49 protein-coding genes, 2 tRNA genes and 4 pseudogenes (1 of these 55 only partly in view) are annotated in these 57363 nt (G+C 57.8%); 33 read left to right on the top strand and 22 right to left on the bottom strand.

Features of this window, described 5'->3' with window-relative positions; genetic code table 11:
- The 3 genes from WBK23_RS03240 to WBK23_RS03230 form a co-directional block, all read right to left on the bottom strand.
- Positions 1–175 carry the 5' portion of a hypothetical protein gene (locus WBK23_RS03240; protein WP_424482543.1) on the bottom strand. The gene continues 413 nt to the left of window position 1, outside the view, so only the first 175 of its 588 coding nucleotides appear in the window; it begins with the start codon at positions 173–175; its stop codon lies beyond the left edge, outside the window.
- Positions 176–666: 491 nt separating this feature from the next.
- Positions 667–1218 (bottom strand): YdeI/OmpD-associated family protein, encoded by a 552-nt coding sequence (locus tag WBK23_RS03235; protein WP_424482542.1) that lies wholly within the window; start codon positions 1216–1218, stop codon positions 667–669.
- A 371-nt stretch (positions 1219–1589) separates the two neighbouring features.
- Positions 1590–2477: a hypothetical protein gene (locus tag WBK23_RS03230; protein WP_424482541.1), complete on the bottom strand. Its 888-nt coding sequence runs from the start codon at positions 2475–2477 to the stop codon at positions 1590–1592.
- A gap of 342 nt (positions 2478–2819) precedes the next feature.
- Here WBK23_RS03230 and earP point away from each other — a divergent pair, with 342 nt between their 5' ends.
- Positions 2820–3953 carry an elongation factor P maturation arginine rhamnosyltransferase EarP gene (gene earP / locus WBK23_RS03225; protein WP_424482540.1) on the top strand — a complete coding sequence of 378 codons (1134 nt, stop codon included), beginning with the start codon at positions 2820–2822 and terminating at the stop codon, positions 3951–3953.
- A 46-nt stretch (positions 3954–3999) separates the two neighbouring features.
- Positions 4000–4572 carry an elongation factor P gene (gene efp, locus WBK23_RS03220; protein WP_424482539.1) on the top strand — a complete coding sequence of 191 codons (573 nt, stop codon included), beginning with the start codon at positions 4000–4002 and terminating at the stop codon, positions 4570–4572.
- Between the two features lie 146 nt (positions 4573–4718).
- Here the strand turns inward: efp and WBK23_RS03215 are convergent, their stop codons facing one another.
- Positions 4719–5675, bottom strand: coding sequence for a LysR family transcriptional regulator (locus WBK23_RS03215; protein ID WP_424482538.1), 957 nt, complete (start codon positions 5673–5675; stop codon positions 4719–4721).
- 105 nt (positions 5676–5780) lie between these two features.
- On the opposite strand from WBK23_RS03215, the gene WBK23_RS03210 reads away from it, so the two are divergent.
- Entirely contained in the window at positions 5781–6536 is a 756-nt protein-coding gene (locus WBK23_RS03210; protein WP_424482537.1) for a sulfite exporter TauE/SafE family protein, read from the top strand.
- On the opposite strand, the gene WBK23_RS03205 is transcribed toward WBK23_RS03210, so the two are convergent.
- Complete coding sequence (locus tag WBK23_RS03205; RefSeq protein ID WP_424482536.1) at positions 6526–7380, bottom strand: LysR substrate-binding domain-containing protein; 855 nt, start codon at positions 7378–7380, stop codon at positions 6526–6528. The two genes, WBK23_RS03210 and WBK23_RS03205, sit on opposite strands and share 11 nt — an antisense overlap.
- A gap of 97 nt (positions 7381–7477) precedes the next feature.
- On the opposite strand from WBK23_RS03205, the gene WBK23_RS03200 reads away from it, so the two are divergent.
- From WBK23_RS03200 to queF, 4 genes are all read left to right on the top strand, one after another.
- Positions 7478–7711 carry a DUF1127 domain-containing protein gene (locus WBK23_RS03200; RefSeq protein WP_424482535.1) on the top strand — a complete coding sequence of 78 codons (234 nt, stop codon included), beginning with the start codon at positions 7478–7480 and terminating at the stop codon, positions 7709–7711.
- Positions 7712–7796: 85 nt separating this feature from the next.
- Positions 7797–8273 carry a DUF3291 domain-containing protein gene (locus tag WBK23_RS03195; protein WP_424482534.1) on the top strand — a complete coding sequence of 159 codons (477 nt, stop codon included), beginning with the start codon at positions 7797–7799 and terminating at the stop codon, positions 8271–8273.
- A 77-nt stretch (positions 8274–8350) separates the two neighbouring features.
- Positions 8351–9049: an orotidine-5'-phosphate decarboxylase gene (gene pyrF, locus WBK23_RS03190; protein ID WP_424482533.1), complete on the top strand. Its 699-nt coding sequence runs from the start codon at positions 8351–8353 to the stop codon at positions 9047–9049.
- A 101-nt stretch (positions 9050–9150) separates the two neighbouring features.
- Positions 9151–9981 carry an NADPH-dependent 7-cyano-7-deazaguanine reductase QueF gene (gene queF, locus WBK23_RS03185; RefSeq protein ID WP_424482532.1) on the top strand — a complete coding sequence of 277 codons (831 nt, stop codon included), beginning with the start codon at positions 9151–9153 and terminating at the stop codon, positions 9979–9981.
- A 48-nt stretch (positions 9982–10029) separates the two neighbouring features.
- Here the strand turns inward: queF and WBK23_RS03180 are convergent, their stop codons facing one another.
- Positions 10030–10296 carry a DUF4404 family protein gene (locus tag WBK23_RS03180; protein ID WP_090385588.1) on the bottom strand — a complete coding sequence of 89 codons (267 nt, stop codon included), beginning with the start codon at positions 10294–10296 and terminating at the stop codon, positions 10030–10032.
- Positions 10297–10449: 153 nt separating this feature from the next.
- Entirely contained in the window at positions 10450–11160 is a 711-nt protein-coding gene (locus WBK23_RS03175) for an HAD family phosphatase (RefSeq protein WP_424482531.1), read from the bottom strand.
- Between the two features lie 225 nt (positions 11161–11385).
- On the opposite strand from WBK23_RS03175, the gene WBK23_RS03170 reads away from it, so the two are divergent.
- Positions 11386–12087, top strand: a complete 702-nt coding sequence (locus WBK23_RS03170) for an MlaA family lipoprotein (protein WP_424482530.1) — start codon at positions 11386–11388, stop codon at positions 12085–12087.
- Between the two features lie 61 nt (positions 12088–12148).
- Here the strand turns inward: WBK23_RS03170 and WBK23_RS03165 are convergent, their stop codons facing one another.
- Positions 12149–12448 carry a PilZ domain-containing protein gene (locus WBK23_RS03165; RefSeq protein WP_424482529.1) on the bottom strand — a complete coding sequence of 100 codons (300 nt, stop codon included), beginning with the start codon at positions 12446–12448 and terminating at the stop codon, positions 12149–12151.
- A 216-nt stretch (positions 12449–12664) separates the two neighbouring features.
- Here WBK23_RS03165 and rssB point away from each other — a divergent pair, with 216 nt between their 5' ends.
- Together rssB and rssC are read left to right on the top strand one after the other, a co-directional pair.
- Positions 12665–13849, top strand: a complete 1185-nt coding sequence (gene rssB / locus WBK23_RS03160) for a two-component system response regulator RssB (protein ID WP_424482528.1) — start codon at positions 12665–12667, stop codon at positions 13847–13849.
- A gap of 8 nt (positions 13850–13857) precedes the next feature.
- On the top strand, positions 13858–14340 hold the full coding sequence (rssC, locus tag WBK23_RS03155) for an anti-sigma factor antagonist RssC (protein ID WP_424483279.1): 483 nt from the start codon (positions 13858–13860) through the stop codon (positions 14338–14340).
- 56 nt (positions 14341–14396) lie between these two features.
- Here the strand turns inward: rssC and tal are convergent, their stop codons facing one another.
- Both tal and dusA read right to left on the bottom strand, forming a co-directional pair.
- Positions 14397–15323 (bottom strand): transaldolase, encoded by a 927-nt coding sequence (gene tal, locus WBK23_RS03150; RefSeq protein ID WP_424482527.1) that lies wholly within the window; start codon positions 15321–15323, stop codon positions 14397–14399.
- Between the two features lie 41 nt (positions 15324–15364).
- Positions 15365–16369, bottom strand: coding sequence for a tRNA dihydrouridine(20/20a) synthase DusA (gene dusA, locus WBK23_RS03145; RefSeq protein ID WP_424482526.1), 1005 nt, complete (start codon positions 16367–16369; stop codon positions 15365–15367).
- A gap of 124 nt (positions 16370–16493) precedes the next feature.
- Here dusA and WBK23_RS03140 point away from each other — a divergent pair, with 124 nt between their 5' ends.
- Positions 16494–17639 (top strand): tyrosine-type recombinase/integrase, encoded by a 1146-nt coding sequence (locus tag WBK23_RS03140; RefSeq protein ID WP_424482525.1) that lies wholly within the window; start codon positions 16494–16496, stop codon positions 17637–17639.
- Here WBK23_RS03140 and WBK23_RS03135 read toward each other — a convergent pair.
- On the bottom strand, positions 17634–17909 hold the full coding sequence (locus WBK23_RS03135) for a pyocin activator PrtN family protein (protein WP_424482524.1): 276 nt from the start codon (positions 17907–17909) through the stop codon (positions 17634–17636). The two genes, WBK23_RS03140 and WBK23_RS03135, sit on opposite strands and share 6 nt — an antisense overlap.
- Before the next feature lie 69 nt (positions 17910–17978).
- On the opposite strand from WBK23_RS03135, the pseudogene WBK23_RS03130 reads away from it, so the two are divergent.
- Together WBK23_RS03130 and WBK23_RS03125 are read left to right on the top strand one after the other, a co-directional pair.
- Positions 17979–18554, top strand: a pseudogene (locus tag WBK23_RS03130) (SDR family NAD(P)-dependent oxidoreductase); the annotation flags it as partial.
- Positions 18555–19135: 581 nt separating this feature from the next.
- Positions 19136–19825, top strand: coding sequence for a PA2778 family cysteine peptidase (locus WBK23_RS03125; RefSeq protein ID WP_424482523.1), 690 nt, complete (start codon positions 19136–19138; stop codon positions 19823–19825).
- Between the two features lie 112 nt (positions 19826–19937).
- On the opposite strand, the gene WBK23_RS03120 is transcribed toward WBK23_RS03125, so the two are convergent.
- The gene (locus tag WBK23_RS03120; RefSeq protein ID WP_424482522.1) at positions 19938–21221 is read right to left on the bottom strand and encodes an NAD(P)/FAD-dependent oxidoreductase; all 1284 of its coding nucleotides are present in this window, start codon (positions 21219–21221) and stop codon (positions 19938–19940) included.
- A 185-nt stretch (positions 21222–21406) separates the two neighbouring features.
- On the opposite strand from WBK23_RS03120, the gene WBK23_RS03115 reads away from it, so the two are divergent.
- The 10 genes from WBK23_RS03115 (at position 21407) to WBK23_RS03070 (ending at position 29175) form a co-directional block, all read left to right on the top strand.
- Positions 21407–21483, top strand: a tRNA-Val gene (locus WBK23_RS03115).
- 243 nt (positions 21484–21726) lie between these two features.
- Positions 21727–23649, top strand: a complete 1923-nt coding sequence (thrS, locus tag WBK23_RS03110; protein ID WP_424482521.1) for a threonine--tRNA ligase — start codon at positions 21727–21729, stop codon at positions 23647–23649.
- On the top strand, positions 23649–24200 hold the full coding sequence (gene infC, locus WBK23_RS03105; protein ID WP_424483278.1) for a translation initiation factor IF-3: 552 nt from the start codon (positions 23649–23651) through the stop codon (positions 24198–24200). Before thrS ends, infC begins: the two co-directional genes overlap by 1 nt.
- Positions 24201–24260: 60 nt before the next feature.
- Entirely contained in the window at positions 24261–24455 is a 195-nt protein-coding gene (gene rpmI / locus WBK23_RS03100; RefSeq protein ID WP_090241698.1) for a 50S ribosomal protein L35, read from the top strand.
- A gap of 25 nt (positions 24456–24480) precedes the next feature.
- Positions 24481–24837, top strand: a complete 357-nt coding sequence (gene rplT, locus WBK23_RS03095; RefSeq protein ID WP_040069108.1) for a 50S ribosomal protein L20 — start codon at positions 24481–24483, stop codon at positions 24835–24837.
- A gap of 95 nt (positions 24838–24932) precedes the next feature.
- Positions 24933–25949: a phenylalanine--tRNA ligase subunit alpha gene (pheS, locus tag WBK23_RS03090; RefSeq protein WP_296218141.1), complete on the top strand. Its 1017-nt coding sequence runs from the start codon at positions 24933–24935 to the stop codon at positions 25947–25949.
- A 37-nt stretch (positions 25950–25986) separates the two neighbouring features.
- A complete protein-coding gene (gene pheT, locus WBK23_RS03085; RefSeq protein WP_424482520.1) occupies positions 25987–28365 on the top strand; it encodes a phenylalanine--tRNA ligase subunit beta in 2379 nt (792 codons plus the stop codon).
- A gap of 3 nt (positions 28366–28368) precedes the next feature.
- Positions 28369–28671 carry an integration host factor subunit alpha gene (gene ihfA, locus WBK23_RS03080; RefSeq protein ID WP_003243414.1) on the top strand — a complete coding sequence of 101 codons (303 nt, stop codon included), beginning with the start codon at positions 28369–28371 and terminating at the stop codon, positions 28669–28671.
- The gene (locus tag WBK23_RS03075) at positions 28652–29008 is read left to right on the top strand and encodes a MerR family transcriptional regulator (protein WP_424482519.1); all 357 of its coding nucleotides are present in this window, start codon (positions 28652–28654) and stop codon (positions 29006–29008) included. Before ihfA ends, WBK23_RS03075 begins: the two co-directional genes overlap by 20 nt.
- A gap of 90 nt (positions 29009–29098) precedes the next feature.
- A tRNA-Pro gene (locus WBK23_RS03070) sits at positions 29099–29175 on the top strand.
- A 319-nt stretch (positions 29176–29494) separates the two neighbouring features.
- On the opposite strand, the gene WBK23_RS03065 is transcribed toward WBK23_RS03070, so the two are convergent.
- The 5 genes from WBK23_RS03065 to WBK23_RS03045 form a co-directional block, all read right to left on the bottom strand.
- Positions 29495–32632 (bottom strand): multidrug efflux RND transporter permease subunit, encoded by a 3138-nt coding sequence (locus WBK23_RS03065; RefSeq protein ID WP_424482518.1) that lies wholly within the window; start codon positions 32630–32632, stop codon positions 29495–29497.
- Positions 32633–32648: 16 nt separating this feature from the next.
- On the bottom strand, positions 32649–33806 hold the full coding sequence (locus WBK23_RS03060; protein ID WP_424482517.1) for an efflux RND transporter periplasmic adaptor subunit: 1158 nt from the start codon (positions 33804–33806) through the stop codon (positions 32649–32651).
- A 250-nt stretch (positions 33807–34056) separates the two neighbouring features.
- Positions 34057–35325 carry an OmpP1/FadL family transporter gene (locus WBK23_RS03055; protein ID WP_424482516.1) on the bottom strand — a complete coding sequence of 423 codons (1269 nt, stop codon included), beginning with the start codon at positions 35323–35325 and terminating at the stop codon, positions 34057–34059.
- Between the two features lie 350 nt (positions 35326–35675).
- Positions 35676–36371, bottom strand: coding sequence for a response regulator transcription factor (locus WBK23_RS03050; RefSeq protein WP_424482515.1), 696 nt, complete (start codon positions 36369–36371; stop codon positions 35676–35678).
- Positions 36372–36929: 558 nt separating this feature from the next.
- Positions 36930–38615: an amidohydrolase gene (locus WBK23_RS03045; RefSeq protein ID WP_424482514.1), complete on the bottom strand. Its 1686-nt coding sequence runs from the start codon at positions 38613–38615 to the stop codon at positions 36930–36932.
- Between the two features lie 141 nt (positions 38616–38756).
- On the opposite strand from WBK23_RS03045, the pseudogene WBK23_RS03040 reads away from it, so the two are divergent.
- Positions 38757–38956, top strand: a pseudogene (locus WBK23_RS03040) (IS5/IS1182 family transposase); the annotation flags it as partial.
- A gap of 212 nt (positions 38957–39168) precedes the next feature.
- Here the strand turns inward: WBK23_RS03040 and WBK23_RS03035 are convergent.
- Positions 39169–39312, bottom strand: a pseudogene (locus tag WBK23_RS03035) (IS5/IS1182 family transposase); the annotation flags it as partial.
- A gap of 276 nt (positions 39313–39588) precedes the next feature.
- On the opposite strand from WBK23_RS03035, the gene WBK23_RS03030 reads away from it, so the two are divergent.
- Both WBK23_RS03030 and WBK23_RS03025 read left to right on the top strand, forming a co-directional pair.
- Positions 39589–43203: a transporter substrate-binding domain-containing protein gene (locus WBK23_RS03030; RefSeq protein ID WP_424482513.1), complete on the top strand. Its 3615-nt coding sequence runs from the start codon at positions 39589–39591 to the stop codon at positions 43201–43203.
- Between the two features lie 389 nt (positions 43204–43592).
- The gene (locus WBK23_RS03025; RefSeq protein WP_424482512.1) at positions 43593–44519 is read left to right on the top strand and encodes an amino acid ABC transporter substrate-binding protein; all 927 of its coding nucleotides are present in this window, start codon (positions 43593–43595) and stop codon (positions 44517–44519) included.
- 324 nt (positions 44520–44843) lie between these two features.
- On the opposite strand, the pseudogene WBK23_RS03020 reads toward WBK23_RS03025, so the two are convergent.
- Positions 44844–44948 (bottom strand): annotated as a pseudogene (locus WBK23_RS03020) (IS5/IS1182 family transposase); the annotation flags it as partial.
- Positions 44949–45176: 228 nt separating this feature from the next.
- Between WBK23_RS03020 and blaOXA the strand changes: the two are divergent.
- From blaOXA to WBK23_RS02990, 6 genes are all read left to right on the top strand, one after another.
- Entirely contained in the window at positions 45177–46034 is an 858-nt protein-coding gene (gene blaOXA, locus WBK23_RS03015) for a class D beta-lactamase (protein WP_424482511.1), read from the top strand.
- An 80-nt stretch (positions 46035–46114) separates the two neighbouring features.
- A complete protein-coding gene (locus WBK23_RS03010) occupies positions 46115–46624 on the top strand; it encodes a RidA family protein (RefSeq protein WP_424482510.1) in 510 nt (169 codons plus the stop codon).
- A 153-nt stretch (positions 46625–46777) separates the two neighbouring features.
- Positions 46778–47167, top strand: a complete 390-nt coding sequence (locus tag WBK23_RS03005) for a hypothetical protein (RefSeq protein ID WP_424482509.1) — start codon at positions 46778–46780, stop codon at positions 47165–47167.
- Positions 47168–47900: 733 nt separating this feature from the next.
- On the top strand, positions 47901–49265 hold the full coding sequence (locus tag WBK23_RS03000; protein ID WP_424482508.1) for a lytic murein transglycosylase: 1365 nt from the start codon (positions 47901–47903) through the stop codon (positions 49263–49265).
- Positions 49266–49338: 73 nt separating this feature from the next.
- Positions 49339–50514, top strand: coding sequence for a class C beta-lactamase (ampC, locus tag WBK23_RS02995; protein ID WP_424482507.1), 1176 nt, complete (start codon positions 49339–49341; stop codon positions 50512–50514).
- A 206-nt stretch (positions 50515–50720) separates the two neighbouring features.
- Entirely contained in the window at positions 50721–52274 is a 1554-nt protein-coding gene (locus tag WBK23_RS02990) for a TerC family protein (RefSeq protein WP_424482506.1), read from the top strand.
- A 141-nt stretch (positions 52275–52415) separates the two neighbouring features.
- On the opposite strand, the gene WBK23_RS02985 is transcribed toward WBK23_RS02990, so the two are convergent.
- From WBK23_RS02985 to WBK23_RS02975, 3 genes are all read right to left on the bottom strand, one after another.
- On the bottom strand, positions 52416–54215 hold the full coding sequence (locus WBK23_RS02985) for a monovalent cation:proton antiporter-2 (CPA2) family protein (protein ID WP_424482505.1): 1800 nt from the start codon (positions 54213–54215) through the stop codon (positions 52416–52418).
- Positions 54216–54332: 117 nt separating this feature from the next.
- Complete coding sequence (ycaC, locus tag WBK23_RS02980; protein ID WP_424482504.1) at positions 54333–54959, bottom strand: isochorismate family cysteine hydrolase YcaC; 627 nt, start codon at positions 54957–54959, stop codon at positions 54333–54335.
- Between the two features lie 116 nt (positions 54960–55075).
- A complete protein-coding gene (locus WBK23_RS02975; RefSeq protein WP_424482503.1) occupies positions 55076–55942 on the bottom strand; it encodes a pirin family protein in 867 nt (288 codons plus the stop codon).
- Between the two features lie 96 nt (positions 55943–56038).
- On the opposite strand from WBK23_RS02975, the gene WBK23_RS02970 reads away from it, so the two are divergent.
- Positions 56039–56947, top strand: a complete 909-nt coding sequence (locus WBK23_RS02970; RefSeq protein ID WP_424483277.1) for a LysR family transcriptional regulator — start codon at positions 56039–56041, stop codon at positions 56945–56947.
- The last annotated feature ends 416 nt before the right edge of the window (positions 56948–57363 follow it).

The raw sequence follows: 57363 nt of genomic DNA, 5'->3' as shown, positions 1-57363 counted from the left end.
AACTGCTAGCAGCTTCAAGATCAGCCGCTTTCTCAATTTCTATGGTTGTTGGTGCAGCGCCTTTCACCTCCAGGAAAATGCCAGCGGCGGGCAAATAAAAATCCGGTTTGTACCAGCCGTGCCGGGTCTCCTCCCGTCGCGATTCATACAGCCAGACAACGCCAATGGCGTCCATAATCGCCGCCCATCGTGTCTCTGAGTGAGACCGCATTTCATAGCCTGAGTGCAAAAAAACTGACTGCCTTCCGTGCATTTTTACCCCCATCTGGATGACCCATCGCAGTCACGCTGAACCGACATGCTACGACCAAGTCATAGCCTGCCAAATGGCAACCGATAACGTAAGAGGGGGCGGGGATTTTGGAAGGCTAAATGAACTGGAGGGAGTGTCTCCTCTCAGGTTCGCTGTGTTCATTGACTGGTACAGAACACTGGTACAGAATGGATTCCATTGGAGACTTGAAGCCCTTGATTTATAAGGGTTTCAGCGGGGAGGTCCCGGCGAATGTAGACTCGAGAGTTCGAATCTCTCCTTCACCGCCATACATAACAAACCCCTGAGAGAGCAGTCTTTCAGGGGTTTCTTGTTTTCTGTGCCTCACACATTTGCTCGAATGCATACGCCGGACGAGTGCACTGCATCGGTTTGAATGAGTTATGTGTAATTCAATCGGCCTCTTTGGGGGCGCTGAACGCTTTGCTGTAATAGCCGGATTGATCGAAGCAACAGACCCGCCGCTTTCCGGAAGCTAGCATGTCGCAGGCATTGCGAATCCGCTGTGCACGGGTCTTGGATTGCTTGGAGGACGTAATCCAATGTATCCAGTCCAGCCGTGCGATCGTTGTCGTGTCTTCCCAAACAGCCAAGGCTTCTGGAGCAGCCGCTAGCGTTTCGTGTAGATCAGATGGGATCTCAGGTTCCGGCTCTTGCTCCACGGGCATGATTTCAAGTGTGACGACGTCGCCGATGCTCGCGCGCGCGTCCTTGAGTAGAGCCTTGTCTAAGCGGAGCCAATGGCTCAATTCACCGTCCGGATCAAGCGTAGCCCGAAAGCCATGGCCGTTGATGGTGCCTTCTACAGTCGCCCTTCCTCGTCGCGGGAGTGTGGCACTCACCTCCTTTGGCAGAATTACGAAGGCCCACGAAGGTTCGCTACTAAGCATTGCTGGACGACGCAATTTTGCTTCGAACTGAGATTTGAGGTCGGTTTTGGTCATTCCTAATCCGTCCATAGATGCTCCTGACGTTTGGTTAAGGGGCCGCTGAGCGCGGTCCCGAGCGAAACAGGTCCGTTTTTGGGCAATTCAGGCTCACTTTCGACTTCGGAACGCCCAAGCGCAGAGGCTGCCGGCGACGACAACGGCCAGCCAAGATGCCCACACCGGGATCTCAATGCTACCGACATGCACGGGCAGTTGGTTTAGCGCACGAAAGGCCTGCGCGATAGCAACGACGCCGAACACGACGCCTGAGACAACAACATATCTGCTGGACATTTCTACCTCCACGTCTGTGGTGCACAACGTGGCGCTAAGCGGTCTGCGCCACAGGGGCTGCGGCTTGAGGCTTGCCCAGCCCACGCAAGTACTTATTCTGCACTGCTTTCATTCACGTTAAAGATTAGAAGCATGCCGCCTGTATTGTCAGTCAAGTAACTGGGGTTGTCGTTTACGCATACCTCAAGGAGGGCTGTTTGCGTGGCTGTGAACACAACCGGACCGGCTTCGCCCTGAACTAACTGACTACCAATACGGTAGACGAGTGAAAACTTCCGGTGGTCGGGGAAGAGATAACCCTGAATGGGCAAGGGCACTGAGGGATCACCGCTGGCATTGAAAACACTATTGGCGTTGCCATAGTTGACCCTGCCGCCGTCTGTACTGATGCGCACCGTGCTCCCTTTGCGGATGGGCGGCATGGGGCGCTGTCCGGAGGTGCTAAACACGATGACGGGGTTGCACTGCATGCTGTTCGGCCGGAAGCTGGTGCGGAACGTTTCGCGACCTTCGGGCTCGTACCCGACCGAGATCTCGAGGCTGGAGTCGGCTAGGCAGTTCCTCAGGCCTTTAACCCGGACCATCTTTTTCCCAGGCCAGCCGGTGTAGGTATGCCGTAGCTGCCAGTTCTGGGTGAAAACCATATTGACGAAGGTTTCCGGTGGAGTGCCGTCGCCAAAATCAAAGCGGACTTCCTCGCAGGTGCCGTTAGCCGGCATGTTCAGTATTGACTCCTGGTCCATCGCGGCAAAGGCGAGAGCGTGGAGCCGCTCGGGCGTACAGGCCCCATTAAATGGACCTCGCGGATCCTGCCCGTCACAGGTGGGGTCCGATCTTACGGCCAGTGGAAACAGCTTTGGCTTTCCAACGCTGCCGACGGGCGTTGTAGAGGTGCAGCCCGGCAGGGCGAGCGTTGTCAAAAGGCATATTGGCAACATCCATTTATTGCTTGGTAAGCGAACCATTTTCGTCATCTCCATGTTGTAGTTCTTAACTGCCTTACGTAACGGTATGTCAGTCTAGAAGCTGCACTACAAAACTCAGGATCTGAGGCTGTCTGGCGTAAGTGTCGATAAGGTGTCGAAATCACTAGCCAGAGTAGACCGGCAATGGCCAAAATGGCGGCTTGGAAAGGCGCTGAATTGCTGATTCTGTCCAACATAGGTCAGTAATGTCGGGGTGTCGAAGCGGGTTTGGATCCCATCTACACCGCCAGATAACGTGACGAAAAAGCCCGGCTATATGTCGGGCTTTTTCGTTTCTGGCGTTTAATGACGGCCTGGCCACCTTTAAGCTGTGCTCAGCACATAACGGAGCAGCGCATGCGCGCCACGTGGGACATTTTCTGCAGCGTTGTCGATAACTACGGCGATATCGGGGTGACCTGGCGACTGGCGCGGCAGCTGGTGGCCGAGCATGGTTTGGCGGTACGGCTGTGGGTGGATGATCTTGGGGCGTTTGTGCGCCTGTGTCCGCAGGCTGATGTGCAGGTGCAGCGGCAATTCCAGCAGGGCGTCGAGGTCTGTTTGTGGGGTGGCGACTGGCAGGCAGCCGAGCCGGCTGATGTGGTGATCGAGGCGTTTGCCTGTGAGTTGCCGGCACCCTACATAGCGGCGATGGCGCAGCGCGCGCAGAAACCGCTCTGGCTCAATCTCGAATACCTCAGCGCCGAAGACTGGGTGGAGGGCTGCCATGGTTTGCCGTCCTTGCAGTCCAATGGTCTGTCGAAGTTCTTCTTCTTTCCCGGTTTTACCGCAGGCAGCGGTGGCTTGCTGCGTGAGCGTGATCTGCTGGCACAGCGTCGAGCGTTTCAGGCGGACAGCGCTGCGCGCGAGGTGTTTTTGCGCAGCATTGGCGTAACGCCGTTGCCTGGGGCGCGATTGATATCCCTGTTTGCCTACGAAAATACCGCGCTGGCCAGCTGGCTGGATGCATTGGCCGCCGATGCCCAGCCCACTCAGTTACTGGTGCCGGAAGGGCGCATCCTGGCGGATCTGCAAGCCTGGCTCGGTTGCACGGGCATGCGTGCGGGGGATAGCCAGCAGCGTGGCCTGCTGCATATCCAGGTGCTGCCGTTTATCCAGCAGGACCAGTACGACCGGTTGCTCTGGAGTTGCGACTTCAATGCGGTGCGCGGTGAGGATTCCTTCGTGCGTGCGCAGTGGGCGGGACGACCGCTGCTTTGGCATATCTACCAGCAGGCGGAAAACGCGCACCTGGAAAAGCTCGAAGCCTTTCTGGCTCTATATAAGGAAGGGTTATCAGTAAGCGCTCAGGCTGCGCTGGTTGATCTATGGCGCGCCTGGAATACCGGCGAGGCGGTCGATGAAAGTTGGACTCAGCTGCTGCAAAGCTGGCCAGAGCAGCAGGCGCATGCCGAGGAGTGGTGTCTAGAACGGGCTGCGCAGGCCGATCTTGCCGAGGCGCTGGTGCAGTTTTACCTAAATTGGCTATGATACGCGGCCAAGAATTTTGTAATTCCATCCAAACCCGGATATTCGTATGAAAACCGCACAAGAAATGAAGCCCAACAGTGTGGCCCTGATCGACGGCCAACCTTGGCTGATCCAGAAGGCCGAATTCACCAAATCCGGTCGTAACAGCGCCATCGTTAAAATGAAGTTGAAGAACCTGCTGAGCGGCTCTTCGACTGAAACCGTGTACAAAGCCGACGACAAAATGGAGCCGGTGATCCTCGATCGCGTAGACGTGAGCTATTCGTACTACAGCGAGCCGAACTACGTCTTTATGGACCAAGAGTTCAACCAGTACGAGCTGAACAAAGACGACCTGGAAAGCGTAATGCCGTACATCGTCGATGGCATGACTGACGTCTGCGAAGCCGTATTCTTCGAAGGCAAAGTGGTTTCGGTTGACCTGCCGACCACCATCGTTCGCCAGATCACCTACACCGAAGGTTCCGCCCGTGGCGACACTTCCGGCAAGGTGATGAAGCCAGCCAAGCTGAGCAACGGTACCGAGATCAAAGTCGCTGACTTCTGCAACATCGACGACTGGATCGAAATCGACACCCGTACCGGCGAGTACAAATCCCGCGCTAAAGCCCCGGTCTAAGATCGGCTTTAACGGCGAGAAGAAAAAGCCCGACCTTGAGTCGGGCTTTTTTATGGCCTGCCATCCATGGCGGCCACCCTTCGGGTCGTCGCTGCGCGACGCTAAAAATGATTCCCGATGATTTTTTATGCCTGCTGTTTCTGCTTTTAACTGCGCTGCAAGCCGCTTTGCAGTGCCAGGTCCCAGGGCGCGACCGGGCCGAAGCGGTTCTTGAGGAACTCCAGCAGCAGGCGGCTGCGCGAGTCGGTTTCGCGTTCCAGGCGCAATGCGTAGATGCCGCTGGGCTCGGGGGCGGGCAGGCCGTTTTCGCAGAACAACGGCAGCAATTCACCACGCAGCAGATAGTCGCTGATCAGCCAGGTCGGCAGGTGAGCGATGCCCAGGCCGGCGAGGGCGCTGAACAGCAGGGCTTCGGCGTTGTTGGCGGTCATTCGCAGGCGCTGGGGCCTACACAGTTGCAGCTTGCCATCCTGCTCGAAACGCCAGGCATAGGGTGGGGCCAGGCTGTCCCAGTCGAGGCCGTCATGCTCGAACAGCTCGCTGGGGCTGCGTGGCACACCGCGTCGCGCCAGGTACTCCGGGCTGGCGCAGAGCACGCGCACCATGGGTGACAGGGCGGTGGCGACCAGGCGGGTGTCAGCCAGCGGGCCGATACGTAGCACCAGGTCGACTTCCCCCAGGTGGGTGCCGTGCAGGTCGACAAAGCTGTCAATCAGCCGCAGTTGCACATCCAGCCCCGGGTAGGCGAGGAGGAATTCGGCAATCGCCGGTGCCAAATGCCGACGACCAAAGGGCGCTGGAGCGTCGATGCGAATCAGTCCCTCCGGCGCGCTGCTCAGTGACACCGCTTCGGCGCGTGCCAGGTGCAGTTCGGCGAGGATGCGCCGGGCCCGTTCGGCAAACGCCAGGCCCGCGGGGGTTACGCGCACAGCATGGGTGCTGCGGCTGAACAGGCAGCTGCCCAGCGAGCGCTCCAGGCCATCAATGCGCCGGGCCACTGCCGAGGGTGTCAGCGGATGGCGTCGGGCGGCCGCGGAAAAGCTGCCGGTTTCCAGCACATCGAGAAACAGGCTGAGCTGATCGGTCAGGCTATCGGGGTTCATGGCTGGGTTCGCTGTGCGTTTATGGCATAGCCATTGTGCGTTGCTGTGCGTGTCGCTGCTAGCGGCGAATCGCTAGGCTGTAGCGCATTACTGTGGAGCTTGCCGATGAGCCTGTTTGATTTTGTGTTGAATCTGTTGCTCGGGCTGGCGCTCGGCACGCTGGGCGGGCTGTTCGGCATCGGCGGCGGCTTGATTGCGATTCCGGCGCTGGGGGTGTTGTTCGGCCTCGACCAGCAGCTGGCGCAGGGCACTGCGCTGGTGATGGTGGTGCCCAATGTGTTGCTGGCGCTGTGGCGCTATCACCAGCGCAACCGCATCGAGTTACGTCATGCCCTGGCCCTGGCGCTCAGCAGTCTGTTGTGTGCTTTGGGCGCGGCGAGTTGGGCGGTGAGCCTGGACGCCGAGCGCATGCGCCTGGGCTTTGTGATCTTTCTCGTGGGGTTGGCGCTGTATAACCTGTCTCGCCTGTACAGCCGTCCTGCGCCGGTGGTGGTTGGTCTGCGCTACCCCTGGCCGTGGTTGGCCGTGCTGGGCAGTGGCGCAGGCTTGCTCGGCGGGTTGTTCGGTGTGGGCGGCGCGGTGCTGGCGACGCCGGTGCTGACCACGGTGTTCGGCACCAGTCAGGTGGTGGCGCAGGGCTTGTCCCTGGCGCTGGCGGCTCCGAGCACGGCGGTCACCCTGGCGACCTATGCGCTGCATGATCACGTCGATTGGCTGCTGGCAGCGCCGCTGGCGTTGGGTGGCTTGCTCAGTATCAGCTGGGGCGTGCGCTTGGCGCATGCCTTGCCCGAACGCCTGCTACGGGTGCTGTTTACGGTCTTTGTGCTGCTCTGCGCGTTGGCGCTCGGGCTTAAACTCTAAAGCCTTCGACGATCTGCTCGGCCAGGGTCTCGGTGACCTGCGACTGGGTCTGGCTGTTGCGCAGCAGCACGATACTGGCGGACGGCATCGCCGGCAGGCCCTCGGCGGTGCCGATGATGCGCATGTCCGGGGTGATCAGGCTTTGCAGTTGGGCGGTAATCGCCAGGCCGGCGCTGACCACTGCCATGATCGCCGAGAGGCTCGGGCTGGTGTAGGCGATGCGGTATTCGCGCTCCATGGCGTCCAGTGCGTTGCAGGCCCAGGAGCGGCAGAAGCACTGGGCATTGAACATCGCCAGCGGCAGCGGTTCCTGCTCATGCGGACTGAAGCCCTGGGCTTCGGCCCAGACGATGCGTTCCTGGCGCAGCAGCTGGCCGATCTCGGTGCCTGGCTCGCGGGTGACGATGGTCAGGTCCAGATCCTGGCGCTGCAACAGCTGGAACGACGGCTCGCAGTGCAGTTCGACCTGCACCAGTGGGTAGGCCTGGGCGAAGCGCGAGAGGATGCCCGGCATAAAACGCATCACGTAGTCGTCCGGTGTGCCGATGCGCACGGTGCCGACCATGTGCGGGGCACGCATGCTGGTCATTACTTCACTGTGCAACTTGAGGATGCGTCGGGCATAACCGAGCAGCAACTGGCCTTCGGCGGTCAGGCTGACCTGACGGCCGTCACGGCGGAACAGCGGGCGCTGCATCACGTCGTCTTCCAGGCGCTTCATCTGCATGCTCACCGCCGATTGCGTGCGGTTAACCATCTCGGCGGCGCGGGTAAAGCCGCCGTGATCGGCAATCGCGACGAAGGTGCGCAGCAGTTCGCTGTCGATGCTTGGATAATGGGCCACTCATCAATCTCCAAGATGTATTGCATAAGAAACATTCGTTGGATTGATCTTAAGCCCAGAGCAAGACTGTCGCCAACCCCACAAGGAGGGCGACGAGATGAAAGGTCAAAAAGGTTACGCGCTGGTTGGCGCACAGTCGTTGCAGGGCGTGCGTCTGATATCGCGGCTGCAGGCCGCTGGACGGCAGTTAGGGCGCTGGTGGCAGTTGGCGCAGCAGCGTCATCGTCTGTCGCAGCTCGATGAGGCGGCCTTGAAGGATCTCGGCTTGAGCCGCGCGGATGTGCTGCAGGAGAGCGAGCGGCCATTCTGGGATGATCCACTGCAGCGTTGATGGGCTGTCTCAGGCTGCCATGCCTGTTGTAGCCTGTTTAGCCCAGCAGTGAACCGACCCGTCCAAGAGACAAGGAGCCGCACCGATGTCCGCTTACCAACTCGCGCAGTTGAATATCGCCACGATGAAGGAACCGCTGGAATCGCCTGGCATGGCCGATTTCGTCGCCAATCTGGAGCGCATCAATGCCTTGGCCGAGGCCTCGCCAGGTTATATCTGGCGCTTGCAGGACGAGGCGGGCGATGCCACGGCGCTGCGCCCGTTTGGCGATGATGTGCTGGTGAATATGTCGCTCTGGAGCGATGTGCAGGCGCTCAGCGATTACGTTTACAAATCTGCCCATACCGAGATGCTCAAGCGGCGTCAGGAATGGTTTGCCAAGGTCGCTGCGGCGCATATGGTGCTGTGGTGGGTGCCGGCGGGGCATCGTCCCAATCTTGAAGAGGCGGCCGAGCGCCTGGCGTTGTTGCGTGAGCAGGGGGCCAGCGCACGGGCGTTCAGCTTCCGCCAGGCGTTCCCGGCACCGGATGCGCTGACTGAACTGGCGCTCGGGGAGCTGTAGTCGGATCACCGGGGCGGCAACTGGGCGGCGCATCCGCTACAATGCGCGCCGAATTTGTCTTGCCCGAGAGCCCGCCCATGTCCGCCTGCCAGACCCCGATTATCGTTGCCCTGGATTTCCCGACCCGTGACGCCGCTCTGGCGCTGGCCGATCGACTCGATCCTGCACTGTGCCGGGTCAAGGTGGGCAAGGAGCTGTTCACCAGCTGCGCCTCGGAGATCGTCACCACGCTGCGGGACAAGGGCTTTGAGGTGTTCCTCGACCTGAAATTCCACGACATCCCCAACACCACGGCCATGGCGGTCAAGGCCGCTGCCGAGATGGGCGTGTGGATGGTCAATGTGCACTGCTCGGGCGGCCTGCGCATGATGGCGGCCTGCCGCGAAACCTTGGATAAGTTCAACGGCCCCAAGCCGCTGCTGATCGGGGTGACCGTGCTGACCAGCATGGAGCGCGAGGACCTGGCCGGCATCGGCCTGGACGTCGAGCCGCAGGAGCAGGTGCTGCGCCTGGCCGGCCTGGCTAACCAGGCGGGGATGGACGGCCTGGTGTGTTCGGCCCAGGAGGCGCAGGCGCTGAAGGTGGCTTACCCGGCGCTGCAACTAGTGACCCCGGGGATTCGTCCGGCCGGCAGCGCCCTGGATGACCAGCGACGCATTCTGACTCCGCGCCAGGCGCTGGATGCCGGCTCCGATTACCTGGTGATTGGCCGCCCAATCAGCCAGGCCGCCGATCCGGCGCAGGCACTGGCAGCGGTGGTGGCTGAGCTGGCCTGATGCGTTGTGCGGCCGGGCCAGGCGTGACTTGGTCCGGCTGAACTGAATCAGCCCTGAAAGTTGTATACAATTACCGCGTCTCGACTAGCCAGGTTTTCCCCATGCATCCCGCCGCCGAAGATTCGCCTCTGGGCAAATCCAGCGAGTACATCGCTACCTACACCCCGTCTCTGTTGTTCCCGATTCCGCGCGCGGCCAAGTGGGCTGAGCTGGGCCTGAGTGCCGAGACTCTGCCTTACCAGGGCGTGGATTACTGGAATTGCTTCGAGCTGTCCTGGCTGCTGCCGTCGGGCAAGCCGGTGGTGGCCATGGGCGAGTTCGCCATCCCGGCGGATTCGCCGAATATCATCGAGTCGAAGTCGTTCAAGCTGTACCTCAACTCGCTGAACCAGTCGGTCTTCGCCGACTATTCCGAGCTGGTGGCCGTGCTGGAAAAAGACCTCTCGGCAGCTGCCGGAAAGCCAGTCGGCGTGCGCATTCGCAGCCTGGCCGAGGTGACGGCCGAGGGCGTGGCGGCCGCGCCGGGCCTGTGCATCGATGAGCTGGATGTGGCCATCAGCAACTATGAGCAGCCGCAACCAGAGCTGCTGCGTTGCGATGTGGCGCGTGTGGTCGAGGAAAGCCTGCACAGCCATCTGCTCAAATCCAACTGCCCGGTCACCGGTCAGCCGGACTGGGGTACGCTGGTGGTGCAGTACCGCGGCGCGGCGCTGGATCACGCCAGCCTGCTGGCGTATCTGGTGAGTTTCCGCCAGCACGCGGACTTTCATGAGCAGTGCGTGGAGCGGATCTTTCTCGACCTGCAGCGTTTGCTCAAGCCAGAGCTGCTGACCGTTTATGCACGTTATGTGCGCCGTGGCGGTCTGGATATAAATCCCTACCGCAGTCTCGGACCGATCAGCCCGGATAATCGCCGACTGGCGCGCCAGTAACGAAAAACCCCAGCTAAGTGCTGGGGTTTTTCTTAGTGCCAATAACCTTCAGATACCCATATTGGCCAGGCTCTGCACAATATTGCGCAGGGTGCCGGCGAGTGTCGGATGGCTGGCTTCAAAGCGTTCTACGGCCAGGTTGACCCCATCAATCAGGGTGGCATCCGGTGCGGCGGCGGCCTGGCGGGCCAGTTGCAGTTCGATTTCCTGGGTCAGTACAAACAGCTCGGCGCGTTCTTCTTCGCTCAGCGGCGGCTGCTCGGCCAATTGGTCGCGCAGATCTTGCAGTTGTTGCTGCAGGCGGCTTGCAGGCATGTGGCTCTCCCTTTCGTGATCGACAGATTGACTGACCTTGCGCGGGGGCGAAAGGTTCTGCATGCCTTCAGGTTAATCCAAGCGCGGCGGCTTTGCCTGCTTTGGATCAAGCCTTGTGCCGTGGGCAAGCGCCAGGCGGGATAGGGGGCGGCGTTAGGGTTTTTCGCCTTTCTGCCGACGTAGACCGAGATCGGCCAGGCAGGTGGGCAGGTCGCTGAGTTGGTCGATAACCGAGTGCACGCCCATGCGGTACAGGTGCAGGGTGGCCTGGCTGCGCAGTTGATCGCGGCTGGCCGCGCCCAGGCTTTGCCAGTCCGCCGGGGCTTGGCCGCAGAGCGGGCCGCTGATGGCCAGGCCGATGGTCCACAGGCCGGCATTGAGGCCGGCTTGCAGCAGGCGCGGCTCACCACTGACCAGCACACAGCCATCGAGCTGACTGACCTGCAAGTCGATCAGGCTTTGCCAGATGGCATCCGGTGCGGGCCAGGGGCGGTTATCGCGACTCGGCGCGGCGGTCAGCCAGGCGGGCAGGGCGCTGGCCAGGCGGATACTGGCGTCGCGCGGCAATTCATCCAGCCAGGCGCAAGGCACACCTTGCGTGTGCAGCTGTTCGAGCACGTGCAGCGCATCGCTGGTGGCTTCGGCATGTTCGGTGGCGGCTTCGCACAGCGCTTGCTGGTAAGCCCGTAGCTCGTCGACCTGCGGGCTGCGCCCCAGCAGTTGCTCGAGGCTTACGCTGGGTGCGGCTGCTGGGTATAGCCGCTGCAACGCTACGGGTAGGGTGCGGGCGCCAAAATCAACCAGGCAGCCGGACAGGCTGAACAGCACGGCATTGGGCTTGGGTGGTGTGGCGAGCGTCTGCATGGGCCGTCCTTGATGATGGGCTAGACCAGCCTAGCTGGCCGACGTTACAGGCAGATGAAGCGGCTGTGACAGCTGCGTAGTGCCAGTCGATTCACCGTCAATGTGCTTTTCCCCTGGCGCTCTTCGTCCGCTATGCTGCCTATTTAGAGGGCTGCCGCCTTATACTGCGCGGCCTGATTCGGCAGCCTGCTGGCCGCCTGAACACTTTCAAGGAGCAACTGTAAAATGCGTAAGATCGGTGCGAGCTGGATTCAACAACTGGGCCTGCTACTGGCTTGTACCGGTGTGCTGCTGTTGCCAGCGTTGGTGCAAGCCAGCGAAGAAGACCCTTGGCTGGGCTACAACCGGTTTATGTTCCGCATCAATGACACTGTCGATGCCTATACCCTGAAGCCTTTGGCCAAGGGCTATCAGGCGGTGACCCCGCAGTTTGTCGAGGACGGCGTGCATAACGTGTTCCGCAACATCGGTGATGTCGGCAACCTGGCCAACAACCTGCTGCAGGGCAAATTGCATGATGCGGGCGTCGATGGTGGTCGCCTGATCTTCAACACCACCTTCGGCCTGCTGGGCTTCTTCGATGTGGGCACGGCCATGGGCCTGCAGCGCAGCGATGAAGACTTTGGTCAGACCCTGGGCGTTTGGGGTATGGGCAGCGGCCCTTATGTGGTGCTGCCACTGCTGGGCCCAAGCACCGTGCGCGATGCGTTCGGCAAGGTGCCGGATAGCATGCTGACGGCTACCGCGTTTATCGATCATGTGCCGACGCGTAACGTGGTGCACGTGGTCAATGCCGTCGACTTTCGCGCCAGCTTGCTCTCGGCCGAGCGCCTGATCAGCGGCGACAAGTACATCTTTATCCGCAACGCCTACCTGCAGAACCGCGAGTTCAAAGTGCGCGACGGCGAGGTTGAAGACGACTTCTGATCGGCGTTACGTATAAAAAAGGCGGCCTACTCGGCCGCCTTTTTTGTTGCCTGAGCCATGCTCAGCTCATTGAGATGATGGCCAGCCCCAGCGCCTGACGACCATCGTCCATCGTATTGACGCGAACCACTTCGGCTTGCGCATCGAGCCCGCGCAACTCGTTGTGATCAGAGCCGATATGGATGCGCACTTTGTCGCCCATGCTCACGGCGCTTTCGGCCTCCAGTTGCATGCCAGTGCTGGACAGGTCCAGGCAGACGGCGGGGATTTCCTTACCGGCATGGTGCAACGTGACGGGTGCCTCCAGGCGCATGCGGATGTAATCGCGTTTCTCACTGTAGGCACGATCATTTTGGCTCATGGGCACTTTCCTCTTGTTATAGGGGGCACTCCTGCAACTCTTATAACCTTCGCCGATTTGAGGTGTAAAGTCGTACGGCGACGACCGGCATACGCTTGAATCACACTGCGGATGGGAGTACCGTCTGCGCCTTGATGCAAGCCGAGTTCGCGCGTGCAGGCACTAGGCCTGGCGCATAAGCCAACCCATACCCGGCGCAGTTTGCCTGGATACCCCATGCACAAAACCAGTGCCACGCTGCTGATAATCGATGACGACGACGTAGTGCGCGCGAGCCTCGCGGCCTACCTGGAAGACAGTGGTTTTCATGTGCTGCAAGCCGCCAATGGCCTGCAGGGACTGGAGGTCTTTCATGCCGAGTCGCCGGACCTGGTGATCTGCGATCTGCGCATGCCGCAAGTCGATGGTCTGGAGCTGATTCGCCGGATCAATGCCCTTCACGTTGAAACCCCGGTTATCGTGGTGTCTGGCGCAGGCGTGATGAGCGATGCCGTCGAGGCGTTGCGTCTCGGTGCTGCCGACTACCTGATCAAGCCCCTGGCGGACCTCGCCGTACTCGAACACTCGGTGCGCCGCGCCCTGGATCGCGCCAATCTGCGTCTGGAAAACCAGCGCTACCGCGAAGAGCTGGAAACCGCCAACCGCGAACTGCAAGCCAGCCTGCATCTGCTGCAGGAAGACCAGAACGCCGGTCGCCAGGTGCAGATGAACATGCTGCCGGTAACGCCTTGGCAGGCCGATAGCCTGAACTTCGCGCACCAGATCATTCCATCGCTGTATCTCTCCGGTGACTTTGTCGACTATTTCCGGGTCGATGAAAGTCGCATCGTGTTTTACCTGGCCGATGTCTCCGGTCACGGCGCATCCTCTGCGTTTATCACCGTGTTGCTGAAGTTTATGACCACGCGCCTGCTCTATGAGTCGCGTCGTGGGGGCAGCCTGCCGGACTTCAAACCGTCTGAAGTGCTCGGTCATATCAACCGCGGCTTGATCAACTGCAAGCTGGGCAAGCACGTGACCATGCTTGGCGGGGTGATCGATCAGGAAAACAATCGCTTGACCTACAGCATCGGCGGCCACCTGCCGTTACCGGTGCTCTATAGCGATGGCCAGGCGCGTTACCTGGAAGGCCGTGGCCTGCCGGTCGGGCTGTTTGTCGAGGCCGAGTACAACGATCAAGAGATCGAATTGCCCGAGTCTTTCAGCCTGACGCTGCTCTCCGATGGCATCCTCGATCTGCTTCCCGGCGATACCTTGAAGGAAAAAGAGACCCTGCTGCCGCAGTTGGTCTGCTCTGCAGGTGGCACTCTGGATGGTTTGCGCAAGGCTTTTGGGCTGGCCAATCTGGGGGATATGCCGGATGATATCGCCTTGCTGGTGTTAAGCAGGAACCTTGCATGAACCCTGGGATAAGCCCCGGTAGAATCCAGTTCGCTGAACAAGACGGCACGTTCGTCTTGAAGTTTGTCGGTGAAGTGCGCCTGACGCTGTGTTCGGCCCTGGATGCGACCATCGAGAAAATCTTCACCGCGCTGAATTTCTCGGCAATCGTTATCGATCTGACGGAAACCCGCAGCATCGACAGCACCACGCTGGGGCTGTTGGCCAAGCTGTCGATCCTGTCGCGGCAGAAGATTGGTCTGTTGCCGACTGTGGTGACGACCCACGACGACATTACCCGCCTGCTGCAATCCATGGGTTTTGACCAAGTCTTCAATATCGTTGACCGGCCGATTCCGTGCCCGGAAGCGCTGGATGACCTGCCGTCGCAGGATCAATCGGAAGAGTTGGTGCGCGCTAAGGTGCTTGAGGCGCATCGCATTCTGATGGGCTTGAACGAGTCCAATCGCGAAGCCTTCCACGACCTGGTGAATGCCCTCGAGCATCACTGATGCGGGTGGCAAGCAAACAGGGCGCTCAATGAGCGCCCCGTTTGCATTTAGGCCATTCAGGCTTGAGCGGTTAGCAGCTTTTCCAGCTTTTCTTGATCGCGGGCAAACAGGCGGATGCCTTCGGCGAGCTTTTCCGTGGCCATGGCGTCTTCATTCATCGCCCAGCGGAACTGGCTTTGGTCGAGCGTCTGCCGCGCCTCAGCAGGTTTTCCAGCGCTGAGTTGGCGCGCCAGTGGAGTCTGGTCGTCGGCCAGCTGTTGCAGCAGGTCGGGGCTGATGGTCAGGCGGTCGCAGCCGGCCAGCTGCTCAATCTGACCGAGGTTGCGAAAGCTCGCGCCCATCACCACGGTCTGGTAGTCGTTGGCCTTGTAGTAGTTGTAGATGCGCGTCACCGACTGTACGCCCGGGTCTTCGGCACCAACAAAGTCACGGCCTTCAGCCTTCTTGTACCAATCGTAGATGCGCCCGACGAAAGGTGAAATCAAAAACACGCCGGCATCGGCGCAGGCCTGGGCCTGGGCAAAGGCGAACAGCAGGGTCAGGTTGGTCTGGATGCCGGCTTTTTCCAGCTGCTCGGCGGCGCGAATGCCTTCCCAGGTCGCGGCGATCTTGATCAGCACGCGCTCGCGGCCGATGCCGGCTTCTTCATACAGGCCGATCAGGCGCTCGGCGCGGCGCAGCGTGGCCTCGGTGTCGAAGGACAGGCGCGCATCGACTTCAGTGGAAATTCGTCCGGGAATGATCTTGAGGATTTCGCCCCCCACTGCCACGCCAAAATGGTCGCAAGCCAGGCCCAGGTCGCCATTGCTGGTCTTGACGGCGCCTTTCAACAGCTCGGCGTAGCCAGGCATAGCGGCAGCTTTGAGCAGCAGGGAAGGGTTGGTGGTGGCATCGACCGGCTTCATGCGGGCGATGGCGTCGAGGTCCCCGGTATCGGCGACCACGGTGGTGAACTGCTTGAGTTGATCCAGCTTGGAGGTCATGACACAGCCTTGTGGTTGCGGATGCCCTGACCTTACCCGAGTCAGCGGCCTTGCAGCAATTGCGCCGCCTGATCGAACAGCGCCAAGGGCTCGCTGGTCTTGTGGATGTCCACGGAGAGCAGCTGGCGAAAGCGCCGCGCACCGTTGAAGCCCTGGCCCAGGCCGAGCATATGGCGGGTGATGTGGTGCATGCTGCCGCCTTCGGCCAGGTGTGCCGCGATGTACTCGCGCATGCTCTGCATGGCCTCGAAGCGGCTCAGTACCGGGCGGGCGGAGCCGAACAGCAGTTGGCCCACATGGGCCAGCAGATAAGGGTTGTGGTACGCCTCGCGGCCCAGCATCACGCCATCGAAGGTCTGCAGATGCTGTTGGCAGTCTTCCAGGGTCTTGATGCCGCCGTTAAGGATGATCTCGAGGTCGGGGAAGTCCTGCTTGAGCTGCGCCGCCACTTCATAGCGCAGCGGCGGCACCTCGCGGTTTTCCTTGGGCGAGAGGCCTTCGAGAATGGCGATGCGCGCATGCACGGTAAAGCTGGTGCAGCCGGCGTCGCGCACGGTGCCGACGAAGTCACACAGCTCGGCATAGCTGTCGCGGCCGTTGATGCCGATACGGTGCTTGACCGTCACCGGGATGCTCACCGCATCCTGCATGGCTTTCACGCAGTCGGCGACCAGTGCCGGGTGAGCCATCAGACAGGCACCGATCATATTGTTCTGCACCCGATCGCTGGGGCAGCCGACGTTCAGATTGACCTCGTTGTAGCCCGCTGCCTCGGCCAGCTTGGCGCAGGCCGCCAGATCTGCAGGTACGCTGCCGCCCAGTTGCAGGGCCAATGGGTATTCCGCAACGCTGTGACGCAGAAAGCGCGCGCTATCGCCGTGCAAGATCGCCCCGGTGGTGACCATCTCGGTATACAGCAGGGCGTGCTGCGAGAGCTGGCGTAGGAAGAAGCGGCAGTGCCTATCAGTCCAGTCCATCATCGGAGCAACGGAGAAGCGGCGGGACACCGTAGTCGGCGTGGTTGCTGAGTTCAAGCCTTTTAGCATGGGTGTCTCCGGTGTGCGTGTTTCTGACGTGTTTTCGGGGGTTTGCGGGCATTTTTAAAAGTCGGGTGGTACGCTGTACCACCTAAATGCTCACATGTACCACCGGCAAACAGGATGTACCACCATGGCAACGATCAGACCGCGAAAGAGGGCTGACGGCACGATCAGTTACACCGCTCAGATTCGAATCAAAAAAGATGGGGTGCAAGTTTACACAGAGAGCCAAACCTTCGCGCGCAAGAAGGCGGCTGAGGCATGGGTGAAGCGTCGCGAGACTGAGCTAAGTGAGCCGGGTGCAATCGAGCGCGCCAAGAGGGGCGGTGTGCTGCTCAGGGATGTAATCGATAAGTACTTGGCAGAGGTCGGCCAGGCTCAGCCGCTTGGGCGGACGAAGGAGTACACACTGCGTGCGGTAATGGCTTCGTACCTGGGTGATATGACGCCAGCGCAGATGACCAGCCAGGTGCTGGTTGACTATGCGCTATGGCGAATGAGCTCTGAGGGTGGTGGTGTTCAGCCGCAAACTGCCGGTAATGATCTAGCTCATCTTGGAGCAGTTCTATCAGTCGCCCGCCCAGCTTGGGGGTATGACGTGCCTGCCGGCGCTATGACCGATGCTCGGATGGTACTCAATAAGCTGGGTTACAAAATGAAAAGCCGTGAGCGCGAGCGGCGGTCGACCCCGGCTGAGCTGGCTCTGTTGCTCGAGCGATTCTGTGATGTTTTGAAAGCACGTCCGTTGTCGGTGCACATGCCCAAGGTCGTTCTTTTTGCGTTGTTCTCCACTCGGCGGCAGGACGAGATCGTTCGGATTCGCTGGGCAGATCTGGATGAAACACGGCAGGCGGTACTTGTCCGGGATATGAAAAACCCAGGCGACAAGTGGGGCAATGATGTGTGGTGTCATCTGCCTCCAGAGGCCTGGGCCTTAGTGCAAAGCATGCCTCGGGTCTATGAGGAGATTTTCCCGTACACCGGTGACGCGATACAGGGCGCATGGGCGCGGGCGATTGAGAGGACGCAGATCGAGGATCTTCACTTCCATGACCTGAGGCACGGTGGCGTGAGCAGGCTGTTTGAAATGGACTGGGATATTCCTCGGGTGGCGAGTGTTTCTGGCCACCGGGACTGGAACTCACTTCGGCGCTACACCCACCTGCATGGGCGTGGGGATTCTTTCGCAGGTTGGGAGTGGCTTCCGAAGGTGTTGGCGATGCCAGTGAGCTTTGGCGCGGCTGTGGCCAAGCGTAAGAAACAGCCAGGCTCATAACTGTTTGCACTCTTTGATTGCAGCAGCGCGCTGCTCGTCTAGGTAGTTTGCGAGGTCTTGTAGGTGGATGCCTTTGGCCGACTTCTGGCTGCTTTCAAGTCGCGTGATCGGGATTTTAATCTGCCCGGCCAGTGCCTTGCGCTGGAGCATATCCGGGGTGAGGTGGGTGAAATAATCCCGGCAGACCTGCTCGAGCGGGATAACCGCTTGGCCGTTGTACTGAGCCATCAGCAGAAATGTCGTATGGACTACCCCCGCTCCGGTAGACATCCCCGGCCTATGCTTGGACTACCCCCGCTCCGGTAGACATCCCCGGCCTATGCTTTGAGCATAGGAGGAAGTCTCACTGAAGCCGACTGGGACGCGGTGATGGCGGTGCACCTCAAGGGCCACTTCTGCCTGGCCAGCCATGCCGTGCAGTACTGGCGCGAACAGGCCAAGGGCGGCGCGAAGGTGCAGGCGCGGATCATCAACACCAGCTCCGGCGCCGGCCTGCAAGGCTCGATCGGCCAGTCCAACTACGCCGCAGCCAAAGGCGGCATCGCCGCACTGACCCTGGTGCAGGCCGCCGAACTGGCGCGTTACGGGATCACCGCCAACGCCCTGGCTCCGGCTGCACGAACCGGTATGACCGAGCAGGTGTTCGCCGATGTGATGAAGAAACCGGAAGATGGCTTCGATTACTTCGCCCCGGAAAACGTCGCCCCGCTGGTGGTCTGGCTTGGCTCGCAAGACTCGCAAGTAGTCACCGGCCGCTTGTTCGAAGTAGAAGGCGGCAAGCTGTCGATCGCCGACGGCTGGCGCAAGGGCCCCGAGTGCGACAAGAAAGGGCGCTGGCAGGTCGAGGAAATTGGCGCGGCCGTGGAACACCTTATCGCCGAGGCTGTACCGGCCCAGAAGGTATATGGCTGCTGAGAACTATTTCTATTTGGGGTGCAGTTGCCAGCAAGTTGAAAAGATTTTTAAGGCCAAGAGCGGGCCAAAATATCCTCAGTCACAGGCTGAATGGTTTGCTGGCGTTGCACTGAGTACGAATACAAAGCCCACACAAATGCACTTTTAGCGGCGCTGTTGCCTTGTGTTGCCCTACTCGGCCATAGATGCGTGCATCTGGAGTTCACTTTTGTGAACTCTACGTTTGTTTGACGATGTACGGTTGTTATTACGATATGAGTTTAAGTGTCTTTCACTAATGTTGGTGGTACGAAAGTGGTACGTGCTTTTGTGGTGTGGGTTATAGGTCACGTATTTATTGGCTTTCATGATAAATCTGTCCAGTCCATCTTTCGGCACTACGAAGAGGCGGCGCGAAAGCGTGGCGGGGGACGTGTTGGCAGTAAGTGCAGAATTATCGGGCATCAGAATCTGTCTTGGCGGCGGGCGCGAGGTCGGCAGTTTATTAGCCGGCGGCGGGTTTTCGTTTTTTGTGCGGATGTGTTGGGTCATTGGCACTTCATCGTTATGCTCTGCGCCACAAACAAGCCAGTGGGTGAGTGATGTTTCAGTCTGTGCGCGTAGTAAAGCTTCTGCCGGTTGCTCTGTTGTTTCTGCTCTGTGCTTGCTCCAGCGGACCGCTGCTTCTGCCTGAGACCAAGCGCTTGCCTGAGCGGGTGGAGCTGGCCGATGTGCCGTTCTTTCAACTTAGTGATGCCCAGGGCGGGCCTTCGGCGCTGGCGAGTATGCTCAACCATCATGGCGTGATCAGCAGCCCAGGCTTGCTCGATGAGCGACTTCAGCAGCTGGCGGCTAAGCAGGATGTGCAGAGCGGGCTGGCGACGGTTGCCCGCTCCTATGACCTGCTGGTGTACCCGCTGCAGGGCAGTTTGGATGCCTTGATGCAGCAAGTCGCGGCTGGGCACCCGGTGCTGCTCATGCAAGACAGGCTGTTTGGCGGGCCCGGTGCGCAGTTTGCCGTGCTGGTGGGCTACGACCAGCGTGAGCGGACTCTGGTGCTGCGTTCGGGCAATACCCGGCGCTGGTACACCAGCTTTGCCAGTTTCGATGAGGCCTGGGGTGAGGCCGGGCGTTGGGCGGTGCTGATACTGCCGGCGAACCAGTTGCCTGCGCAGCCGGTAAAACAGACCTGGCTGGCGGCGACCCGTGCGCTGCAGACGCAGGGGCGTGCCGACGCTGCGCAGCGTGCGCTACGCACTGCTCGCCAGACCTGGCCGGACGCTGGCCTGTAATGACGCATTGATTCTTGCCTGACGCCAGATGAAGTAGGGCGGATAAACAAAAAACGGCACCTGTTTAGGTGCCGTTTCTATTTGCAGTGCGCAGTGGGTCCGCAGCAGGTACTTAGACGCCCAGCTTGTCACGCAGGCTGTAGTACCAGGCCCCCAGGGCGCTGAACGGCACCTGGAACATACGGCCGCCCGGGAACGGGTAGTGCGGCAGGTCGGCGAAGGCGTCGAAGCGTTCGGCTTGGCCACGCAGGGCCTCGGCCAGTACCTTGCCGGCCAGGTGCGTGTAGGTCACGCCGTGGCCGCTGCAACCTTGCGAGTAGTAGATGTTGTCGCCAATGCGGCCGACCTGCGGCAGGCGCGACAGGGTCAGCAGGAAGTTGCCGGTCCAGGCGTAGTCGATTTTCACATCCTTCAACTGCGGGAAGGCCTTGAGCATCTTTGGGCGAATAATTGCTTCGATGTTCGCCGGGTCGCGTGCGCCGTAGACCACGCCGCCGCCGAAGATCAAGCGGTTATCGCTGGTCAGGCGGTAGTAGTCGAGCAGGTAGTTGCAGTCCTCGACGCAGTAGTCCTGCGGTAGCAGGCTTTTTGCCAGTTCAGCAGAGAGCGGTTCGGTGGTGATCACCTGAGTGCCGCATGGCATCGACTTGGCCGACAGCTCGGGCACCAGATTGCCCAGATAAGCATTGCCTGCCACGACCACGAACTTGGCTTTAATTCGGCCGTTAGGGGTATGCACGACAGGATTGGCACCGCGCTCGATGCGAATGGCCGGCGATTGCTCGTAAATCACGCCGCCCAGTGACTCGACCGCAGCCGCTTCACCCAGCGCCAGATTTAGCGGATGGATATGACCGCCGCTCATGTCCAGCATGCCACCGGCGTAAATGTCGGTGCCCACCACTTCGCGGATGCGCTTGGCGTCCATCAGTTCCAGCTGGGTATGGCCGTAGCGCTCCCAGAGCTTTTTCTGCGATTCGAGGTGCTTCATGTGCTTGGGCGTGTTGGCGGCGAAAACGCCACCGTCTTTGAGGTCGCACTGGATGTTGTACTTGGCGATGCGCTCGCGAATGATCCGGCCGCCTTCAAAAGCCATGTCACCCAGCAACTGGGCCTGCTTGGGGGCGACGCTGCGCTCGATCACGTCGATGTCGCGGCTGTAGCTGTTGACGATCTGCCCGCCGTTACGCCCAGACGCGCCGAAACCGACTTTGGCGGCCTCGACGATGCTGACCTTGAGGCCATTCTCAAGCAGGGCGATGGCGGTGGACAGACCGGTATAGCCTGCGCCGATGATGCACACATCGGTTTCGACTTCGCCGGTCAATTCTGGGCGGGCCGGCACCGGATTGGCGGAGGCCGCGTAATAGGATTGTGGATAAGCTGTGTGCGCCATTTTGCAACCTCTGTTCTTTATTTTTTACGAATGAGCGGATGCTACCTGAGTTGAAAATGCCCGGCTAGTGGCCTGTGCGAAATATTAAACGCGCCATAGAACAGTAAAAAATTCATCTATTCAGGCAGTTAGCGAAAAAACCTGTTGACACTTTTTCGCGCGGCCGTAGAATGCGCACCCATCGTAGGCACGTAGCTCAGTTGGTTAGAGCACCACCTTGACATGGTGGGGGTCGTTGGTTCGAGTCCAATCGTGCCTACCAGATTTGGTAGAAAAAGGGTCGCTTAGGCGGCCCTTTTTTATTGCCCGCTTGCCAGTCAGCCTGGCTTTCTGCAAGCATCCCAGCGGTTAGTTGTCATTTAAACAACCTCCAGTGACTCTGGTTCGGTTTTGGTTGGCTCGCAAGCTCCTGCCACTGTACGGCAGGTATACCGCCGAATCGCTTACTGGCTCATCCCAACCCATGTGGCCTTTGGTAGAGGTCACCACTAGGAGAGGAGGCGCCATGCCCATCATTACTCTTCCCGACGGCAGTCAGCGTACGTTCGATCACCCGGTATCCGTACTCGAGGTGGCGCAATCCATTGGTGCGGGTCTGACCAAGGCTACGGTAGCTGGCAAGGTCAATGGCAAGCTGGTCGATGCCTGTGACTTGATCGACAGCGACGCAACCCTGCAAATCATTACGCCGAAAGATCAGGAAGGGCTCGAAATCATTCGCCACTCCTGCGCGCATTTGATTGGCCATGCGGTCAAGCAGCTGTACCCGACAGCCAAGATGGTGATCGGCCCGGTCATCGATGAAGGCTTCTACTACGACATCGCCTCTGAGCGTCCTTTCACTCTAGATGACGTTGCGGCCATCGAGCAGCGCATGCAGCAGCTGATCGAGAAGGACTACGACGTCATTAAGAAGGTCACCCCGCGTGCCGAAGTGATCGATGTGTTCACCGCGCGTGGCGAGGATTACAAGCTGCGCCTGGTGGAAGACATGCCAGATGAGCAGGCCATGGGGCTGTACTACCACGAAGAATACGTCGACATGTGCCGCGGTCCGCACGTACCAAATACGCGCTTCCTTAAAGCCTTCAAGTTGACCAAGCTGTCTGGTGCCTACTGGCGCGGCGATGCCAAGAACGAGCAATTGCAGCGTGTGTATGGCACGGCCTGGGCTGATAAGAAGCAGCTGGCTGCTTATATCCAGCGCATTGAAGAAGCCGAAAAGCGTGATCATCGTAAAATCGGTAAGCGCCTGAACCTGTTCCATACCCAGGAAGAAGCGCCGGGCATGGTGTTCTGGCACCCGAATGGCTGGACCCTGTATCAGGTGCTTGAGCAGTACATGCGCAAGGTGCAGCGTGAGCACGGCTACCTGGAGATCAAGACGCCGCAGGTGGTTGACCGTTCGCTGTGGGAGAAATCCGGGCACTGGGCCAACTACGCCGAGAACATGTTCACCACCGAGTCGGAAAGCCGCGATTACGCGATCAAGCCGATGAACTGCCCGTGCCACGTGCAGGTGTTCAACCAGGGCCTGAAAAGCTATCGCGAGCTGCCGATGCGTCTGGCTGAGTTCGGTGCTTGCCACCGTAACGAGCCGTCCGGTGCGCTGCACGGCATCATGCGCGTGCGTGGTTTTACTCAGGATGACGCGCACATCTTCTGTACTGAAGAGCAGATGCAGGCGGAGTCGGCTGATTTCATCAAGCTGACCCTGGCGGTGTATGCCGACTTCGGTTTTACCGATATCCAGCTCAAGCTGTCGACTCGCCCGGAAAAGCGCGTGGGTTCAGATGAGTTGTGGGATCGCGCCGAGGCGGCGCTGGCGTCTGCACTCGATAGCGCTGGTCTGCCGTATGACCTGCAGCCGGGTGAAGGGGCGTTCTACGGTCCGAAGATCGAGTTCTCGCTCAAGGATTGTCTGGGCCGTGTCTGGCAGTGTGGTACCCTGCAGCTCGATTTCAACCTGCCTGTGCGTTTGGGTGCTGAATTTGTCAGTGAAGACAACAGCCGCAAACATCCAGTGATGCTGCATCGCGCGATTCTCGGTTCCTTCGAGCGCTTTATCGGAATTCTGATCGAGCACTACGAAGGTGCATTCCCGGCGTGGCTGGCACCGACTCAGGCGGTGGTGATGAATATCACCGATAAACAAGCCGAATTTGCCTTGGAAGTGGAAAAAACACTCGACCAAAGCGGTTTTCGTGCCAAGTCTGACTTGAGAAACGAAAAAATTGGCTTTAAAATCCGCGAGCATACTTTGCTCAAGGTTCCCTACCTCTTGGTTATCGGGGATCGGGAAGTAGAGACGCAGACTGTCGCCGTGCGTACCCGTGAAGGTGCTGATCTGGGCTCCATGCCCATCGCTCAATTCGCTGAATTCCTCGCGCAGGCGGTTTCCCGGCGTGGTCGCCAAGATTTGGAGTAATCATTATTAAGCGTGAAATGAGACAAGATAAACGAGCTGCACCGAAAGCCCCGATCAACGAGAATATCTCGGCACGCGAGGTTCGGTTAATTGGCGCAGACGGCGAGCAAATTGGCATCGTCTCGATTGATGAAGCGCTTAGAATCGCTGAAGAGTCCAAGCTGGATCTGGTGGAAATTTCCGCCGATGCGATTCCTCCGGTTTGCCGGGTCATGGACTACGGCAAGTCGATCTTCGAAAAGAAGAAGCAGATTGCTGCTGCAAAGAAAAACCAGAAGCAGATTCAGGTTAAAGAAATCAAGTTTCGTCCAGGGACGGAAGAAGGGGATTACCAGGTAAAACTACGCAACCTGGTACGTTTCCTTTGTGATGGGGACAGGGCCAAGGTATCGCTTCGATTCCGTGGCCGTGAGATGGCGCATCAGGAGCTGGGCATGGAGTTGTTGAAGCGGGTTGAGGGTGACCTGCTTGAATACGGCACCGTTGAACAGCATCCAAAGATGGAAGGACGCCAGCTGATAATGGTCATCGCCCCCAAAAAGAAGAAGTAATCACCAGGGCACGGCAGGCCTTGTGGTTATGTTTATCAACTGAATGCGGAGTATCCGAACATGCCAAAGATGAAAACTAAGAGTGGTGCAGCCAAGCGTTTTCTCAAAACCGCTAACGGCTTCAAGCACAAGCACGCTTTCAAGAGCCACATCCTGACCAAGATGTCCACTAAGCGTAAGCGTCATCTGCGCGGTAGCACCATGGTGCACCCGTCTGACGTGGCAAAAGTGGCGCGCATGCTGCGCGTTCGTTAATCGGTCAAGATAGAGGAAATTACTCATGGCTCGTGTTAAGCGCGGCGTTATCGCTCGCAAGCGTCACAAAAAAATTCTGAAACTCGCTAAAGGCTACTACGGCGCACGCTCGCGCGTGTTCCGTGTTGCCAAGCAAGCGGTAATCAAGGCAGGCCAGTACGCCTACCGCGACCGTCGTCAGAAAAAACGTCAGTTCCGCGCTCTGTGGATCGCTCGTATCAACGCTGGTGCTCGTGTTAACGGTCTGTCCTACAGCCGTTTCATTGCCGGCCTGAAAAAAGCGTCCATCGAGATCGACCGTAAGGTTCTGGCTGATCTGGCAGTGAACGAAAAAGCGGCGTTTGCTGCGATTGTCGAGAAAGCGAAAGCCGTACTGGCTTAAGTCCCCGACAGTCACCGGGCTCGCCCGGTGCTAAACGTCACCAATAGGGGAAGAGCCTTCAAGCTCTTCCCCTATTTCGTATCTGGAGTCTGTAAATGGAAAATCTGGATGTGCTGGTCTCGCAAGCGCTTGAGGCCGTTAGCCACACCGACGATGTGAATGCCCTGGAGCAATTGCGGGTTCACTATCTGGGCAAGAAAGGCGAATTGACTCAGGTGATGAAGACCCTGGGCAATCTGTCGGCAGAAGAGCGCCCGCAAGCCGGTGCGTTGATCAATGCCGCCAAGGATCAGGTTCAGGATGCCCTGAACAGCCGTAAGGCAACTCTGGAACAGGCCGCGCTGAGCGCCAAGCTCGCAGCCGAAAAAATCGACGTGACCCTGCCGGGCCGTGGTCAGGCCTCTGGTGGCCTGCATCCGGTAACCCGCACGCTGGAGCGCGTTGAGCAGTTTTTCACCCGTATTGGCTACGGCATTGCCGAAGGCCCGGAAGTGGAAAACGACTACCACAACTTCGAAGCGCTCAATATCCCCGGCCACCACCCGGCCCGGGCGATGCATGACACCTTCTATTTCAACGCGAACATGTTGTTGCGCACCCACACCTCGCCGGTTCAGGTGCGCACCATGGAATCGCAGCAGCCGCCGATCCGCATTGTTTGCCCCGGCCGCGTCTATCGCTGTGACTCCGATATCACCCACTCGCCAATGTTCCACCAGGTCGAAGGCCTGCTGGTCGACGAGGGCGTGAGCTTTGCCGACCTCAAGGGCACCATCGAAGAGTTCCTCCGGGTGTTCTTCGAGAAGCCGCTGGGCGTGCGTTTCCGCCCCTCGTTCTTTCCGTTTACCGAGCCGTCGGCCGAAGTCGATATGCAGTGCGTGATGTGCAGTGGCAAAGGTTGCCGCGTGTGCAAGCAGACCGGCTGGCTGGAGGTTATGGGGTGCGGCATGGTGCATCCGAATGTGCTGCGCATGTCCGGTATAGACCCTGAGAAATACCAGGGATTTGCCTTTGGTATGGGGGTCGAACGTCTGGCCATGCTGCGTTATGGCGTCAACGACTTACGTCTGTTCTTCGATAACGACCTGCGATTCCTGGCGCAATTTCGCTAGAGCCGCATGACCCAATCGAATTGTTGAGGAGAGCAGAATGAAATTCAGTGAACAGTGGCTGCGTAGCTGGGTAAACCCGCAGGTTTCCCGTGACGAATTGGTGGCACGCCTGTCGATGGCGGGCCTGGAAGTGGATAGCGTGACGCCGGCTGCCGGCGAGTTCAGCGGCATCGTGATCGGCGAGATTCTCAGTACCGAGCAACATCCGGATGCCGACAAGCTGCGCGTCTGCCAGGTCAGCAATGGCGTGGAAACCTTTCAGGTGGTGTGCGGCGCGCCGAACGCGCGCCCGGGCATCAAGATTCCATTCGCCATGATTGGTGCCGAGTTGCCAGGCGACTTCAGCATCAAGAAGGCCAAGCTGCGTGGCGTCGAGTCCAACGGCATGCTGTGCTCGGCCTCCGAGCTGCAGATCAGTGAAGACAATGATGGCCTGATGGAGCTGCCGCTCGACGCGCCTGTTGGCCAGGATATCCGCGTTTATCTGAATCTGGACGACGCCAGCATCGAAGTCGACCTGACCCCTAACCGTGGTGATTGCCTGTCCTTGGCCGGTTTGGCGCGTGAAGTCGGTGCCCTGTACGCCGCGCCGGTCACTCGTCCGGTGATTACTGCAGTGGCTCCGAGCCATGATGAAGTGCGCCCGGTTGAAATTCTGGCTGCGCAAGCCTGCCCGCGCTACCTCGGTCGGGTCGTGCGTAATGTCGATCTGTCCAAGCCGACGCCGCTGTGGATGGTCGAGCGTCTGCGCCGCGCCGATGTGCGCAGCATCGATGCGGCCGTCGACATCACCAACTATGTGATGCTCGAGCTGGGCCAGCCCATGCATGCCTTCGATCTCGCCGAGATCAACGGTGGTATCCGTGTGCGCATGGCTGAAGAGGGCGAGAAACTGGTTCTGCTCGATGGCCAGGAAGTCAGCCTGCGCGCCGACACCCTGGTTATCGCTGACCACCAGCGCGCCTTGGCAATTGCCGGGGTGATGGGTGGCGAGCACAGCGGTGTCAGTGCCAAGACTTGCGATCTGTTCCTCGAAAGCGCGTTCTTCGACACCATCGCGATTGCCGGTAAAGCCCGCTCCTATGGCTTGCACACCGACTCATCGCACCGTTTCGAACGTGGCGTGGATTGGCAATTGGCGCGTGAGGCGATGGAGCGGGCGACTGCACTGTTGCTGGAGATCGTCGGTGGCGAAGCCGGACCGATTATCGAAGCCGTCAACCAGGAGCAGTTGCCGAGCGTTGCGCCGGTCACCCTGCGCGCCGAGCGTATCGAGCAGATGCTCGGCCTGAAGATGGATGATGCGGAAATTGTCCGTTTGCTGGCTGCCTTGGGCTTGGACATTCGTGCCGATGGCGAAAGCCAGTGGCAGGTAAGCGTGCCAAGTCATCGCTTCGATATCAGCCTGGAAGTCGACCTGATCGAAGAGCTGGCGCGTTTGTATGGTTACAACCGCCTGCCTGTGCGTTACCCACAAGCGCGCTTGGCCCCGCAGGCCAAGGCCGAAGCCGCTGTTGAGCTGCCTGCGCTGCGCCGTTTGCTGGTGGCCCGTGGTTATCAGGAAGCGATCACCTACAGCTTTATCGATCCCAAACTGTTCGAGCTGTTCAGTCCAGGCGTCGAGCCGTTGATGCTGGCTAACCCGATCTCCGCAGATATGGCGGCGATGCGCTCCTCCTTGTGGCCAGGTCTGGTCAAGGCGCTTGAGCACAACCTCAATCGTCAGCAATCGCGTGTGCGCCTGTTCGAAAGCGGTTTGCGTTTTGTCGGGCAGCTCGAAGGGCTGAAGCAAGAGCCGATGCTGGCTGGCGTGATTTGTGGTGGGCGTCTGCCGGAAGGCTGGGCGCATGGTCGTGATGATGTCGACTTCTACGATGTGAAAGCGGATGTCGAAGCGTTGCTGGCCAGTGCCGGTGCGAGCGGCAGTTTTGACTTCGTGCCGGGCGAGCATGCGGCCTTGCATCCGGGGCAGACTGCGCGTATCGAACGTGACGGTCGTGTCGTTGGCTTCCTCGGGGCGATGCATCCGGAGCTGTCCAAGGCGCTAGGTCTGGATCAGGCAGTGTTCATGTTCGAGCTGGTGCTCGGCGAGATCACCCAGGGCCGTATGCCGAAGTTCCATGAACTGTCGAAGTTCCCGGAAGTGCGCCGTGACCTGGCTTTGCTGGTCGATCGGGACGTGCCTGCGCAGCAATTGCTCGGCGCTATTCGCGAGGCGGCAGGCGAGTGGTTGACTGACCTCAAGCTATTTGACGTGTATCACGGTAAAGGTATTGATCCTCATAGAAAAAGCCTGGCCGTTGGCTTGACCTGGCAGCATCCATCGCGCACTCTTAATGACGATGAGGTGAGTACCACAACGCAAAATATTCTCACCTCCCTGGAACAAAGGTTCAACGCCACGTTAAGGAAGTAGCGTATGGGGGCTCTGACGAAAGCTGAGATGGCGGAACGTCTGTATGAAGAGCTGGGCCTGAATAAACGGGAAGCCAAGGAGTTGGTGGAGCTGTTCTTTGAGGAGATCCGCCAAGCGCTGGAACTCAATGAACAGGTCAAACTCTCGGGGTTCGGTAATTTTGATCTGCGCGATAAGCGTCAGCGCCCCGGTCGCAATCCAAAAACAGGAGAGGAAATTCCCATTACGGCTCGCCGTGTGGTGACTTTCCGTCCAGGCCAGAAACTTAAAGCCAGGGTCGAAGCGTATGCTGGAACCAAGTCATAACGACGAATTACCTGTCATACCTGGCAAGCGCTATTTCACCATCGGTGAAGTGAGTGAGCTGTGTGCGGTAAAACCGCATGTGTTGCGCTATTGGGAGCAAGAGTTTCCTCAGCTCAATCCAGTCAAGCGGCGTGGCAACAGACGTTATTATCAGCGCCAGGATGTGCTGATGATTCGCCAGATTCGTGCCTTGCTGTATGACCAAGGCTTCACCATCGGCGGGGCGCGTCAGCGTCTTTCAGGTGATGAGGCCAAGGATGACAACACTCAATACAAACAGCTCATCAAGCAGATGATCAGTGAGCTGGAAGATGTCTTGTTGGTGCTCCGTAAGTAGTCGCGTAACTCAAAAAAGTTTCCACATATCAGGAGCTTAATGTATAGTTCGCGACGTTTTCGGCTATCCGAGAATAGATTCACGCCTAGTCGGGGCGTAGCGCAGTCCGGTAGCGCACTAGCATGGGGTGCTAGGGGTCGAGTGTTCGAATCACTCCGTCCCGACCATAAAATTCAATGACTTAGCCCGGTTCCGAAAGGACCGGGCTTTTTCATGTCTGTAATTTTGTGATTCTGGTTACCAATTGGTTGCCAATTGAGATTAGCTAGGACCGTGTTTAGTTCAGCATCTACTTCAGAGGCTTGTAAGAATGAAACGGGCTACGCCTGGCCGATAGAGCAGGGCAACCCGGGTTGTTGCTAGGTCAAGGCTTTCTTGGGTCTTGCTCACCTCGTTTAGTAAATTGGTGGATTAACCCATGCAGTCGTTCGCTAGTTGCATGTGTCGTATTCTTCGCTGCTGCCTCGTCTATTTCTCAAAGACCGGTTAACCCATTTCCTGAGGGCGGTCTTTGCAGGTCATCTTTGGCTGCTCTTTACTGCGCTTACCGGCAAGCTTCATAACCACGACAAAGAACACTGGCACAAACACCACGGCCAGCGTCGCGCTGATCATGCCGCCGATCACGCCGGTGCCAATCGCTTGTTGGCTCGCGGAGCTGGCTCCTGTGGCAATCGCCAGCGGCACGACGCCGAGGATAAATGCCAGCGAGGTCATGACGATCGGCCGTAGGCGCAATCGCGCGGCTTGCACGGTGGCGTCGATCAGGTCGTGACCCTCGTCGTACAGGCTCTTGGCAAACTCGATGATCAGAATCGCGTTCTTCGCTGACAGGCCAATGATGGTGACCAAACCGACCTTAAAGAACACATCGTTGGGCATGCCTCGCAGGGTTACGGCCAGCACTGCGCCCAGTACCCCAAGGGGAACTACAAGCAGCACGGATGTAGGGATCGACCAGCTCTCGTACAGAGCTGCCAGGCACAGAAAAACGATCAGCAGCGATAGCCCCAGCAGCAAAGGTGCCTGATTGCCCGACACGCGCTCTTGCAATGATAAGCCTGTCCATTCATGGCCAATACCCGCGGGGCTTTGGGCCATCAACCGCTCGATCTCCACCATGGCCTCACCGGTGCTGAAGCCTGGGGCGGGCTCGCCAGCGATGCTGATGGCCGGGTAACCGTTATAACGCGCTAACTGTATTGGCCCTTGGGTCCACTGCGCACGTACAAACGCCGATAGCGGCACCATACTTGCGGCGCTGTTACGCACATGCATATTCAGCAAGTCTGCTACCTGGCTGCGTTGGTCCCCCTCGGCTTGCACCACAACGCGCTGCATGCGCCCCTGGTTAGGGAAGTCGTTGATATAGCTAGAGCCCACCGACGTGGCGAGCACGCTGCTGATATCAGCAAAGGAGATACCCAGGGCCTCGGCCTGGCTTCGATCAACCAGAAGTTGCACTTGCGGTGCTTCAGCCAAGGCGCTTTCGCGCACGTTGGTCAGCACAGGGCTCTTGCTTGCCGCATCGAGCAAGGCGGTGCGAGCCTGCATCAATGCCGAGTAGCCCAAACCGCCACGGTCCTGCAGACGCAGTTCAAAACCGCTGGAGGTGCCCAGCCCGCTTACCGGCGGCGGCAAAACCGAGCGGGCTACGGCATCCTTGATCTGCCCGAAGGCCGCATTGGCGCGCTGGGCGAGGGCGGCGGCGGAATCTTCAACACCGCGTTCGGACCAGTCTTTGAAAGAGCTAAACGCCAGTGCCGTGTTCTGCCCAGTACCGGAATAACTGAAGCCAAGGATGATGGTGCTGTTCTCAATCGCCGGCTCACTGGCGTTGTGCGCCTCGATCTGTTCCACCACCGGCACCGTGCGATTGACGCTTGCGCCAGGCGGCAGCTGAATATCAGTGATGGTATAGCCCTGGTCTTCAATCGGTAGGAACGATGAAGGCAGGCGGCTGAAGGACAGCAGCAGAACGCCCAGCAGCACACCATAGACCAGTAAGTAACGAGCGCCACGCTTTAGCGAGTACACCACCCAGCCGGTGTAGCGCTCGGTCAGTTGTTCGAAGCGACGGTTGAACCAGCCAAAGAAACCGCGTTTGGCATGCTCCTCGCCCGGAGCAATCGGCTTGAGCAGGGTCGCGCACAGTGCGGGTGTCAGGGTCAGTGCCAGGAACGCCGAGAACAGGATGGCGGTGGCCATCGACAGCGAGAACTGCTGGTAAATCACCCCCACCGTACCAGGCATAAATGCCATCGGGATAAACACCGCTACCAGCACCAGGGTAATGCCGATGATGGCCCCGGTGATTTGCTGCATGGCCTTGCGCGTGGCCTCTCTTGGCGAAAGCCCCTCGGTCGCCATGATTCGTTCGACGTTCTCCACCACGACAATCGCATCGTCCACCAGAATACCGATGGCCAGAACCATGCCGAACATGGTCAGCACGTTGATCGAAAAGCCCATGGCCAACATTGCGACCAGGGTTCCCATCAGCGCCACCGGCACTACCAGTGCTGGAATTAAGGTGTAGCGAATGTTCTGTAGGAACAGGAACATCACTGCAAACACCAGCACCATCGCCTCCAGCAGCGTGTAGAGCACCTTGGCGATGGATATCTTGACGAACGGTGCCGTATCGAACGGTGCCTTGTATTCAACGCCCGGCGGGAAATAGCGCTTCAGCTCGTCCATTTTTTCGTGCACCAGAGTCGCGGTGCGCAACGCATTGGCACCGGGTGCCAGCTGCACGCTGATGGCGGTCGCCGGTTTGCCGTTGAGGCGGGTGGAGAACTGATATTGCTCGCTGCCGATTTCAACACGCGCCACATCGCCCACACGCACGCTCGAGCCGTCAGAGTTAGCTCGCAAAACGATGTTGGCAAACTCTTCTGGAGTCGACAGCTGCCCTTTGACCACCACGGTAGCGGTGATTTCCTGATTGCCTGGCGTCGGCAAATCGCCGATATTGCCCGCCGAGATCTGCGCATTCTGCGCAGCAATGGCCGCATTCACATCTGCCGGGGTGAGGTTGAAGCCGAGCAGCTTTTGCGTATCGAGCCAGATCCGCATCGCCCGTTCCGAGCCATACAGCGTGGCCTTGCCAATGCCATCCAGGCGCTTGATCTCATTCAACACGTTACGGGCCAGGTAATCACTGAGTGCCACCTGACTCATAGCTCCATCGTTGGAGGTCAGGGTGATCAACATCAGAAAGCTGGTCGAAACTTTCTCAACCTCCAGGCCCTGCTGGATTACGGCCTGAGGCAAGCGCGACTCAACCGCCTTGAGACGGTTTTGTACATCGATCTGGGCCATACCCGGGTCGGTGCCTGGCTGGAACGTGGCAGTGACGCTCGCTCTGCCGATGCTACTCTGCGACTCGAAATACAGCAGGTTATCGGCACCATTGAGTTCCTCCTCGATCAGTGTGACCACACTGTCATCAACCGTTTGTGCCGAGGCACCGGGGTACTCCGCAGAAATTTCGACTTGCGGCGGCGCGACGTTGGGGTACTTCGCCACCGGTAATTGAGGAAGAGCCAAGGCTCCGGCCAATAGAATAAACAGCGCGACCACCCAGGCGAACACCGGGCGGTCGATAAAGAATTGCGGCATAAGTTTTCCGTCCTGCTTACTGCACGGCTAACTGGGGATGTTGCGAGGGTGTATCGTCGATATCAACCAGCTCACCAGGGCGGGCATGTTGTAAGCCCTCGACAACAACCCGGTCACCCGGTTTGAGCCCTGCACTAACGATCCAGCGATCGTCGAGCACTTGGCCAAGTTGCACGGCTTGCTGGCTGACGCGGCCTTCGTCGTTGAGCAACAGCACCTGGGCGATACCGGCGCTATCACGCATCACTGCGCGCTGCGGCACACTGATACCGCGCTGGTCGACAGCTTGCTCCAGTCGCACACGGATAAAACTGCCTGGCAGTAGGTCGAGATTTGGATTTGGGAACTCGCTACGCAGCGTAATCTGCCCAGTGCTCTGATCGACACTGATGTCCGTAAACAGCAGCTTGCCCGGCAGTGGGTAAGCGTTGTCGTCGTCCTGAATTAACGTGGCCCTGGCTTCATCCCGACCTACCCGCTGCATCTCGCCAGCCTGGAAGGCCCGGCGCAATATATTGAGTTCGCGGGTGGACTGCGACACATCAGCATGAATGGGATCCAGCTGCTGGATCACCGCCAGCGGCGTGCTTTCGTTGTGCCCCACCAAGGCACCTTCGGTCACCAGTGCCCGGCCGATACGCCCGGAAATCGGCGCAGTAACCGTGGCGTAGCTCAGATTTAGCTTGGCCTTTTGCACGGCCGCCTTGCTCGCGCTCACGTCGGCATTGGCATGCATGGCAGCGGCACGCGCGTTGTCATAGTCCTGGGCACTGATGGCTTGGCGTTCGATCAAACGGGCAAAGCGTTGCACCTGGGAACGTGCTTTGAAGGCATTCGCCTCGGCCTTGCCCAGAGCCGCCTCGGCGCTGCTCAGCTCGGCCTGCAGCGGTGCCGGATCGATGCGGAACAGCACCTGGCCTTGTTTCACATCACTGCCCTCGCGGAAGCTTTGCTGCAGCACAACCCCCGCGATCCGTGCACGAACTTCGGCAATGCGTGGCGCAGCCAGCCGACCACTCAGCTCGTTGACGATTGACAGTGGGCGCACCTCGACGGTCTCGATGCGCACCTTTGGCAAGGACGTAACCTCCGCAGGGACAGCTGATTGATTACACGCACTCAACGTCAGCGTGAGTGCAAGCAGGCAAAGCTTTGCTAGCAGATGGTTTGGCATATACATCTCTCAGTAATTGCCGGGATACGGCAGTGCGGTATTAAGGAATTGAAAAAACTGAGTAATTCAATTTTTCTGTGCGCAGGACCCAGGGCCGCTGCCCAAACATTGCAGGGTTCTGTTGCACGTAACGCATACACAGAGCCGCCACCTAACATTCGCCAATAAAAAAGAAAGGGCTGCAGCTGCTTCACAGCAACTGCAGCCCCTTCAAACCGAGCGCCTCATGGGGCGCTCTAGCGGCAGAACGTTAGAAGCGATAAGTCGCACCAATCGCGAAACCGTTCGCTGAGTTCTCAAACTCGGCGCTGTAACGCTGCCCATGCGCACTGTTGTTCACCTTCACGGCCTCTTCCTGCAGGTAGGAGTAGGCCGCATCAATGGTCAGCTCAGGGGTTGGTGTCCAGCCCGCACCAATACTAAAAATCGTCCGATCACCCGTTGGGATGCGCGGCGAACGGTCGATGTTGTTGGTGGGTGCCTGGTCAACAGTCAGTCCGCCACGCAGCACCCATTGCTCGTTCAGCTTGTATGACGCACCAATCGCATGGGCCCAGGTGTCATGCCAGTTCTGCTGCTCGGTGATCTCACCAAACTGGCCGGTCAGCCCTCCCGGTACGCCACTGTTCTCTACGCGAATGGTCTGCAAACGGCTCCAGCGCGTCCAGGTGCTGCCGGCATGCAGGGTCCACTGTGCATTCAGCTCATGGGTCACTGAGAAATCCACCGACTCTGGCGTGGTCAGCTCCAGTGCCGCGTCGTACTGCTGATGCGTGCTGTAGCCCAACATAGCCAGCAGGCCATAGTCGACCTCGGTTTCGCCTTCAAGCGTGTAATCCACTTGCGAGTGATAGGTCAGGCCCACGCGGGTGCTGTCGGTCAACTGCGCCAGAACGCCGACGTTAAAGCCCAGAGCAATATCATCACCCTTGACCTTCACCTCACCGTCAGGAGCCATCGGGTTGAGCGACAGACTGGACTCCAGCTCACCGGCAATTCGGTTGATGGTCGGGCCAAAACCGATGGAAATACGCTCGTTGAACGCGTAGGACACGGTCGGCTGCAGAGTCATTACCTCAACAGCACTCTTGCTGCCGAAATACCGGCCGGCAAATCCGCTCTCATAATCGGCAACCAGGCCAAAGGGCGCATACATGCCCACCCCAACCGACCATTGCTCATTGATTGGCTTGACGTAGTAGCCCATCGGCACGCCCGTCAGCGGCACCATATCGCCATCGTTGCTACCGCCATTGGGCGAGGAGCTGACATTGCTGATATCCGTGCTGGCATTGAGCACGGTCACACCGCCAGTCATTTGCTCACGCTTAAGGCGCGCCATTCCCGCCGGGTTACCAAACACCGTGCTGGCATCATCGGCAGCAGAGGCGCGCCCCGCGAACCCCGTACCCATGCCACTGACGCTTTGCTCATTGATGGCAAAACCCGAAGCAAAGACCGACACAGATGCCAGGGATGTGGCCATGGCGATGGCGGTTTTGAGCATATTATTTTTCAAAGGCTGAGGCTCCTGATGGGCGCACACGCATACCGCGCGGGTTATAACCACAACCCTTGAGATTGATGGTTCAGCGAGGCTGTTGCGCTTGCTATCGCAACCCCAAGGGCTGCATTTGGACACTGCAGCCACCCTAAAAGAAGTGGTGGGGAGGACCCATAAGACCTGTCTCAAAAACGCTCCGACTGGCCAGGCGCTTGGGCATGAAAAGGTCAATGGATAAAAGCGGGTGAGGGGAGTTTGGCCTGTTGGTTGTGGCTCAACGGCTGAATCGTCGGTCGGGCACAAGCAGCACCCTCATCCCGGTGGAAGAGGGCTAGGGAGAGGGGCAAAGTGGCAGCGTGGCGGTGTTAGCGCGCCTCGTTATTAAGCTCTGCCTGCAGCTTGAATAGCTCGGCGTCGGTGCGTATGCCCAGCTTGCGGTAGGCCGCTTGCTTCTGGCCGCTTATGGTCTTTTTACTGCGCGAAAACTTCAGGGCAATCTGGTTGACCGAAAGGCCCTCCAGGCAGCAGCGCAGCACCTCGCTTTCCTTCGGTGAAAGCTCGGAGTAGTTGAGCAAATTTTGCTCGGTCTGGATGGCCTGCCCAGCGTCTGCGGCCTGAGGCTCGGGTAGCTTTTCAAGCTCTGCGGCCATATTCGGCGACAGGTACAAGCGGCCGAGCGCCGCCATCCGAATGGCTTTGAGCAGATCATCGGTATTTTGCGATTTACCAACAAAGCCGGTGGCACCTGCGCGAAGGCTCATATGCACCGTGGCAGGCCGCTCGGCTGAGGAAAAGATCACCACGCGCATGGCTGGGTAGTGTTGGCTAATAAGGCTTATCAGGCGTAGGCCATCGAGTTCGCCTTCGCTCAACTGATAATCGAGCACCAGCAGGTCGAACGCTTCCTGGCGTAAGGCATCGAGCAAATCGGCACTGCTCGAGTAAACCCCCTGCAGGCTAAAATCACGCTCCGCGGCCAAGCGCACGCCCAAGGCCTCGCGGATCAGCGCATGGTCATCCAGCAAGGCAATTCTGAGGGGTGGTTTGGGAGTCCAGCGCATTGGCAGCTAATTCCTTGGGTGGCCTGAAGACATCGTGTCACAAGATGCGCTTGCCGCACCTTGTGCAGGCTGCAGTAGCAACTGTTAGCAGTTTACCCATTGCTCTTTATCGTGTGAAACCTGCGTACAGGGGCGTCGGCTTACGACGTTTTGCCCAACTGATCGAGGGTCAGCGCTTTGGCGTGCAGATCCAGCCGTGGGATCAACCCATGCTTAAGGGCGACCCGCAAATGCACCAGACCAAGAAGGGCACCAGTACTACTTCGGCATGAAAGCGCACATCGGCGTGGATGGCACGCCGATACTTACTGACGAATGCAGGAGAGGTGTGTCTGTAATGTGGAAAATGGCCGCTGCGAAGCTCTCGTAGCGGCTAAAAACACTGAAATAAGCGAGGGGTTGATCGTTATTGGTTAGATCGCCGTTTTAATAATCTGCAAGGGCTGAAGTCGGCCGGAAATATAGGGCTACTTCAGACCATCCCTTGCTTGCTTATTTGCACTCGTTTTGGGTATTTCACCAATTGGGAGTTGCTGTCTATTTCTGGCGACCTCAGTTCTACTGTGCGAATGTGGTGTCCTGATAAACTTGCCTACCACCCACATAAGTGGCGACTGCCTTCAGGTCTCGCACCTGCGTTGTCGGGATGGTCATGTAGTCGGCCGACAAAACGACGAAGTCAGCCAGCTTGCCTGGTTCGATGGATCCCTTAATGGCCGCTTCATCTGTGAGTGTCGCATTGTTGATCGTCATCATGCGAAGAAGGGCATCACGCGACGTTACGGACTGATTTTCGCCGTAGACGCCATCTGAGATGGTGTCGCGTGTCATGAAGTGATACATGGCCCAGAAGGGGCTGAGCGGGACTACGGGGGAGTCGGTGCCAATAGCCACCATAAAGCCTTGCTCCAGATATGTCTTGAGCGGCGTGACTTGCGAAGCACGGTCCATGCCCCAATATTTTTTAAGCACTGGCGCAGCAAGGTACAACTGGTCTTGTACAGACAGGTTGAGCTGTAGCTTCCTAATACGCGGGTACTGATCTGGCCGCGTAACGAAAGCATGTTCGATGCTCCAGCCGTTATGGGTGATGTCGTTATCAGTGTTAGCTACTTCGAAGCCAGTCAACACCTGATCAACAGCTGCATCTCCTACTGCGTGTACGGCGGCTCGCCAGCCCGCACGGTTGAGGGTGACCATATACTCGTTGAACGTGGCCTGATCCGTCTTCTGCAGACCGAAATATGTGCCACCTTTGCCCATAGGCTCGGCATACGGCTTGGTCATGAGGCCGCCTTCAAAACCACCGTCTGCGCTGACCTTGATACCCCACACCTTAACCCACTCATCTCCTTCGCCAGGCTGAATGCCAGAAGGCAAAATAGCGGCCTTGAAGGTGGCAAGTTCATCGGAACGTAGCAAGATACTGTAGCGCACGGTAGCTTGACCTTGGGCGCGCAACTGTTGAATGGCTCTGTAATCAGCAACGGATATGCCCGGTATGCGAATACTGGTAATACCGTAGGCGTTGAGTCTCTTTTGCTGCATCTCTAAAGAGGGTGTTGTCGACACAGGCAATGCGACAAGTCGCTTCGCAGCGTCGGTCACTTCCCCGGTCAGCTTTCCATCTTTGCCAACCGGAATGGCACCCCCCGTAGGCACTGGCGTAGCGGTAGTAATGTTGTACTTGGCGAGAGCTGTATTGTTCAAAAAATAGCTGTGACCGCCACGCACTAACACCACCGGCACACCGGGTGCAGCCGCTTCCAACTCGGCTGCTGTGGGCAAGCGCTGCTCCCTGAATTGAGCTTCGTGCCAGTCATTGTTGGAGACTAGCGCAGCACCTGGCAAGGCTGTCTTCGCAGCTTCTCCGATCTTGGCGAAGACATCGCTGAGTGAGCGCGCCTCCGACAAATCAATGCCGGAACCGCCGCCTGCGGTGTGCAGATGCGAATCCGCCAGGCCGGGAATAACAGTGCGGCCCTTCAGATCAATCACCTTGGTTTGCGAGTTGATATAGGTAAGTGCCTGTTGATTCGAACCCACGAAAACAAATTTGTCATCTTTTACCGCAAAGGCCTCGGCGACTATCGATCTCTTGTCGACGGTCAAGACTTTGCCATTGGTGAAAACGGTGTCTGCCATGAACGGTGTTATTGAGCCGGTGCTGGTGCAGCTAGATACCAGTACAACGAGGGCTGTCATGATCATGGTGAACTTAAACTTTCTCATTGGTCCTTGCATATTTTCTCCGTTTGAGAAGTGATTTGAATGGGGCTTTGTTGAATATACTGTGATTTTTAGGTTCTTCGCGGATTAAGGAAACTCTGAAGAAGAGTTCCTGATTTTGGCAAAATCCCCGGATTCCACCCGCTGAGTTTTCCGATAAAGCAGATGACCTTCGCGACGCCGAGTACGCCGGCAAGCGCAAGCAGATCCGCAAAGAGTTGTTCCTGATCGAGACGGATCGGGTGGTGCCGTGGAAGGGGTTGGTCGCCTTAATCGATCCGCATTATCCAAAGTGTGAAGATGGTCGTCCGGCGTGCCCGTTGATGGCGATGCTGCGTGTGCATCTGATGCAGAACTGCGACTCTGACAGGAAGACCAAAGGCATAAAAACGCCGAGAAGATCCAAAACAATAGTGGCGCTATGGATGGTCTGAAGTAGCCCTATATTTCCAGCCGACTTCAGCCCTTGCCGATTATTAAAACGGCGATCTAACCAACAACGATCAACCCCTCGCTCATTTCAGTGTTTTTAGCCGCTACGAGAGCTTCGCAGCGGCCATTTTCCACATTACGGGCGCACCTCTCCTGCATTCGCCAGCAAATGTAGGCGCGCCATCCACAGGTTCGACGGGGCAAACAGCGTCACCAACTGTGCCGTAGTTTTGGCCAAGCCACGGAAGCGTGTATTCACATAGCCAAACTGACGCTCCAGATTCAGCCCGGCGAACGGACGCAGAATACAGCGCCTCCTCCATCGCAGGATATTATTCACGCGCAAATAATTACTTAAGACACGTCTTAAAAGTTTCATGGAGATGGCGGTTAGTCCCGAGATTTGTAAATGTTGCGCATTCTTTGGTGCTTGATAACTGGGGAGGGTGTGTCCGAGTTTGGCTGGGGCGATTAATTTGTTAAGTTGGCCGCCATTGCCGCGGCCAGTTAGCTGCGCTCGGGTTTTTATCGTCGTGCTTCTGGGAGCCAGCTCATCGTGAAACGCCTGTACAGTCGAGTTCTGCTCTCCAGCTTGGCGCTTTGGCTGCTAGGTGCTGCGGCTTATGGTTGGGGGGCGGGCGATGTGCGCCTGCTGGTCAGAACACCCGTGTTGAGCCCCCAGGTACATTTCAATGCCCAAACCCGGGCCTGGCTCGATAATAAACCCGCTGTTAGGGTCGCCATCTGGGGCAGCGCCTGGCCGCCTATGCATCTGGGCTTCGATCCCGCGCACTTCGAGGGGGTTACTGCGGATGTGCTGGGGGGGCTGCAGCAAACGCTGGGGTTGAACTTCCAGTTTGTGCGTTATCAGAGCCGCGAGCAGGCGCTGCAGGCGCTGGCCGATGGTCAGGTCGAGATGCTGGCGTTCAGCGATGCGGGCCAGCCCGTTAACCTGCATGTTAGGCAGTCGGTTACCTATCTGTTGAATCATCGCGTGGTGATTCGACGCACACGCGATGCCGGTACAGCTGACTCGCAATTGCCTAATGAACGCCTTGCCTTTGTGGGCTCCACGCTACTTGAGGCGCAGCTCAAGCAGCGCTACCCGCTCACTACGCTGGTGAAGTATGGCAACCATGCGCAGGCATTGACCGCCGTGGCCTACGAGCAGGCGGATGCGTTGTATACGAGTGCGATCACTGCGGCGTTTCTGATACCGCGGTTGTTCCCTGACGAGCTGTATGTCGACCATGCGGTCGATGCACCGGATGCCGGGGATATCAATTTTGCGATCAGCGTTGAGCAGCCTGAGCTTCTCGATGCGATCAATCAGTCGCTGTTATCCATCCCCGTCGCCGGGATGCTCAGGATTGCCTCGCGCTGGGGGCTGGGCGAGGACTTCGTGATCTCCAGACAGGCGCTGCGTTTAAGTGCCGAACAGCAGGCATGGGTGAGCGCAAATCCGCTGGTCAAGGTGCTGGTGGCAGCGCCCAATGCGCCGCTGACTTTCTATGATCAAGATAATCAGTTGCGTGGATTGAGTGCCGATCTGCTCAAGCAGATTGAGCGCAGCACCGGCCTGCGGTTTGAACCGGTACGCAGCGACGGCGTCGGCACGATGCTCGACATGCTAGGCAAGCGTCAGGCCGACATGATTGCCGCATTCAGCGTCGCTGACATGCGTGCGAGCCCCTTGCAGTACACGCGGCCTTACCTGCTCAGCCCAATGGTGGTGGTTACTCGGCGGGCGCAGGCGGGTATTCGCAGCCTTGATGAGCTCAATGGACGGCGTCTGGCGATTGCGCGCGACAACCCGGCGCTTGCCTGGCTCCGGAGGGAGCATCCAGGCATCACGCCAGTGACGGTTGAGAATACGGCGCAAGGTTTGGAGAGGCTGCTGAGCGGCGATGTCGATGGCAGCGTGCAGAGCCAGTTCGCTGCGGATTACTTTATCAAACAGCATTTTCAGGCCGACTTGCAGGTTGCTTCAGTGTTCGGGCCGCAGCCGGATAAGGTTGTGATGGCAGTGGCACCCGACAGGCAGGTACTCAAGGACATCATCAATGAAGCCCTGCTGGATATCCCGCCCGAAAGGCTCAAGGCGATGACTGACCGCTGGCGCAACCATGACGCGCCAGCGGTTGCCAGCCCTTGGAGCACTTACAAGGGCACGGTCTATTGGGTGGTAGGCTGCGCTGCGCTATTCGGCTTGGTGTTCGTGTTGTGGAACTACTACCTGAGAGGGCAGATTCAGCGTCGGCAGCGGGCCGAGCAAGCCCTTAAAGATCAGCTGGAATTCACCCGCACCTTGATCGACGGCTCGCCCGTGGCCTTGTATGTACGCGACCAACAGGGCCGCTTGATTCACTGCAACCAGGCGTACCTGGATTTTCTTCAGGCACCGTTGCAGGAGCTTGTCGGCAAGACACTGCTGGAAAACAGCTATGTCGCACCAGAACTGGTTGCGCGATACCACCAGATGTATCTAGAGGTGTTGAAGACGGGTAAGCCGGTCTTCGCCGACCTGGATGCCGAGGTGAGGGGAAAGTCTTTCCGTATCTACCATTGGGTATTGCCCTTCCAGGACGGCATGGGCCGCTATGCCGGCGTGATTGGCGGCTGGTTGGATATCACCGAGCGAGAGCAACTGCTGCACCAATTGCAGCAGGCCAAGGAACAGGCCGTCGAGGCCAATCAATCCAAATCGGTGTTTCTGGCAACCATGAGCCATGAGATTCGTACGCCGATCAGCGCGGTGGTCGGGTTGATCGAGCTATTACGTCTGCGCACGGACGACCCTGTGCAAATGGCGCAGAACCTCGAAGTGGCGCATCAATCAGCCCAGTCCTTACTGTCGCTGATTGGCGATATTCTCGATCTATCGAAGATTGAGGCTGGCGCTTTTGCGCCTTCTCCTCGGGCAACCGATCTGGAGCAACTGGTCCAATCGACTCACCGCCTGTTCGAGGCCAATGCGCGCAAGAAGCACCTTGACTACCGCCTAGCCATCGATATTCACCATAAGGGCGTGCTGATCGACAGCCTGATGCTCAACCAGATCGTTACCAACCTGTTGAGCAATGCAATCAAGTTCACCGAGCAGGGAACCGTGCAGTTGCTGCTACGCGAGGACGAAAACGTCGGACACGAAGGGATTGGCTGCTATGAACTTCAGGTGATCGATACCGGGGTCGGGCTGAGCGACGCCGATCAGAAGGCGATCTTCGAGCCCTTCGTGCAGGCCGGTGGGTTGCTGCAGCGTCGTGGTGGTTCCGGTCTTGGTTTAAACATAGGCAAACGGCTGGCCCAATTGATGGGGGCGCAGCTTTCGGTTGAGAGTCAGTTGGCGCAGGGCTCGTGCTTCACCCTGCGTTTCGAGGCCCCGCTGGCGGATGACGTGGCGATAGCCCAGGACGGTTCGCAACAGCAACCGCCGGCTTCGACGTACCGACTGCGAGTCTTGGTGGCTGAAGACCATGCGCCCAGTCGCCTGCTTTTGTGCCAGCAGTTGGAGTACCTCGGGCATGAGGCCGTACCCTGCGCAGATGGCGAATCTGCGCTCCACACATGGACCCATGCATCCCCCGAGTTCGACTTGACCATCGCCGATTGCAATATGCCCAATCTGGATGGTTTTGGGCTCAGCAGCCATATCCGTGGCATCGAGCAGGATAGGGCGGTGAGTTTTCACCCGATCTTCGGCCTAACGGCCAATGCTCAGTCTTCGGCTGTCGAGAAATGCCTGGAGGCCGGTATGACCCGATGCCTGTTCAAGCCCATCAGCATTGAAACCTTGTCGACCTTGGTCGGCGAAATAGCCACCGACAATGAGCGGCGAGCGCGGGCCTCGAATGCCGGCAGTGAATTGCAGAAGATCCGCCTGTTGAAGCCGGAGGCCTACGATGCGTTGGTCGAGGAAATCCTGCGAGCCTTGCGCGAGGACGCTGCGATATTGGCCCAGGCGGGCGCGGCGGATGACCGCAAAGGGATGGCAAGAGTCGCGCACAAGATCAAGGGCGGAGCACAGCTTGCTGGTGATGAGCCGCTCGTCAGGGCGTGCAACGCACTAGAGGAGGGGGCCTGCGAACAGCGGCAAAGCTGTCAGGCTGAGATTGCAGCCGTGTTGCAACACATGGATGCAATGCGGGCGCGCTTGTTGGCAGACCACTGAGGAGAGGAACAGGCAGCATATGAACTGGCTTTGTGCGGGGGCCTGATACTGCGGTCGGCCTACTCGGGGCTGGTTTTTGAGACGCGTCCTATGTTGAGCGTACGACTGTGATGCTCAAATAGTTTCAGGAGGATGTTCTGAAATAGCGTGATGAGTAGTGTGGCTAATTTGTTTGAGGGTTGTCGCTAGCGACGCCGCGAAGCAGATAGCTTTCCAGGGCTCCCTAAATTAAGTCAATTAGGTGGATGCCTTAATGAGTAAGCTGCGTATTTCATTGCTGCCTGAGTTTTCGCGAAGTAACTGTTGTCGATGTAATGTGGTTGACTAAAAAACGACTGCTCCGTCAAATTAAAATCTCAATAATATAACTGTTGTAGGAGTTATAAGATATGTTGTCTAAATTTGCTATTACTTCGATTTTTATGGGTCTTATGGTTGGCACTGTGCAAGCAGAAAATCTAACTGGCACAATGAAAAAGATCAAAGACACCGGCGCTATAACTATAGGCGTGCGTGAGGCTTTCTTTCCGTTCTCATATCTTGACGAGAAACAATCTTATCAGGGCTATTCAGTCGACTTGTGCTTGAAAGCTATAGATGCTATTCAGGAAGAACTCGGCATGAACAAATTAGAGGTTAAAATGCACCCCGTAACAACGAGCAATAGAATCTCGTTGGTCGCTGATGGGGTAGTTGATTTGTCTTGCGACACTGCTGCTAATAATCTTGAACGCCAAAAAATTGTTTCCTTTGCGCCCACTATGTATGTGGCTGCGACCCGATTGCTTAGCAAGAAACACTCGAGCATTAACTCATTAAACGACATGAAAGGTAAGACAGTTGTTGCCACTACTGGCACCGGTGGATTGAGGGAAATCACTGCCCTCAATCGCGAGCGAAACTTAGGTATTAAAGTTCTAACGGCTTCAGACCATGCTGAATCTTTCAAAATGGTCGAAGACGGACGTGCCGAGGCATTTGTGATGAATGACATTGTTATGCTGTCGTTGGCCGCACACTCTAAGAATCCTAATGATTATATGCTCAGTTCTGAAGCCCTATCAATTGAGCCGTATGCAATTATTCAGCCTAAAAATGATCCCGTCTTCAAAGAGGTTGTCGACACAGCATTGAGTGATTTGTATAAATCGGGACAGATCAATGAAATCTATGAAAAATGGTTCAAAAAACCAACGCCGCCAAATGGTATTAATTTGAACGTACCAATCAGCTCACAACTAAAGGTTGCATTTGCAAAGCCGACCGACTCTGGCGACCCCTCTACTTACGCTACTAAGGCTGAATTGCAGCGGTAATAGTTGAATAGAGACCACCTGAGCTAGGATCTGCAAATCTATGCAGGTCCGTACCGAACTAACTCAGGGCCATTAATTACGCATTATTTGGTGCTTGATTGCGAGGGTAGCCCTGGTGTTCGAGTTTGGTTGGGGCGATTGATTTGTTAAGTTGGCCGCCATTGCCGCGGTCAGTTAGGGACAGTCTGGAATAGCCCTGTATTTCCGGACAACTTTAGCTTCCGCCGATTTTGAAAGCTGAAAATCGACCAAAAATGATCAGATCACCCGCTTAGTTTTGTGTTGTTAGACGCCACGAGCACCTCGCGGCGGCTATTGCTCATATTACGGGCGCATCTCTCCTGCATGCGTCAGTAAATGTCGGCGCGCCATCCACAGATTTGACAGCGCGAATAGCATTACCAGTTGCGCGGTGTTTTTGGCCAGGCCAACGTCTGCAACAGACTGACAATGCGGCCGATCTGCCCGGAGCTGATTTTTTGAGACATGTCCTATGTCGAGTGTACGACTGTGATGCTCAAATGGTTGTAGGAGGTTGTTCTGAACGAGCGTGCCGAGTAGGGCAGCTCATTTGTCCGCAGGTTGTCGCTAGCGACTCCACGAAGCAGATATCTCCCCATAACTTCCCTAAATTAAATAAATTAGGTGGATGCCTTAATGAGTAAGCTGCGTATTTCATGGCTGGCTGCCTGTTTTGCTATTTGTTCAAGCACTGCACTGGCCGATGTTATCAGTACTCCGCGAGATAAGATTGTCAGTGCGCCGTTGGCAAATGTTAGCGGCAGTGAACGGGAAGTAGCAGGCTGGAAGAGTATTTTCGATAAGTACGACACTGACGGAACAATTGTCGTCAAAGACTATCGCGGAGCCAGCAGCAAGACATATGTGTATAACAAGGCGCGTTCAACCGTGCGTTATACACCAGCCTCGACTTTTAAAATCCCTCATAGCTTGTTCGCTCTGGACGCTGGCGTGGTTAAAGATGAATTTCAAACGTTCAAGTGGGATGGGGTAATTAATGAAATCCCCACGCACAACCAGGATCAGACTCTGCGCTCGGCCATGCGCTATTCTGCGCTGTGGGCTTATCGCGGTTTCGCCAAAGAAATTGGTGAGCGTAAAGCCATCGAATACTTGCAAAAAATCAAATACGGCAATCAAAGTGCCAGCGTAAAGGTTCGTGACTACTGGGTTAACGGTGGTCTTGAAGTGTCAGCTGTCGAGCAGGTGGAGTTCCTTCAGAAACTATATCGAAATGAACTTCCGTTTAAGGTGGAGCATCAGCTTCTTACCAAGGACATCATGGTTACTGGTGCCGGTTTAGATTGGATTATGCGCTCCAAAACTGGCCTAGGTCAGCAGGTTGGTTGGTGGGTTGGCTGGGTCGAGCTGCCTGCAGGTCCGGTGTTCTTTGCTGTAAATATTGATACACCTAATCGTATGGCTGATACATACAAACGCCAGGCAATTGGCCACGAAGTGTTGAGAGCGGTTGGAGCCTTGCCCTCCAATTAATCTCTGCGCTGCTAGGAGTTTCTGATCGTGGAGTCCTGCGCATTGCCTGGGCTCCTTCAGGCATAAGTAGGTATTTTTATATGTTTACTCTCCGCAAAATCTTGCTGGTTCTGTCGACTATATTTGTCTTGGATGGGGCTCAGGCAGCCAAGGGTGACGTTGTTCGCTATTCTGCTGCCAACTCAAGTGTTCCCGTTGCCGCTGCTGTTGAAGTTCCTGCGTCGGCTTCTCTTGTTTATCTGTCAGGTAAATTGCCCCCTCTGCAAGATGCTACTCAACCTCACGACAGTCCCCTTGCTTATGGTGGCGATACCAAAGGGCAAACAATTGCGGTGCTAAAAGCGATAGAAAAATCGTTGGTCGATCTTGGGCTGACACTTGGTGATGTAGTGAAAATGCAGGTGTTTCTAATGGGTGACCCTGCACAGGGCAACAAAATGGATACAAGCGGTTTTATGGCGGGTTATGCGCAATTTTTTGGTACCCCCAAACAGCCCAATCTCCCCGCACGGACTCTTCTGCAAATAGCCGGCCTGCCGAATAGTGCTTTTCTTGTTGAAATCGATGTTATAGCCGCACGCCGCGAGTAAATTCAGAGCCTAACTCATTTGCGCGGATAGCCTGGAGTGTATCTAGAAAGCATGGGGCGATTTAGGCCGGCGAAGCCGGCCCCTTAGCTTAATCGTTATAGCCCTTCGTGCAGACCATAAATTTAAGTAGTATCAATAAACGGAATCTGAAAAATGAATGAGTCAAGCTGTCAGAAACTTACATTTCACCACGTAGGAATCCCTACTGCTGAAAAACTTCCAGCAGACACTTACAATTCTGACTTAAAAATGCACGCTACAGGATATTTTGATTCTCCATATGCTATGGAGTGGATGGAATTTGATAAAGACAGCCAACTTCCTGAGATAATTAAGACGCAACCCCACATAGGTTACGTAGTTGACGACCTGCAAAAAGCAATAAAAGGTAGGGAGATTGTTCTAAAGCCAACGAGCCCTCGTGAAGGGGTAACCGTCGCATTTGTTCTTGAGGGTCGTGATTTAATAGAGTTTTTACAATTTGATAAGCCTGAAGAAGAAGTATGGCCACATCCTAATAAATTTCTTCTGGAGTGCATGTGAGGTCGAGCTATAAAAAATCGCTCAAGTCGTTCGTTTCGCACACTTGGACCGACTAAACCCCGCCCCTTAACAAAACGCTGGTCAGCGTCCGCATTTGGCCGATTCTGTTGAAAAAGTCGGTTTCTGAGAGAGTTGCTTTTCGGCAGCTCAAGAATCGCTCGATTTTGGCGTTGCTACGTGAAAACCAATACAGCTCTGCCGTCTGAGCGAAACAGATTTCAACGTCGCTCACGCTCTTTCATGAGCAAAAATCGCGACGGGACTTTTTCAACAGAATCGGCCGATCACAGCCAGTCGCGATATGCCGCTAACGGCCGGAAGCGGCTATTTAGGGCCTACGCATTGAGAGATTATCCAAAGCGAACATTTTGCCAGAATCTTCTGACTTTCACTGGTAGATACGGACTCCGGTCGCATCGTGCTTACGCTTAAGATCCTGTTCGATCTCTGCATCTGCTGATTGCTTCGTTCCGCTCGTCGACTAGGGCGGAGATGTGTCTGGTGCTGCGGTCGGCCTGCTCGGAGCCGGACTTTTGAGACATGTCTTATGTCGAGCGTACGGCTGCGATGCTCAAATGGTCTCAGAAGGATGTTCTGAAATAGCGTGCCGAGTAGGGCGGCTCATCTGCTTGAGGGATGTCGCCTATAGCGACTGCGCGAAGCAGATAACGTCCCAGAGCGTCCCTAAATCAAATCAACTAGCTGGCTGCTTAAAGCTAAGGCCCCACTTTATATGCTGTGGTCGAAACCCGACTCGTGCTTTCTTGATCTGTGCAAGCCCTTTGGTATTTTCCGTCGTTGGCACCAGCACCAACTGCTGGCTGCCTCAAGCCTCATTCTGCTTGTCGCCTTCGCGGGAAAACCAACCGCCGCTGACGCCCAACCGTTTCAGGCAGTCCCTGTAACGACCACCCTGGCCATCGCTGCGCCTGTGGTGCCGAGCGGTGGCAATCTTGGCATCCAGTCGACCCAGAACTTCGAGCAGTGGAAGGCAGATTTCCGTAAGGAGGCCCTCGCCGCTGGCGTCAATCCGAGCCTGTTTGACCGCACTTTTGCCGGTATCACCCCGGACATGAGCGTGATACGCGCCGACCGCAGCCAGCCGGAGTTCTCCCGCCCGGTGTGGGAATACCTCGACGGAGCACTATCTGCACTGCGCGTTCGCAGGGGGCAGATGCTGCTCAACCAATACGCCGATACCTTGACCGCCATCGAACAGCGTTATGGCGTCGACCGCCGGGCACTCGTGGCGTTCTGGGGCATGGAAAGCAACTTCGGCAGTTTCCAAGGCAATCAATCGGTGATCCGCTCACTGGCGACATTGGCCTATGAGGGTCGACGCCGGGGCTTTGCCCACGCGCAATTGCTGGCGGCGCTGCAAATCCTGCAGCAAGGTGATATCACACCCGAGAAGATGCTCGGTTCCTGGGCCGGTGCAATGGGCCAGACCCAATTCATCCCGACCACCTACAACACCCTCGCAGTGGACTTCGATGGCGACGGTCGCCGCGACATCTGGGGCAGTCCGATCGATGCGTTGGCTTCCATCGCCCACTACCTGCAAGTCTCTGGCTGGCAGAAAGGTCAGCCGTGGGGCTTTGAAGTCCAACTGCCGAACACCTTCAATTACTCGCTGGCCGATGGCGAGATTCGCAAAAGCGTCGCCGAATGGATACAACTGGGGGTCAAACTGCCCAATGGCGCGAGCGTGCCGCCAGGTTCCGAGCAACTGTCAGCCGCGCTACTGCTGCCGGCGGGTTATCGCGGCCCAGGGTTTCTGATCCTCGACAACTTCCGGGCAGCCTTCAAGTACAATAATTCGTCGTCCTACGCATTGGCTGCGAATTTGCTGTCGGAGCGTTTTACCGGCGCAGGCCAGATCACCAGCGAATGGCCCAAGGATGACCTACCGCTGAACCGTTCCGAGCGAATGGAGTTGCAGACCCTGTTGAGCAGCCACAACTACGACGCGGGCAACGCCGACGGCATCATCGGCACCAACACCCGCAAGGCGATCCGCGCGGCTCAGCAGTCGTTCGGCTGGCCGGCGGACGGCTACCCGACACCCAAGCTGCTGGAAGGTTTGCGTAACCGTTAAAAGCATCGCGGGCTTGCCCGCGATGACTGACTATCACGCAACTAGGCTTATGCCCCAATCAAGACACCTAAGGATGACTCGAATGCGCCTTATCCACAAACGTTACGCAACCTTGTTATTGCTGGCCTCTAGCGCTTCTTTCGGCAACCTTGCCATGGCGAATGCCGAGCGCTCGCCTATCGATAGTCGCTTGCAGGAGGCCGCTCAGCAGGTCATGCAGCAGTACAACATCCCCGGCTTGGCCATTGCGCTGACCGTTGATGGCAAGCCGCGGTTCTACAACTATGGTGTGGCCTCCAAGGAGACGCAGCAGGCGGTCACCAGCGATACGCTGTTTGAAATCGGCTCGATCAGTAAAACCTTCACCGCTACGCTGGCGACTTACGCGCAGGCCAGTGGTCAGCTCTCACTCACAGACAGCCCAAGCCAGCATTTGCCTCAGCTGCGCGGGGGGGCTTTCGACCAGGTGACGCTTATCAACCTGGCTACGCATACGGCTGGAGGCTTTCCCTTGCAGCTTCCTGACGAGGTACAGAACCGCGCACAGCTGATGGACTACTTCAAAGGCTGGCAGCCCAAGTATGCCCCCGATACCTACAGGAGCTATGCCAACCCCAGTATCGGGATGCTCGGCATGATTGCCGCCAAGAGCATGAACCTGCCGTATGAAGAGGCGCTGGAACATCGACTGTTTCCCATGCTTGGGATGTTCAACAGCTTTATCACAGTGCCAGCGAACAAGCTGCCGCTCTACGCTCAGGGCTATAACAAACAGGATGTTCCGGTCAGAGTGAACCCGGGTGTGCTGGCAGCCGAAGCTTATGGCGTGAAAACCAGCTCCAGCGACCTGATTCGCTTTGTCGAAGAAAATCTGGGCATCACGCCGGTAGAGGAAAAAATCAATCGCGCGCTTATGGATACCCGCGTGGGTTACTTCACGCACGGTGCAATGACTCAGGATCTGATCTGGGAGCAGTACGCCTACCCGGTGCAGCTGAATACGCTGTTGGACGGTAACGCTAACAAGATGATCTACGAAAGCAACGCTGTCACACCCTTGAACCCGCCCCTGGCACCTCAGCAAGCGGTGTGGGTCAACAAGACGGGTTCAACCGGTGGTTTTTCTGCCTATGTGGCCTTCGTGCCCGAGAAGAAGCTTGGTATTGTGCTGCTGGCCAACAAGAGCTATCCCATCGAGCCCCGTATTCGCTTGGCGCATCAAATCCTGAGCGAGCTGGCAGAGAACTGAGGGGTAGGGTGCAGGCCCGCCGATGTTTGCGGGCTCAGCCTTAGCCGCCCAGGACAACGCTCCAGCGAGCCGCAATGCTGTTCACTTAAGCCGTAGCGCGCAGGCACTAAGGATGGGCGGCTCTATCCGCCAACCTGCAGGTTGGCCAAACCACAGTTTATTTCCCGTATCACACCCTGATCACTTGAGAGCTGAGTAACGTCCCTATGGAGTGGATTGCTGACCCGACAGCCTGGCTAGGTTTGTTGACCCTGATCGTTCTGGAGATCGTTCTGGGCATCGACAATCTGGTGTTTATTGCCATTCTGGCGGACAAACTGCCTCCCCATCAGCGAGATCGTGCCCGTGTAATCGGCCTTTCTCTGGCGTTGATCATGCGCCTGGGCCTGCTCGCCAGCCTGTCTTGGCTGATCACCCTGACCGAGCCGCTACTTGAGGTGTTTGGCAAGAGCTTCTCCGGACGTGACCTGATCATGCTGTTCGGCGGTATCTTCCTGCTGTTCAAGGCCACCATGGAGTTGCATGAGCGCCTCGAAGGGCAGGTCATTCAACAGCGAGGTAGTACGACGTATGCCCTGTTCTGGCCCATCGTGGCGCAGATCGTGGTGCTGGATGCCGTGTTCTCGCTGGATGCGGTCATCACCGCTGTCGGGATGGTGGAGCATTTGGAAGTGATGATGATCGCGGTGATCATCTCAATCGGCCTGATGATTCTGGCCAGCAAGCCGCTGACGGCGTTCGTCAATGCCCACCCCACCGTCATCATGCTTTGCCTGGGTTTCTTGATGATGATCGGTTTTAGCCTAACGGCCGACGGCTTGGGCTTTGAGATACCCAAAGGCTACCTGTACGCCGCCATTGGCTTCTCGATTCTGATCGAAGTGTTCAACCAGATCGCCCGTAGGGGCAGGAAGAAGCATCTTCAAGGACGGCACAGCCTGCGTGAACGCAAAGCACACGCCGTGCTGCGCCTGCTCGGGGGGCGCTACGTGGGGCCGGATGAGGTCGGCGAAGAGGTTGCCGACATGCTGGGGGAGCAGGGCGCCGATGCCGTGTTCGCTCGAAGAGAGCGGGTAATGATCAGCGGTGTCCTGCAATTGGCCGAACGCCCGGTCAGAACGGTGATGACTGTACGCTCGGATATTGACCATATCGACCTGGCCAAAAGCGACGAGGATATTCAGCATGCCTTGATCAACTCTGCCCATTCGCGGCTTGTGGTGATCCGTGATGGCCAAATCGACGAACCGCTGGGCTACGTCCAAAAGAAAGAGCTATGCAAAGAGCTGCTCAGCGGCAACCGTCCGCACCTGGAAAGTATGGTGCGGGCGAGCGTCAACCTAGTGGAAAGCTGCTCCGTGTTGAACGCGCTGGAATTGATGCGCGCCGAGTCGACACACATCGCCTCGGTGGTTGACGAGTTTGGTGGTTTCATCGGTATCGTGACCATGACCGATATCCTGGAGTCGATTGCAGGCGAGCTGCCTGACGCAAGCGAAATCCAAGGGGCTGATGTAGTCGAGGAAGGTGACGGCTTTTTGGTTAGCGCGGCCCTTAGCCTGAATCTGTTGCAGGAGCGCATTGGCTTCCACGCCAGGCCTACAGATGACTACCGGACCCTGGCCGGGCTGGTTATCAGCTTGCTAGACCGACTTCCCACCAAAGGAGAGCAACTCGCTTTCGAGGGCTGGAACTTGACGCTCACGGAGGTGCAGGAGCGTCGGGTAACACGCGTGTTAATGCGTAAGTCGATGTCCTGACCCAGCTTGTGTCGGTTTAAAACCCATGGCTTCGTTTTCGCCCCAACATGTCCGGTTTTTTATGTGCTGATCTGCAATTAGAACATGAGATAGCCAGTGCATAGTTCGGGGATGTCTACTTGAGCGGGGGTAGTCCAGGTGTCAGGTGATGCCCTTGTCCTCGATCGGGTCGCTATCGAACAGCGTCTCCAGTTCTGCCCGTGCCTCGCGTGCGGTCTGGATCACGGCGCTGAGGTCGTTGTACACCTGATGCTGAGCCCCCAGCACCGCTTCATCGTGGCGTTGAAAACGGCGGATTCTGGCCCCTGCCTGTTCTTCGCTGAGGCCCAGGCCGAGCAGTGCCTGCCGGCTCATTTCCAGGCTGGAGTGGAAGGTTTCGCGGATCGGCACCACGCCTAGGTCGAGCAGGCGGTGCACGTGCTGGCGATTGCGCGCCCGCGCGATGATCTTGATATGTGGGTAGAGCCTACGCACCAGTTCGGCCGTCTGCAGGTTGGTCTGCGGGTCGTCGGTGGCGATGATAAAGAACTCGGCCTGGTCGACCTTGGCCGCACGGAGGATTTCCGGGCGCAACGGGTCGCCATAGAAAATCGGTATGCTGCCCAGGCTGCGGGAAAATTCGATGGCCTCGACGGCGGTGTCCAGCGCGACAAAGGGCACCCGTTGGGCGCGCAATACCCGGGTGATGATCTGCCCCATACGGCCCATGCCGGAGATGACCACGCGTGGTGCGTCGCTGTCGATGTTCTGGTACTCCTCGGGGACCACCTGCGGCACTACCTGGGGTTTACTCAAGCGCATCAGCGCCAGAACCAGCAAAGGTGTGAGCGCCATCGACAGGGTGATGACCAGAACCAGTTGGTCATGCAAACGCGCCTCGAACAGGCCCTGTTCGTGGGCCATCTTGAACACCACGAAGGCAAATTCGCCACCGGCGGCCAGCACCACGCCGAGGCGCAGTGCGCTGCGCCGCCCCAGGCCGCCGATCAGTCGGCCGACTATCCACAGCAGCGGCAGTTTCAGGGTAATCAGCAGGGCCGTGAAGCCCAGAATCAACAGCGGTTCGCGTAGCAGCAGGCCGATGTCGGCACTCATGCCCACGCTGATAAAGAACAGGCCCAGCAGCAGGCCTTTGAACGGCTCGATCTGCGATTCCAGTTCATGGCGGTACTCCGAATCCGCCAGCAGCATCCCGGCGAGAAAGGCTCCCAGCGCCATGGAAATACCCGCCAACTCCATCAGCCAGGCCGTACCGATCACCACCAGCAACGCGGTGGCAGTCGAGACCTCCTGCAGCTGGGTTTTGGCCACGAAGCGAAAGACCGGGCGCAGCAGGTAGCGCCCGCCGACTATGACCAGGCCGATGCTGCCCAGCACCTTGAGCAAGGGTTCGATGCCGCCCGCACTGGCGGCGGTGGCGGCACCGAGCAGGGGAATCACTGCTATCAACGGGATCGCCGCGATGTCCTGAAACAGCAGGATGGCGAACGCCTGGCGGCCGTGCGGGCTGGTCAACTCCTTGCGTTCGGCGAGCAATTGCAAACCGAAAGCGGTGGATGACAAGGCCAGACCCAGGCCGAGTACCAAGGACGTATTCAGCGCTTGCTGGAAACCCCAGAAGGCTACGCCGGCGATCAGCAGGCCAGTCAGCAGCACCTGGGCGAGGCCGGCACCAAACACCGATTTACGCATGACCCAGAGCCGCCGTGGCGACAACTCCAGGCCGATGATAAAGAGCAGCAGCACCACACCGAGTTCGGAAATATGGCTGACGCTCTGCGGGTCATCGATCAGCCCCAGCAGCGACGGGCCGATCAGCACGCCGGCCGCCAGATAACCCAGCACCGCTCCCAGCTGCAGGCGCTTGGCCAGCGGCACCGCGACCACGGCGGCCAGCAGAAATACCACCGCGGCCTGCAACAGGCTGGTTTCATGGGGCATGGCGGGCTTCCTCGGACAAACTGCGGATTGGTGGTGTGGGCTTAGGCGTACGGTGCGGGTTGATTATGGACATACCGCGCGGTGGCTGCGCCATTGCGCGCAGCTACCGCGGCGGACTTACTTGCCTGCGGTGAGGGTGCTGTAGCTGGTGATCAGGTTGCGATAGTCCGGAATGTGGTTGGAGAACAGCGTGCCTAGGCCTTCGATATCGTTGCGCCAGTCGCGGTGCAGCTCGCAGGCCAGACCGAACCAGGTCATCAGCTGCGCGCCCGCCACCGACATGCGGTTCCAGGCGGAGTCACGGGTGATTTCATTAAAGGTGCCAGACGCATCGGTGACCACAAACACTTCGAAGTCTTCTTCAAGGGCCGAGAGCGCCGGGAACGCCACGCAGACTTCGGTGACCACGCCGGCAATGATCAATTGCTTCTTTCCGGTGGCTTTCACTGCTTTGACGAAGTCTTCGTTATCCCAGGCGTTGATCTGACCGGGGCGGGCAATGTACGGCGCATCCGGGAACAGGGCCTTCAGTTCCGGCACCAGAGGGCCGTTGGGGCCGGTCTCGAAGCTGGTGGTGAGGATGGTCGGCAGTTTGAAGTACTTGGCCAGGTCGGCCAGCGCCAGCACATTGTTCTTGAATTTGTCCGGGTCCTGGTCGCGGACCAGCGACAGCAGGCCGGCCTGGTGATCGACCAGCAGTACGGCTGCATTGTTCTTGTCGAGACGTTTGTAGGGCGTAGCCATGGTGCTTCTCCTTGCTTCTGATTACGCGAGCCTTGTGTTGGTCAAGGCTCGCGTGGGGGAAAACCGTTAGCGGTGACGTACCAGACTAGGCAGCGCCTATGTCCGGCGTGTGACCGTCAGTCGTGCATGCGGCCGAACTCACCGGCCTGCAAATCGCGAATCGCCTGCTGAATCTCGGCTTCGCTGTTCATCACGAAGGGTCCGTAGCCAACCACGGGCTCATCGACAGGCTCGCCGCTGAGCAGCAGTAGCAACGCGTCGCCGTTTGCCTCCAGCAACACTTCGTCGCCGCTGCGCTCGAGCAATGCCAATTGACCTTCGCCTACCGACTCGCTGCCATTGACCCGCAGCGTGCCGTGCAACACCACCAGTGCCGTGCTGCGACCCTCATGCAAGCGCAGGGCAAACGGCTTGTCGGCCGCCAGCCGCATGTCCCAGACATCCATGGGCGTGAAGGTCTGTGCCGGGCCTTTGTGACCGGCATACTCACCGGCGATCAGGCGCAACTGACCGGCTTGATCGGGCAAGGGCAGGGTGGGGATGTCGCTAGCCAACAGGGTCTGATAGCCCGGCGCGGCCAGCTTGTCGCGTGACGGCAGGTTTACCCACAACTGCACCATCTCCAGGGTGCCGCCGCTGCGGGCGAACTCCGCAGAGTGAAACTCCTCATGCAGGATGCCCGAGGCGGCGGTCATCCATTGCACATCGCCGGGGCCGATAAGGCCGCCACTGCCAGTGGAGTCGCGGTGCTCCAGCTCGCCCTGGTAGACGATGGTCACCGTTTCGAAACCGCGGTGCGGGTGCTGGCCCACGCCGCGTCGTTGTGTTGTCGCGGTGAAGTGATGCGGGCCTGCATAGTCCAGTAACAGGAAGGGACTGATGTGTTTGCCCAGGCTGTCATAGGAAAACAGCGAGCGAACCGGAAAGCCGTCACCAACCCAGTGGGGGCGTGGACTGCTGTAGATACCGATGATGTTTTTCATGTCGTGGCTCCTTGAATCCATGGAGAACACGATAGAACTGCAACACCGACTGCGGTAGAGCGGTTAAATTAACCTCAGAGTTCTATTAGGAGAACACTGATGGAAGACCTTAACGACCTTTATTACTTCGCCCAGGTGGTCGAGCACGCGGGTTTCGCCCCGGCTGGACGCGCCCTGGATATGCCTAAATCCAAGCTCAGTCGGCGCATTGCCAATCTCGAGGAGCGTTTGGGTGTGCGCCTGATCCAGCGCTCGACACGGCACTTTTCGGTAACCGAAATCGGCCAGGCGTATTACCGCCATTGCGTAGCGATGATGGTGGAAGCCGAGGGCGCAGCCGAAGTGATCGAGCGCAACCGCTCGGAACCGCAAGGTGTCGTCCACCTTAGCTGCCCGACAGCATTGCTGAATTTTTGGGTGGGCTCGATGCTCACCCGCTTTATGCTCAAGTATCCTCTGGTGGAGCTGCACATTGAGAGCAGCAACCGCCAGGTCGATCTGATTCAAGAAGGCATCGACATCGCCTTGCGCGTGCGCTTTCCTCCGTTGGAAAGCAGCGATCTGGTGATGAAGGTACTGGGCAACAGCACTCAATGCCTGGTGGCCAGCCCGACCCTGGCTGCGCGCCTGCCGCAATCGGTGGTTCCTGCGGACCTTGTCGATTTACCGAGCCTGCACTGGGGTTCACCCTTGCGCGATTACAGCTGGCAGCTTGACGGGCCCGATATGGCCAGCGCCAACGTGCGCCACAAGCCGCGCATGGTTACCGATGACTTGATTGCGCTGCGCCAGGCGGCACTGGCGGGCGTGGGTGTGGTACACCTGCCGTCAGTCGTGGTACGTGCGGATTTGCAGCAGGGTAACCTGATCAATGTGCTGCCCGAGTGGGCACCCAAGACTGGTTTGGTGCATGCAGTCTTTCCGTCACGCCGTGGCTTGTTGCCCTCGGTGCGAACCTTGCTCGACTTTCTTGCGCACGAGTTTGAACGCAGCGATATGGCCTGACCTTTGTCGCGTTTGCTCAGTACGAGGCACTTCCTTCTATATAGAGGTAGGCGCGGATTAGCTTAAAAGCTGAGTAAGCGGCCAGATAAGTCTTGACGTGGTTTGTTTCGGCCCTATAATTCGCGCCTCTTCCGGCGTAAGCGGCTCTTGAAACTTCTTATAAAACAAGAAGTTAGATTTAAAAGAGGGCTTGCAAAGCAGCGAAAGCTGCGTAAAATGCGCCGGGCTGACAGGGTGGTGGTTTGATCCTGTTGGTGCTTCGGTCGAGGTGATCGAAAGCGGTAAAAGAGGCGGTTGACAGCGGTTTGAAACGCTGTAGAATTCGCCTCCCGCTGACGAGAAGCTAGAGGTTGGTCGGAGGCGCAAGTGGTTGAGATTGAAAAGAAATTTTCGAAATCACTTGACGGAGAATGAGG

The organism is Pseudomonas sp. (assembly GCF_049653025.1).
GTDB lineage: Bacteria > Pseudomonadota > Gammaproteobacteria > Pseudomonadales > Pseudomonadaceae > Aquipseudomonas.
This window is presented reverse-complemented; position numbering and strand designations above follow the sequence as displayed.

Bases quoted from the DNA above. Each gene is read 5' to 3' on its own strand.
- WBK23_RS03235 (WP_424482542.1), bottom strand. From the start codon at position 1,218: ATGACCAAAACCGACCTCAAATCTCAGTTCGAAGCAAAATTGCGTCGT.
- WBK23_RS03230 (WP_424482541.1), bottom strand. From the start codon at position 2,477: ATGGAGATGACGAAAATGGTTCGCTTACCAAGCAATAAATGGATGTTG.
- earP (WP_424482540.1), top strand. From the start codon at position 2,820: ATGCGCGCCACGTGGGACATTTTCTGCAGCGTTGTCGATAACTACGGC.
- efp (WP_424482539.1), top strand. From the start codon at position 4,000: ATGAAAACCGCACAAGAAATGAAGCCCAACAGTGTGGCCCTGATCGAC.
- WBK23_RS03215 (WP_424482538.1), bottom strand. From the start codon at position 5,675: ATGAACCCCGATAGCCTGACCGATCAGCTCAGCCTGTTTCTCGATGTG.
- WBK23_RS03210 (WP_424482537.1), top strand. From the start codon at position 5,781: ATGAGCCTGTTTGATTTTGTGTTGAATCTGTTGCTCGGGCTGGCGCTC.
- WBK23_RS03200 (WP_424482535.1), top strand. From the start codon at position 7,478: ATGAAAGGTCAAAAAGGTTACGCGCTGGTTGGCGCACAGTCGTTGCAG.
- WBK23_RS03195 (WP_424482534.1), top strand. From the start codon at position 7,797: ATGTCCGCTTACCAACTCGCGCAGTTGAATATCGCCACGATGAAGGAA.
- pyrF (WP_424482533.1), top strand. From the start codon at position 8,351: ATGTCCGCCTGCCAGACCCCGATTATCGTTGCCCTGGATTTCCCGACC.
- queF (WP_424482532.1), top strand. From the start codon at position 9,151: ATGCATCCCGCCGCCGAAGATTCGCCTCTGGGCAAATCCAGCGAGTAC.
- WBK23_RS03180 (WP_090385588.1), bottom strand. From the start codon at position 10,296: ATGCCTGCAAGCCGCCTGCAGCAACAACTGCAAGATCTGCGCGACCAA.
- WBK23_RS03175 (WP_424482531.1), bottom strand. From the start codon at position 11,160: ATGCAGACGCTCGCCACACCACCCAAGCCCAATGCCGTGCTGTTCAGC.
- WBK23_RS03170 (WP_424482530.1), top strand. From the start codon at position 11,386: ATGCGTAAGATCGGTGCGAGCTGGATTCAACAACTGGGCCTGCTACTG.
- WBK23_RS03165 (WP_424482529.1), bottom strand. From the start codon at position 12,448: ATGAGCCAAAATGATCGTGCCTACAGTGAGAAACGCGATTACATCCGC.
- rssB (WP_424482528.1), top strand. From the start codon at position 12,665: ATGCACAAAACCAGTGCCACGCTGCTGATAATCGATGACGACGACGTA.
- tal (WP_424482527.1), bottom strand. From the start codon at position 15,323: ATGACCTCCAAGCTGGATCAACTCAAGCAGTTCACCACCGTGGTCGCC.
- dusA (WP_424482526.1), bottom strand. From the start codon at position 16,369: ATGCTAAAAGGCTTGAACTCAGCAACCACGCCGACTACGGTGTCCCGC.
- WBK23_RS03140 (WP_424482525.1), top strand. From the start codon at position 16,494: ATGGCAACGATCAGACCGCGAAAGAGGGCTGACGGCACGATCAGTTAC.
- WBK23_RS03135 (WP_424482524.1), bottom strand. From the start codon at position 17,909: ATGTCTACCGGAGCGGGGGTAGTCCATACGACATTTCTGCTGATGGCT.
- WBK23_RS03125 (WP_424482523.1), top strand. From the start codon at position 19,136: ATGTTTCAGTCTGTGCGCGTAGTAAAGCTTCTGCCGGTTGCTCTGTTG.
- WBK23_RS03120 (WP_424482522.1), bottom strand. From the start codon at position 21,221: ATGGCGCACACAGCTTATCCACAATCCTATTACGCGGCCTCCGCCAAT.
- thrS (WP_424482521.1), top strand. From the start codon at position 21,727: ATGCCCATCATTACTCTTCCCGACGGCAGTCAGCGTACGTTCGATCAC.
- rpmI (WP_090241698.1), top strand. From the start codon at position 24,261: ATGCCAAAGATGAAAACTAAGAGTGGTGCAGCCAAGCGTTTTCTCAAA.
- rplT (WP_040069108.1), top strand. From the start codon at position 24,481: ATGGCTCGTGTTAAGCGCGGCGTTATCGCTCGCAAGCGTCACAAAAAA.
- pheS (WP_296218141.1), top strand. From the start codon at position 24,933: ATGGAAAATCTGGATGTGCTGGTCTCGCAAGCGCTTGAGGCCGTTAGC.
- pheT (WP_424482520.1), top strand. From the start codon at position 25,987: ATGAAATTCAGTGAACAGTGGCTGCGTAGCTGGGTAAACCCGCAGGTT.
- ihfA (WP_003243414.1), top strand. From the start codon at position 28,369: ATGGGGGCTCTGACGAAAGCTGAGATGGCGGAACGTCTGTATGAAGAG.
- WBK23_RS03075 (WP_424482519.1), top strand. From the start codon at position 28,652: ATGCTGGAACCAAGTCATAACGACGAATTACCTGTCATACCTGGCAAG.
- WBK23_RS03065 (WP_424482518.1), bottom strand. From the start codon at position 32,632: ATGCCGCAATTCTTTATCGACCGCCCGGTGTTCGCCTGGGTGGTCGCG.
- WBK23_RS03060 (WP_424482517.1), bottom strand. From the start codon at position 33,806: ATGCCAAACCATCTGCTAGCAAAGCTTTGCCTGCTTGCACTCACGCTG.
- WBK23_RS03050 (WP_424482515.1), bottom strand. From the start codon at position 36,371: ATGCGCTGGACTCCCAAACCACCCCTCAGAATTGCCTTGCTGGATGAC.
- WBK23_RS03045 (WP_424482514.1), bottom strand. From the start codon at position 38,615: ATGCAAGGACCAATGAGAAAGTTTAAGTTCACCATGATCATGACAGCC.
- WBK23_RS03025 (WP_424482512.1), top strand. From the start codon at position 43,593: ATGTTGTCTAAATTTGCTATTACTTCGATTTTTATGGGTCTTATGGTT.
- blaOXA (WP_424482511.1), top strand. From the start codon at position 45,177: ATGAGTAAGCTGCGTATTTCATGGCTGGCTGCCTGTTTTGCTATTTGT.
- WBK23_RS03010 (WP_424482510.1), top strand. From the start codon at position 46,115: ATGTTTACTCTCCGCAAAATCTTGCTGGTTCTGTCGACTATATTTGTC.
- WBK23_RS03005 (WP_424482509.1), top strand. From the start codon at position 46,778: ATGAATGAGTCAAGCTGTCAGAAACTTACATTTCACCACGTAGGAATC.
- WBK23_RS03000 (WP_424482508.1), top strand. From the start codon at position 47,901: ATGCTGTGGTCGAAACCCGACTCGTGCTTTCTTGATCTGTGCAAGCCC.
- ampC (WP_424482507.1), top strand. From the start codon at position 49,339: ATGACTCGAATGCGCCTTATCCACAAACGTTACGCAACCTTGTTATTG.
- WBK23_RS02990 (WP_424482506.1), top strand. From the start codon at position 50,721: ATGGAGTGGATTGCTGACCCGACAGCCTGGCTAGGTTTGTTGACCCTG.
- WBK23_RS02985 (WP_424482505.1), bottom strand. From the start codon at position 54,215: ATGCCCCATGAAACCAGCCTGTTGCAGGCCGCGGTGGTATTTCTGCTG.
- ycaC (WP_424482504.1), bottom strand. From the start codon at position 54,959: ATGGCTACGCCCTACAAACGTCTCGACAAGAACAATGCAGCCGTACTG.
- WBK23_RS02975 (WP_424482503.1), bottom strand. From the start codon at position 55,942: ATGAAAAACATCATCGGTATCTACAGCAGTCCACGCCCCCACTGGGTT.